The sequence below is a fragment of the Streptomyces sp. NPDC044719 genome (assembly GCF_056433405.1).
Map to the genome: position 1 here is coordinate 169,215 of NZ_JBWKHE010000003.1, position 56,891 is coordinate 226,105.

Genomic DNA, 56,891 nt, shown 5'->3' on the forward strand with positions numbered 1-56,891 from the left:
CGTCGGGGGAGGAGACTTCGGGACCGCAGCGCACGGCGGTCGCCAGGCCCTGGCCGAGTGTGGGCAGGGTGGGAACGGCGGAGGGCGCGCCCCTGGACGCCCCGAGCGCCTTGTCGTCGGCGCCTGGGGAGGGACGTACCTCGTCCCGTACAGAATCGGAAGCAGGGCCACCGCGTTCGGCGGTGACCTCCGAACGAACGGAATGCCGAACGGAATGTACAGATCCCGCGGACGCCACCGCCAGCGGCAGCGCGACCGCGCACACCGCCACGACGCCCGCGAGGGCGAGCAGTCTGGCCTTTCGGGGGTCCCGGGAGCGGCCCCGGGAATGACGCGGCATGACCCCGGAACTTAACGTCCCGAGGCCGTCGCCGGGCCCGGCGCGCCCGACGGTCCTAGAACTCGGGCGCGCTCACACCCGTACGAGTGAGGGCTTCGACCACGGCGTCCACCACGGCCTCGACATCGGGCACCCACGGGGAGGCGGAGCCGGGCAGCGGCGCCCGCTCCCAGCGGATCTCGCCCTGGCCCGTCCCGGACGGAGGCAGGGCCAGATAGCCGCCCTCGCTGTGGAATCGGAGGGATCCGGGCACGAAGTCCTTGGCGTAGAGCAGTTCGCCGAGTTGCTCCATGGAGTACGGCTTCACGAGGATCGCCCAGCGGGCGGGGGAGGCGACGACCGGGCCGAGCCGCATGCCCATGCGGTCGAGCGCCTCGAGGGCGCGGGCCGCCGGCAGGGCGGGCAGCGACACCGCGCAGGGCGCCTTGCCGCCGGTGGCCATGACGATCGGCGCCGTGGGGCGGTTGCCCCACCACCAGCGGACCATGCGCCCGTCGGTGGTGGCCGCGAGGAGGCCGGGGTCGAAGGGGTGCGCGCCGGGCACCGTGCATTCGGGGTCGGGGCAGCCGCAGCGGCCCGGCCCCTGCGGGTCCGCCGCCACGCCCGGGAGTACGGGCCACTGCCATTCCGTCGCGTAGGTCAGGGCCGCGCCGATCAGCTCAGGCGTCCCGTCACCGCGCTTGGACAGGAGCCTGCGTCGCCTTCCGAGGATCTCGCGCATGAGCGCTCGTTCCTTTCCGTTGCACGCCTGGCAACACCGTGGTCCACATCACAACATGTGTCGATCACTTCACTGTGCGTACCTGTTGGCGCATCACACCCCTGCCGTGAGCAGGGGGAACCCCTATGGGTCGAGCTTTGACTGCCTCCGCGGCCGTCCCGCCCATACTGCGTGTATCAAAAGCACGGGCGTGGCGTAGGGGTGGCGAAGTATGGCGTTTGCCGTCGCGCGTATTTCTCTCCGCCTCCGCCACGGGAGGATGGGGCACGGTCGTCGGTGGATAGGACGCCCGGGTCCGTCGCCAGGTTCCGGGTGATTCCCAACCACCCCTGGCCTTCACCGAGTACGTACCCATCACGACCGTCGTGACGCTCCGTCGAGCAAGCCCAGTCGACCGCAATAAGCCGTCCCCTGCGGCTGTTTTAGGCCAACTTTACATTTCTGTAAGAGGAAGGGGAGTTACTCCCTCCGACCTCACGGACACCAGGAATCCCGGCAGGACAATGCTGGACATCTCCTCACGAGTGCGTGTACATGTGGAGACACTGCTGGCGGCGCAGAATGACATGGGGGTTTGCGATGCTTTTGAGCAGTACGCGCCGGTCGGAAGGCCGGACGCCATGAACGCCCCGCACCCTCCGAAAGTGGCTGGAATCGATTCAACGGTTCCGGCACCCGCACACACTGTCGCGCCCGGCGCGCCGGGTACCTCCCCGGCTGTCCCCGCAAACTCCCCCGCCCCACCCGGCGCGGTGCTGCAGGACCGTCTCGCCGGCTGGGTCTCCGACCTCACCACCCTCCACGAGCTGACCGAACGCCTGGCCCGTACGGCCGCTCTCGACGAGGCGCTCCAGGAAGTGCTGCGGGCCGGCGCCGCCCTCGTGGGCGCCCGGCGCGGCCTCGTCGTCCTGGAACCGGGCGACGGCCTCGGCCCGGACACCACCATCGGCCTCGGCCTGGCCCGCGCCGACCTCGGCCACATCGAGACCGTGCCGCGCAGCGCCCTGTCCTACGGCCGGATCCTCGACGGGCTGCCGGGCGGCGAGGACGGGATCGCCGAGCCCGACCTGTTCGCCGCGGAGGGGCTCGATCCCCGCCACCGCGAGGTCGCGGCCCGGCTCGGCTACGCCGCCAGCTACGCCCTTCCCCTGTGCACCGGGACCGCGGGCCGCCTCGGGGCAGCCGTCTGGCTCTACGACGAACCCGCCGAGCCGGGCGAGCGGCAGCGCCACCTCGTCGGCCTGTACGCCCGGTACGCCGCCGAACACCTCGCCCGGCTCCTCGAGCTGGAGCGCACCCGCGCGGCCATGGCGACGATGTCGGACGAGCTGCTGCCGTCGCGGCTGCCGCGGGTGTCCGGCGTCCAGCTCGCCGCCCGGCACCGCACCGGCCCGCGCGGCGGCGGCGACTGGTACGACGCGCTGCCGCTGCCCGACGCCGCCCTCGGTCTCGCCGTCGGCTCCGTCACCGGGTCGGGGCCCAGCGCGGTCGCCGCGATGGGACGGCTGCGGGCCTCCCTGCGCGCGTACGCCGTGATGGAGGGTGAGGATCCGGTCGCGGTCCTGTCCGACCTGGAGCTGCTGCTGCGGCTGACCGAGCCGGCCCGCTCGGCCACCGCGCTGTTCGGCTACTGCGAACCGGCCGCCCGCAAGATCACGCTGGCCGGCGCCGGTCACAGCCCGCCGCTGCTGATCGGACAGCGCCGCACGGAGTTCGTGGAGACGTCGGTCTCGGCCCCGCTGGGCATGCTCGCCTGCTGGGAGGCGCCGAGCGTGGAGATCCTCGCCGAGCCCGGAGAGACGGTTCTGCTGTACACCGACGGGCTGCTGCACCGCACCGGCGAGGCCACCGACCGCGCCTTCGCCCGGCTGCACGCGGCGGCCGCCGGAGTGCCGCGGGCGCTGCGGCACGACCCGGGCGCGCTCGCCGACCACGTCCTGCGGAACGTGCTGCCGGACGGGCTGGACGCGGCGGAGGGTGCGGAGGACGTCGTGCTGCTGGCGGTGCGATTCGAGTAAGGCCCCTAAGACTCCTCGTCATCGCCCTGGGGCCTCTTCCGCGCCGCCGTACAGTGGAGGACGGTCCAGTGCCGTATCGAGGAGGATGACCGTGGCGGAGGAGCTCAACCCGGAGGTGCCTGGTGCTGCTGCTGACGCAGCGGGCCCGGACGAGAGCGAAGAGCCGATCAAGCAGCGGAAGAACGGACTGTACCCCGGCGTGTCCGACGAGCTTGCCGAGAACATGAAGAGCGGCTGGGCCGACACCGAGCTGCGTGACCTCGAGCCCGTCCCCCAGGCCGCCGAGACCGCCGCCCGCCGGGCCGCGCTGTCCGCGCGCTTCCCGGGCGAGCGTCTGGTGATCCCCGCGGGCAACCTGAAGACCCGCTCGAACGACACCGAGTACGCCTTCCGCGCCTCCGTCGAGTACGCCTACCTCACCGGCAACCAGACGGAGGACGGCGTCCTGGTCCTGGAGCCCGAGGGCGAGGGCCACGAGGCGACGATCTACCTCCTGCCGCGTTCCGACCGGGAGAACGGCGAGTTCTGGCTGGACGGCCAGGGCGAGCTGTGGGTCGGCCGCCGGCACTCCCTCACCGAGGCGGAGAAGCTGTACGGCATCCCCGCCTCCGACGTGCGCGAGCTGGCCGGGGCACTGCGCGAGGCCACCGGTCCGGTGCGGGCCGTACGCGGGTACGACGCCGGCATCGAGGCCGCGCTGACCGACAAGGTCACCGCCGAGCGTGACGAGGAGCTGCGCGTCTTCCTCTCGGAGGCGCGGCTGGTCAAGGACGACTTCGAGGTCGGCGAGCTGCAGAAGGCGGTCGACTCGACCGTGCGCGGCTTCGAGGACGTGGTGAAGGTCCTCGACAAGGCCGAGGCGACCTCCGAGCGCTACATCGAGGGCACGTTCTTCCTCCGCGCGCGCGTGGAGGGCAACGACGTCGGCTACGGCACGATCGCCGCGGCCGGGCCGCACGCCTGCACGCTTCACTGGGTGCGCAACGACGGGCCCGTGCGCTCGGGCGATCTGCTGCTGCTCGACGCGGGTGTGGAGACGCACACCTACTACACCGCCGACGTCACGCGCACACTGCCGGTCAACGGGCGGTTCAGCGAGCTCCAGAAGAAGATCTACGACGCGGTGTACGAGGCTCAGGAGGCCGGGATCGCGGCCGTGCAGCCGGGCGCGAAGTACCGGGACTTCCACGATGCCGCGCAGCGGGTGCTGGCGGAGAAGCTGGTCGAGTGGGGGCTCGTCGAGGGGCCGGTGGAGCGGGTGCTGGAGCTGGGGCTTCAGCGGCGGTGGACGCTGCACGGCACGGGTCACATGCTCGGCATGGATGTGCACGACTGCGCTGCCGCGCGGACCGAGACGTACGTCGACGGTGTGCTGGAGCCGGGGATGTGCCTGACTGTCGAGCCCGGGTTGTACTTCCAGGCCGACGATCTGACCGTGCCCGAGGAGTACCGGGGTATCGGTGTGCGGATCGAGGACGACATCCTCGTGACCGAGAGTGGAAACCGGAACCTGAGTGCGGCGTTGCCTCGGCGTTCGGATGAAGTCGAGGCGTGGATGGCCTCCTTCAAGGGCTGAGTTTCGAGTGCGGGCGCGTGGGGGCTGGTCGCGCAGTTCCCCGCGCCCCTAGGGCATCCAGCAACAGCGTGCCTGTAAGCAGAGGGGCGCTGCCCCCAGGGGTCCAGCCGCGCGCCCGAAGGTCTGTGTCCAGAGCTGTCAGGGCCTCGGTGCCCTGCTCCGTCGCCGTACCGCCCGCCTCCAGGACACCGCGGGCCCCCGCCTGCACATGACGCAGGCCGATCGGGCCCGCCGTGTGGAGGAGTTCGGTGTCCTGGAGTGTGGACATCACCGTGAGCAGCGCGTTCAGGCGGGCCTGGGGCTCGGTCGCGCCCTGGACGCGGGCCGTGGTGAGGGTGGTCAGGGCGCGGCGGACATGGGGGAAGCCGGCCCTGGCCTCTCCCCTCGCACCGGCCGCGCCGTACTTGGCCGACACCGTGGAGCCGCGTGAGGGACGGCGTGGGGCGCGGCGGTCCGGGTGGGCGGCGATCTGCTTGGCCAGGGCCGTCGTGTCGGCCGGTCGCGCCCCCGGGTTCAGCGCCGCCGCCGCGACCAGCAGGCCGAGGGTCCACAGGGCGCCCCGGTGGCCGCCGCCCGTCAGGCCCACCGTGTGTTCGGTGGAGCGGCCGATCGCGCCCAGGTCCTCCCGGAGCCGGGCGCTGGGCTCGCCCGTGCGACGGGCCGCCGCGGCCATCGCCGTGAGGCCGGGCAGCAACGCCCTGGCCGACCAGCGCAGGGCACTGTGGTCGCGGCGGGTGGCCCGGGCCGTCAGATCACGCGGGTCGGGCAGGCCCGGCTTGGGGGCCAGGCCCAGCTGGCCGACCAGCGCCTCCACGGCGGCCTGCGCGAGCGACTCGTCCTCACGGCTGTTCATCGCCGTACCTCAGGAAGTGGGGGAGGAAGAAGGGGACGACGAGGGAGCGGGACCACCGCTCGGTGGTGTGCCGCCTCCGCCGCCGCTGCCCGCGCCCGTGTTGTCGGCGTCCGGGTCGATGCCCAGGGTGAGGAAGCCCTTGTAGCCCTTGGACGGGTCCTTCTTGTGCACCGCTTCGAGCGTGAGCAGCCCGCTGGACGCGCCGCCGCCGTCGTAGACCATGTCGTCGGCGAGCTTGGTGTAGCTGCCGGTGTGTTTGCTGTACGGCTCCAGGGCGAAGATCGACTCGGCGATCTCGTCGTCGAAGAACAGCTGGCCGGTGAAGTTGACCTTGCCGCCCTCGTAGGTGCCGTCCTCCTTCACGCCGCCGGTGTGAACCTTCAGGTGGATGTGGCAGGTGCGCGGGGTGTACCAGCCCGGCACGAGCGTCTCGAACTTGACGACCCCGTTGGCGTTGGCGATCTGGTAGCCGCGCAGATAGGTCTTGTCGTTCGCGGTGGAGCCGTCCTCGCTCTCGGCGGGGGCGGAGCCGCCGGGGTTGGCGGTGGTGTAGCCGGAGTAGTAGCCCCAGGCGTCGCAGTGCCAGATCTCCACGGCCGCGCCGGGGACCGGTGTGCAGCCGTCGGTGGCGTCCACGACCGTCAGGCGCAGGGTCAGTGGGACGCCGCTCTTGCCCTCGGTGATGTTCTTGCGGACCAGCGCGCCGTCGAGGTGGTACGGCCCCTCCGTGACGCTCGACATCAGCTCCATGCAGGTGCCGGAGCTCGCGGAGGAGGTGGCCGTGGTCGTGGAGGCGGTGCCTTTCGCCGTGGTCGTCGTCGTGTCCGCGAAGGCCGACTGGTAACCGGCCGCGGCCAGACCGCCCGCGGCGACCGTGCCGCCCGCGACCGCGAGGGCGCGGCGCCGGGTGATGGAGGTGTCCTTGTGGTTTCCCGTCATGGACGGGGAACCTAAGGAGGCCACCCGTCAGGTTCGTGAGGCCGGGCTGAGAGCCCGCTGTGAATCGACCGGAGGCATCCGGCCAACGGGGCCGCGGGTCAAAAAACAGCAGGTCAGCGGTAGTTGGCGTATGAGATCATGGCCGACCTTGCCGGGCCGACTCGGGGAACAGGCGATTCGATCATGAAGAACGTCCAGACGGCGCTGACCATGCAGGACGCCGTCCTCACCCTGCAGAAGTACTGGAGCGACAACGGCTGCATGATCACGCAGCCGCTGAACACCGAGGTCGGAGCCGGTACGGCCAACCCGGCCACGGCGCTGCGGGTGCTCGGTCCCGAGCCCTGGAGCGTCGCCTACGTGGAGCCGAGCGTGCGGCCGGACGACTCGCGCTACGGCGAGAACCCCAACCGGCTCCAGACGCACACCCAGTTCCAGGTCATCCTCAAGCCGGACCCCGGCAACCCTCAGGAGCTGTATCTGGGCAGCCTGAGGGCGCTCGGCGTCGATCTCGGCGCGCACGACGTGCGGTTCGTCGAGGACAACTGGGCCTCACCCGCGCTCGGCGCGTGGGGGCTGGGCTGGGAGGTCTGGCTGGACGGCATGGAGATCACTCAGTTCACCTACTTCCAGCAGGTCGGCGGTGTCGCCCTGGACCCGGTGTCTGTGGAGATCACGTACGGCCTCGAACGCATCCTGATGAACCTTCAGGGCGTGTCCCACTTCAAGGACATCGTCTACGCGCCGGGCATCACGTACGGCGAGGTGTTCGGCCAGAACGAGTACGAGATGAGCCGCTACTACCTCGACGACGCCGACCTCGACACCAACCACCGGCTCTTCGAGGCCTACGCGTCCGAGGCCCGGCGGCTGCTCGACCTGGAGCTGCCGGTCCCCGCGTACACCTACGTGCTCAAGTGCAGCCACACCTTCAACGTGCTCGACGCGCGCGGCGCCATCAGCACCACCGAGCGGGCCAAGGCGTTCTCGCTGATGCGCGGGCTGACGCACGAGTCGGCGAAGTTGTGGGAGCGGCGGCGGGCCGCGCTGGAGTATCCGCTCGGGGTGGCGGCCGCACCGGCTCCGGCCGAGCGGCCCGCGCTGCCCAAGGTGCCGGGCGTCGAGACGCTGCTGTTCGAGATCGGCGTGGAGGAGCTGCCGTACGCCGACGTGCCCGCCACCACCGAGGCGGTGCGCGAGTCGGTCACCGCGAAGCTGGCCGAGACCCGGCTGGGGCACGGCGCGATCACCGTGATGGCCACACCGCGCCGGATCGTGATCACCGTCGACGGTGTGCAGCCGCGGGAACGGGACACGATGCGGACCGTGCGCGGGCCGAAGGTCGCCGCCGCCTTCAAGGACGGCGCTCCCACCCCGGCTCTGCTGGGCTTCGCCCGCAGCCAGGGCGCCGAACCGACGGATGTGCGGATCGTCGACGTCAAGGGGGTCGAGTATGTGGCGCTGACCCGTCACGAGGAGGGGCGCTCGGCCGTCGAGGTGCTCAGCGAGCTGCTGGCCGAGGTCGTGTCCGGGCTGCGGGCCGGGCGCAACATGCGGTGGAGCGACCCGGGGCTGTCGTTCTCGCGTCCCGTGCGCTGGCTGCTGGCGCTGCTGGGGCGTACTCCCCTGCCCGTGGTCGTCTCTTCCCTCTCCGCGGGCGACACGACACGGGTGCAGCGCCAGGCCCCCTACCCCGAGGTCCGGGTGACCGCCGCCGAGGGCTACCCGCACTTCCTGCACATGCACGGCATCCTGCTCGACCGGGAGTCCCGGCGCGGCGCGGTGGTCCGCGGTGCCCTGGAAGCGGCGGCCGAGGTCGGCGGGCGGATCGACGTGGAGGGCCAGGCCGGTCTGATCGACGAGATCACCGACATCCTGGAGTTCCCGTACGCCGTGCGGGGGTCGTTCGACGAGCGCTATCTCGAACTGCCCGCGAGCGTCCTGACCACCGTGATGCGCAAGCACCAGCGCTATCTGCCGGTGCTGGACGGCGATCGCCTCATGCCGCACTTCGTCACCTTCGCCAATGCCCTGTGCGACGACGACGTGGTGCGGGCGGGCAACGAGGCGGTGCTGCGGGCCCGTTACGAGGACGCCGCGTTCTTCTGGCGGGCGGATCTGAAGGTGCCGCCGGCGGAGTTCCGGAGCCGGCTGGACAAGCTGACCTTCGAGGACCGGCTCGGTACGGTCGCCGACCGCGCCGAGCGCCTGGCCGTCCTCTCCCTCGATCTGGCCGGGCGTGCCGGGCTGGCTCAGGAGGCGGTGGACGTCGTCCGCCGCGCCGGTGCGCTGGCGAAGTTCGACCTGGCGTCCCAGATGGTGATCGAGTTCTCGGGACTGGCCGGGGTGATGGCCGAGGAGTACGCCCGGCGTGCCGGTGAGTCGGCGGAGGTAGCCCGGGCCCTCGCCGAGATGGAGTTGCCCCGCTCCGCCGGCGGCGCCCTTCCCTCCGGGGACGCGGGTGCCGTGCTGTCGCTCGCCGACCGGTTCGACCTGGTGACGGGGATGTTCATCATCGGGGCCGCACCGACCGGGAGTTCCGATCCGTACGGGGTGCGCCGGGCCGCGATCGGTCTGCTCAACGTGCTGCGGAGCCTGCCCGCGGTGGCCGGGGTCCGGGTGAGCGACGGGCTGCGCGCGGCGGCCGTACGGTATGCGGCGCAGGGCGTCGAGGTGCCTGTCGAGCGGGTGGCCGAGGCCGCGGAGCTGATCACCCGGCGCTATGAGCAGCAGCTCACGGACGCCGGGCACGAACACCGGCTCGTCCAGGCCGTCCTGGTGTGGGCCGACCGGCCCGCGCACGGCGACCGGACGCTGGCCACGCTGGAGCGGCACATCGGCACGGAGGCGTTCGAGGCACTCGCCGCCGCGTTCCAGCGGGTCGTGCGCATCCTGCCCGAGGGCGGTGTCGAGGCGGCGGACCTGTCCCTGCTGACCGCGCCCGCCGAACTGCGCCTCGCCGAGAGCGCCGAGGCCGTAGGCGAGGCGCTGCACGGCCGGGAGGACGACCTCGGGGCACTGATCGAGGTCTCCGGGCCTCTGGTCGAGGCGATCACCGCCTTCTTCGACGAGGTGCTGGTGATGGACCCCGAACCGGCGGTCCGCGCGGCCCGGCTGGCGCTGCTCACACAGGTGGCGGGGCTGGCGCGGACGACGCTGGACTGGAGTGCGCTGTAGGGGCGGACACGGCAGCAGACGTTTCACGTGAAACACGGCGGTGGTGTTTCACGTGAAACACCACCGCTGAAACATCACCGCGAGGTCAGACCGCCATCAGCGGCGCGGCGCCCTCGCGCCACTTGAGGACCTTGTCGAAGCTCACCACGGCCCCGCCCCGGCCCGGCTTGTTGCCGATGTGGACATGGTCGGCGAGCTCCTGGATGAGGCACAGCCCTCTGCCGTTCTCCGCGTCGGAGTGCGCGGGCCTGATCGGCGGGCGAGGCCGGGCGGCCGGGGGCGCCGGGAAACCCGGGCCCGCGTCGGCGACCTCGATCCGGCACCTCTCGCCGTCGAGGTAGGCCGTAACCCGGTACGCCTCCGAGCCGGGGCCGCCGGGTGCCATGTCCCCGCCATGCTCCACGGCGTTCGCGCAGGCCTCGCTGAGGGCGACGGAGAGGTCGAAGGAGATGTCCGGGTCGACGCCCGCGGTCTCCATGGTGCCGATCAGCAGGCGCCTGGCGAGAGGCACGCTGGCAGCTTCGCGCCGCAAATGGAGTGACCACCAGATGCTCATGCTCCAGCCTCCTGGCTGCGGCTCGACATACCGTTACGTATTGCCCCGAGTCCCCGCATGTAAGCGTGAAGTTGACGTGACGCCGCCCATACGGCGGATGCGCGCTGGTCCTGATCGGTGTATGTAGGAGCCAACATCGGCGCAAGTGGGGGCGCGGGGGGCCAGAGGGTGACGTTCGGGTCGTACGGCATCTTGCGGACCTGCCGCACGAGGCCCGCGAGGCCAGTGCGATGATGAGCCCGCCATGACTGCCCCCCACGCGCGCGCGACGCGCTCCGGACACCCGCTCCGGATCCTGCGGGCCGCGGTGTTCGCCGCGGTCTGCGTCGTGCTGGCCGGGGCAGGTCACGCGCTGGCGTCGTGCGAGGGCATTCCGCTGTGGACGCTGGGCGCCGGGTTCCTCGGAGTGGCCGCGGTGGCCGCCCCGCTCGCGGGGCGCGTGCGCTCACTGCCGGGCATCGCGGCACTGCTCGCGGTCGGCCAGACGGTGCTGCACACCCTGTTCGGGCTGGGGCAGCACGGTACGGCCGCAGCCACCACGTCCTCGGTGCCGGCCGGCGCGAGTGACGCCGCGCTGGTCCAGCAGGCCGCGCGGCTCCTGTGCGGCACCACGGCGGCGGCGATCAGCCCGGCGCAGGCCCACAAGATCCTCACCGACGCCCGGCTCCAGCCGACGGGCGGCGCCCACACGCACGTGGTCGCGGATGCCGCACCGGCCTCGCTGTGGCCCTCCCTGCCGATGCTGCTCGGCCATGTCCTCGCGGCGATCGCCGCCGGCTGGCTGCTGCGCCACGGCGACCTGGCGCTGCTGCGACTCACCGAACTGTCGGCCCAGGGCGTCACCGAAGGGACGCTGGTGCGCTCCCTGCGGGCGGCGTTCGCGTTGGTGCGCGCCCTGCGTGCCGGACTCCCGGGAGCGCCGGAGGCACGCCCGGGCCCCGCGCGCGCCGTGCGGCCCGTGCCCGAGATGCCGTGCACCACCGCACTGCAGCACACGGTGATCCGGCGGGGCCCGCCGACCGTCACGGCTCCCGCAGCCGCACTCGCCCTCGCCGCCTGACGCGACGCGACCACCACTCCGCTTCTTCGGGTCCTCCCGGATTCTTCTGAATCCCCGGATCCCGGACGGCTCGGAGGAAGGGCCGCCGTCGTGCGGCACGCGCGCGTGCGCGGATCCCTCTTCCTCATCCCGACCCGACTCACAGCGGAGTGCTCTCTTCCATGAAGGTTTCCCGTATCGCCGCGGCCGGTGCCGCCGCCGGTGTCACCGTTCTCGCCCTGTCCGCCCCCGCCTTCGCGCACGTCACCGTGCAGCCCGAAGGGGAGGCCGCCAAGGGCGGCTACGCGGTCGTGGACTTCAAGGTCCCGAACGAGCGCGACGACGCCTCGACCACCAAGCTCGAGGTCAACTTCCCCACCGACCACCCGCTGGCCTCCGTCATGCCTGAGCCGGTGCCCGGCTGGGACATCAAGGTCACCAAGTCCAAGCTGGACAAGCCGCTGGAGATGCACGGCGAGAAGATCGCAGAGGCCGTCACCAAGGTCACCTGGACCGCCGACGGCGACGGCATCAAGGCCGGCTTCTTCCAGAAGTTCCCGGTCTCCATCGGCACCCTGCCCGAGGACGCCGACGAACTCGTCTTCAAGGCCCTGCAGACGTACTCCAACAAGGAGGTCGTCCGCTGGATCGAGGTGCCGCAGGAGGGCAAGGAGGAGCCCGACAACCCGGCCCCCGTGCTGGAGCTGTCCGCCGCCTCCGAGGACGGGCACCACGGCTCGTCGGGCGACGAGGCCTCCGACTCCGCACCGGCCGAGAAGGCCGCCGCCAAGACCACCGCCTCCGACACCGGCTCCTCCGACGGCACCGACACCACCGCCCGCGTCCTGGGCATCGTCGGCATCGTGGTCGGCGCGGCGGGCGTCGCCTACGGCGTGCTCGCCGGCCGTCGGCGCTCCAACGCCTGACGCCGCTTCCGTTGCACGGCGCGCGCCGGGTCACCGCCCCTCGGGCGGGGTCACCCCGGTGCGCGCCGGGTCACCGACATCTGGGATTCCTTTCTATGCGCACCAAGACCTTCGCCGCGGCCGCTCTGCTCGCCGCCGCCTCTCTGACCCTGACCGCCTGCGGCAGCGGCGGCGACAGCGACAAGCCCGTCGCCGTGGTGTCGGAGGAGGCCGGCACCGAGAAGGCCGCCACCGTCCTCGACAAGCCGTTCGAAAAGCCGGACCTGGTCCTCACCGACACGCAGGGCAAGAAGTACGACCTCCGCAAGGAGACCGAGGGCAAGCCCACGCTGATCTACTTCGGCTACACCCACTGCCCCGACGTGTGCCCGTCGACCATGAGCAACATCGCCGTGGCCAAGAAGCAGCTGCCCAAGGCCGAACAGGACGACCTGCGCGTCGTGTTCGTCACCACCGACCCGGACCGCGACAACCCGGCCGAGCTCGGCAAGTGGCTCAAGGGCATCGACCCCCAGTTCATCGGGCTCACCGGCGACTTCGCGACCATCCAGGCCGGCGCCCGCACCCTCGGCATCTCCCTCGACGCGCCGAGGAAGGACAAGAACGGCAAGATCATCTCCGAGCACGGCACCCAGGTCATCGCGTTCTCGCCGAAGACCGACGGCGGCTATGTGCTCTACGGCGAGGACGCCACCGTCGACGACTACACCAAGGACCTCCCCGAGATCGTCAAGGGAGCGAACCCGTGAGGCGTCGACTCGGCCCGGCGGCCCTCGTCCTGACCGGGGCACTGGCCCTGGCGGGCTGCGGTGGCTCGGACTCCGGCTCCGCGTCCGGCAGCGGCTCCGCGGACGGGAAGGCGGAACTCTCCGTCGGCTCCGCGTACATGCCGCAGCCGGTCTCCGACGAGATGGCGGCCGGCTTTTTCACCGTCACCAACAAGGGCGGTGCCGCCGACGAGCTGACCTCGGTCACGAGCGACGTCGCCGGCCAGGTCACCGTGCACGAGACCACCGGCGGAGCCATGCGGGAGGTCAAGGCCCTCAAGGTCCCGGCCCACGGCGAACTGGTGCTGAAGAGCGGCGGCGACCATCTGATGTTCGAGCAGTTGAAGCGCCAGCCGAAGGAAGGCCAGACGGTCACCCTCGAGCTGCGCTTCGCCCGCTCCGGACCCGTCAAGGTCGAGATGCCGGTGAAGTCGGCGACCTACCGCCCGAAGACCGGACACTGAGGGAGGGCTCCCTGTGACACAGACCATCGCTCCCCGCGTCCGGACCCTGGTGCTGCTGCTCCTGGGCGCGGCCTGCGCACTTCTCGCCGGGGCCGGCCCCGCCTCCGCGCACGCCGCGGTGACGGGCAGCGACCCCGGGCAGGGGGCGGTGGTCCAGGAGGCTCCGGCCCGGATCTCGCTCACCTTCTCCGAGCAGGTCGCGCTGTCCGACGACTCGCTGCGCGTGCTCGACCCCGACGGCAAGCGGGTCGACACGGCCGAGCCGTCCAACGTGAGCGGGACGACGTATGCCGTGCCGCTGAAGCCGGGCCTGCCCGACGGCACGTACACGGTGGCCTACCAGGTCGTCTCCGCGGACAGCCATCCCGTCGCCGGCGCCTACACCTTCTCGATCGGCGCCCCCTCCAAGACCTCCGCGACGGTTTCCCAGCAGGCGACCGACGACGGGGTCGTCGGCTGGCTGTACGGCTTCGGGCGGTATGTGTCGTACGCCGGATTCATCGTGATGGCCGGCGGCGCCGCCTTCGTCCTCGCCTGCTGGCGACGCGGCTCCGGGGTACGGCCGGTGCAGCGGTTCGTCGTCTCCGGGTGGCTCGCGCTCACCGCGGCGACCCTCGCGCTGCTGCTCCTGCGCGGCTCCTTCACCGGCTCCGGGAAGGTCGCCGACGTCTTCGACCTGTCCTTGCTCGGGCAGGTGCTCGAGACCAAGACCGGCGCGGCCCTGGTGTCCCGGCTGCTGCTGCTCGCCGCCGCGGCACTGTTCATCTCCGTGCTGTTCGGGGCGTACGACAAGCGCGAGGACGCCCAGGAGAAGCGCGACCTGACCTTCGGTCTCGCCATCGGTGGCGTCGTCGTGGCGGCCGGGCTCGCCGCGAGCTGGGCGATGTCGGAGCACGCCTCGGTCGGGCTCCAGGCGGGCATCTCGATGCCGATCGACGTCGTCCACCTGCTGGCTGTCGCCGCGTGGCTCGGCGGGCTGGGTGCGCTCCTGGTCGCCCTGTACCGGGCCCCCGCCGACGCGCCCGTCGACGCGGCGGCCGTACGCCGCTTCTCCCGTGTCGCCTTCGGCAGCGTGCTCGCGCTGATCGCGACCGGGACGTACCAGTCCTGGCGCCAGCTCGGCTCCTGGTCGGCCTTCACCGACACCCGGTACGGGCAGCTGCTCCTGGCCAAGATCGCCCTCGTGGTCGTCCTGGTCGGCGTCGCGTGGATCTCGCGGCGCTGGACGGGGCGGCTGCTGGAGGCGGTGCCGGCATCGGCGGACCGGGAAATGGCCCGCGTCGGCGCGGGGGCCGAGGCCTCCGGCGGCGACCGGACCGGGACAGACGCCGACGCTTCCGGCGGCGACCGGACCGGCACAGACGCCGACGCTTCCGGCGGCAACCGGACCGGCACAGACACCGACAGCCGGACCGGCGCCGACAGCGAGACGGGCGCCGACCCCGACGCCGACGAGCAGCTTGATTCCGAGCCCGGCGACAACGGCGAGCCCGCCGACGCCGAGCCCGCCGACGCCGAGCGCGCCGCGCAGCTCGCCCGGCAGCGGGCAGCTCGGGACACCGCCCGGCAGAAGCAGCTGCGGGACGCCGATCCGAACCGCTTCGGACTGCGCCGCTCCGTACTGGCCGAGGCCGGCATCGCGGTCGTCCTGCTCGCCGTCACCACCGTGCTGACGCAGACCGAGCCGGGCCGCACGGAGCAGGAGGCCAAGGCGGCCGCCTCGTCCTCCGCGTCCGCGTCCGCCGACGCCGGAGCCTCCGGGGCGCTGACCCTGGACATGCCGTTCGACACCGGCGGCGAGGACGGCAAGGGCATCGTGACGATCGACCTCGACCCCGCGCGCGTGGGCGACAACGAGATGCACGTCTACGTGGCACGGCCCAACGGCCGGGCCTTCGACATCCCCGAGGTGAAGGTCGACTTCACCCTGAAAGCCAAGGACCTCGGGCCCCTGCCCGTCGTCCCCGACCACATCGCTACCGGACACTGGTCGGCGAACGGAGTGCAGATCCCCATGGCCGGCGACTGGCAGGTCGACGTGACCGTGCGGACCTCCGACATCGACGAGGTGACCGTCTCCAAGAACGCGCAGATCGGCTGAACGACCATGGTTGACCAGTCCAGTCCAAAGGCCCGTACTCCCGGCACCGCCCCGGGTGAGACCGACGCGGCCCCCGCGAAGGGCTTCTCACGGCGCCGGATGCTCGGCACCGCCGGTGCCACCGGGCTCGTGCTCGGTACGGCGGGCGCGGCCGGGGGATACGCCGCCGCGCCCTCTGAGGCCGCCGCACCGCTCACCTCGCTCGGCACCGACCGGGCGATGTTTCACGGGAAACATCAGCCCGGCATCACCGACGCCCTCCAGGCCCGCGGCCATGTCGTGGCCTTCGACCTGACGGCGGGCGCTGGTCGCAAGGAGGCGGCCGCCCTGCTGCGCCGCTGGTCGAAGACGGCCCGGCGGCTGATGGCGGGCGAGCCGAGCGGGCACGACGACACCGGCGTGGCCCGGGACGCCGGACCCTCGTCACTGACGATCACCTTCGGCTTCGGCCACAGCTTCTTCGCCAGGACCGGCCTGGAGAAACAGCGCCCGGCCTCCCTCGACCCGCTGCCCGAGTTCTCCTCCGACCACCTCGACAAGAACCGCAGCAACGGCGATCTGTGGGTGCAGATCGGCGCCAACGACTCCCTGGTCGCCTTCCACGCCCTGCGCGCCATCCAGAAGGACACCGGCTCGGCGGCCCGGGTCCGCTGGCAGATGAACGGCTTCAACCGCTCGCCGGGCGCCACCGCCCACCCCATGACGGCCCGCAACCTGATGGGCCAGATCGACGGCACCCGCAACCCGAAGCCGGCCGAGCCCGACTTCGACCAGCGGATCTTCGTCCCGGAGAAGGGCGAACCGGCCTGGATGGCGAACGGCTCCTACGCCGTCGTACGCCGGATCCGCATGCTCCTCGACGACTGGGAGAAGCTCTCCGGCAAGGCGCAGGAGGACGTGATCGGACGCCGCAAGTCCGACGGGGCGGCGCTGTCCGGGGGCAGCGAGACGACCGCGATGGACCTGGAGAAGACGGACGCCAAGGGCAACCTGGTCGTCCCGATCAACGCCCACGCCCGGATCACGCGGCCCGACCAGAACGGCGGTGCGGCGATGCTCCGCCGCCCGTTCTCCTTCCACGACGGCATCGACGCCGACGGCGTGCCCGACGCGGGACTGCTCTTCATCTGCTGGCAGGCCGATCCGCTGCGCGGCTTCGTGCCGGTGCAGCGCAAGCTCGACCGCGGCGACGCCCTGTCGCCGTTCATCCGGCACGAGTCGAGCGGGCTGTTCGCGGTGCCGGGCGGGGCCGCGGAGGGCGAGTACGTGGGGCAGAAGTTGCTGGAGGGGTGAGAGTTTGTCTCTGGGTGGGCTTGTGGGGGATGTCGATTCCGCGGGCCCATTAGGGTGAGGTCATGCCAGCGAGCTATGCGTATCTCGGCCCTGAGGGCACCTTCACCGAAGTCGCCCTGCGCACGCTTCCCGAGGCCGCCACCCGGGAACTCACCCCCTACGTTTCCGTCCAGTCCGCGCTCGACGCGGTGCGGACCGGCGAGGCCGAGGCCGCGTTCGTGCCGATCGAGAACTCCGTCGAGGGCGGCATCACCACCACCCTCGACGAGCTGGTCGCCGGCGCGCCACTGATGATCTACCGCGAGGTGCTGCTGTCGATCACCTTCGCGCTGCTGGTCCGCCCGGGCACGAAGCTGTCGGACATCAAGACGGTCTCCGCCCACCCCGCCGCCCAGCCGCAGGTGCGCAACTGGCTGAAGAAGAACCTGCCGGACGCGCACTGGGAGTCGGCGGCCTCGAACGCGGACGCCGCCCGGCTGGTCCAGGAGGGCCAGTACGACGCCGCCTTCGCCGGTGAGTTCGCGGCCGCCCGCTACGGCCTCGAGGCCCTGGAAACGGGGATCCACGACGCGGAGAACGCCCAGACACGGTTCGTGCTGGTCGGCCGGCCCGCCCGGCCCGCGGCACCGACCGGCGCGGACAAGACGTCCATCGTGCTGTGGCAGCGCGACGACCACCCCGGTGGTCTGCGCGACCTGCTGGGCGAGTTCGCCACGCGGGGCATCAACCTGATGCTGCTCCAGTCCCGGCCCACCGGTGCCGGCATCGGCAACTACTGCTTCTGCATCGACGCCGAGGGCCATATCTCCGACCGCCGGATGGCCGATGCCCTGAAGGGCCTGAAGCGGATCTGCCTCCAGGTGCGCTACCTCGGCTCCTATCCACGCGCGGACATGCGGCCCGGGGATGTCCAGCCGCCGAGGCTGGGGACGTCGGACGAGGAGTTCGCGGAGGCGGCGGACTGGGTGGCGCGGTGCCAGGACGGGCGCTTCTAGGCCGCTCCCGGGCTGTCGTACCTGCTGATTGTCGTTATCCACAGAAGTTATCCACAGGTTGGCTTCTCGACCTGGGGACAAGTCGACAACGAAGCGTGAGTCAGTCGACAAATCGCCCTACAGGCCCCTGATGCGTCCATCGACGCGCAGGTCACCCTTCGTCCACCGTTTTCCTTTGTGTAACTCTTCGGGGTGAACTGATTCCACCGAAAGTGAGGATAGAGCGGGTTTGTGCCGGGAATTCTGAGGGACGACAAGGCCTTCCGGAGTGATCAATTCCGAAGTCCACAGATCTTCCACACAGCCTGTGGATAACTCTCGGGTGGGTGTGGATCCCTGTGGACAACCGAATCCCAAGTCCCGCCTCCCGCAAGGGATTCGAGTCAATGCGACGCCCGGGGGATGCCTCGTTCCGGGGAGAGGCGGGCTGTTTATTGACACTGCTCGCAATTCCCCCATAACGGTACGTAATGTGCAGCCGGAATAGTGAGTCGTGGGCGGTCATCGCGCACCGGTAGCCTTGGGCTCGTGATTGACCTTCGCCTGCTTCGTGAGGACCCCGACCGTGTGCGCGCGTCCCAGCGCGCCCGTGGAGAGGACGTCGCGCTCGTCGACGCCCTCCTGTCTGCCGACGAACGGCGCAGGTCGTCCGGCGTCCGCTTCGACGAGCTGCGCGCCGAGCAGAAGGCGCTCGGCAAGCTCATCCCCAAGGCGGCCGGGGACGAGAAGGCCGAGCTGCTGAAGAAGGCGGGCCAGCTCTCCGCCGACGTCAAGGCGGCCGACGCGGACCGCGACGCGGCCGAGACCGAGACCCAGGAACTGCTCCAGAAGCTCGGCAACCTCGTCCACCCGGACGTGCCCGTAGGCGGCGAGGAGGACTTCGTCACGCTGGAGACGCACGGCACGATCCGCGACTTCGCCGCCGAGGGCTTCGAGCCCAAGGACCACCTGGAGCTCGGCCAGATCCTCGGCGCGATCGACGTCGAGCGTGGCGCCAAGGTCTCCGGCTCGCGCTTCTACTTCCTGACGGGCATCGGCGCGCTCCTGGAGCTCGCCCTGGTGAACGCGGCGATGGCCCAGGCCACCGCGGCCGGCTTCACCCCGATGCTCACCCCGGCCCTGGTCCGTCCCCAGTCCATGGCGGGCACGGGCTTCCTCGGCCAGGCCTCCCAGGACGTCTACCACCTCGCCGACGACGACCTCTACCTGGTCGGCACGTCCGAGGTGGCGCTGGCGGCGTACCACATGGACGAGATCCTCGATGCCGACCGCCTCCCCCTGCGCTACGCGGGCTTCTCGCCCTGCTTCCGCCGCGAGGCCGGTTCGCACGGCAAGGACACCCGGGGCATCTTCCGCGTGCACCAGTTCGACAAGGTCGAGATGTTCTCCTACGTCGCTCCCGAGGACTCGCAGGCCGAGCACCAGCGCCTGCTGGAGTGGGAGAAGCAGTGGCTGACCTCCCTGGAGCTGCCGTACCGAGTGATCGACGTGGCGAGCGCCGATCTGGGCGCCTCGGCCTCCCGCAAGTTCGACTGCGAGGCCTGGATCCCGACCCAGGGCAAGTACCGCGAGCTGACCTCGACCTCGGACTGCACCGAGTTCCAGTCCCGCCGGCTGTCGATCCGTGTCCGTGACGGCAAGCAGGTCAAGCCGCTGGCCACGCTCAACGGCACCCTGTGCGCCGTACCGCGCACGATCGTCGCGATCCTGGAGAACCACCAGCAGCCCGACGGCTCGGTGCGCGTGCCCGAGGTGCTGCGCCCGTACCTGGGCGGCCGGGAGGTCCTGGAGCCGGTGTCCAAGTGAGCGACACGGCCCCTTCGGGCGGCTTCCCGTACAAGCTGATCGCCACCGACCTCGACGGGACGCTGCTGCGCTCCGACGAGTCGGTCTCGGAGCGCACCCGTGACGCGCTCGCCGCGGCCACCGCGGCGGGCGCCGCGCACATCGTCGTCACCGGCCGCGCGGTCCCGTGGACCCGGCACATCCTCGACGACCTGGGCTACCAGGGGCTGGCCGTCTGCGGCCAGGGCGCGCAGGTCTACGACGCCGGCGCCCACCGCCTGCTGACGTCGGTGACGCTGGACCGGCAGCTGGCCGGGGTGGCGCTGGCCAAGATCGAGGCGGAGGTCGGCCCGCTGCACCTGGCCGCGAGCCGCGACGGCCTGGACGGAGAGGTGCTGGTCGGTCCCGGCTACGCGGTCCAGGGCACCCTCCCCGCGACGCCCTTCGCGGACGCCTCCGACCTGTGGTCCGCGCCGCTGAACAAGCTGTACATCCAGCACCCGACGCTGTCGGACGACGAGCTGTGCGAGGTGGCCGCGCGCACCGCCGGCGGTTTCGTCAGCGTCGTCATGGCGGGGGCGGGCATCGTCGAACTCCTCCCCCTGGGCCTGTCCAAGGCCACCGGCCTGTCCCTGGCGGCCCGCCGGCTCAAGGTGAAGGCGGCCGACACGATCGCCTTCGGCGACATGCCCAACGACATACCGATGTTCGCCTGGTCCTCCTACGGTGTCGCCATGGCGGACGCCCACGAGGAACTGAAGGCCGTGGCCGACGAGGTGACGTCCTCGAACGAGGAGGACGGCATCGCGGTGGTGCTGGAGCGGTTGCTGGGCTGAGCCTTCGGGTCTTGCGCATTCGGGTCTTGCGCATTCGGGTCTTGCGCGCGGCGGAGGATGCACGGATCGAACGTGCGCGGGCTTCCAGCCCGACCATGACTCGCTTCTGATCAAACACAGCGCAAGCCAGTGCCTTACCACTCGGCCAATCCTCCGGGTGGGCGGCCCACGCGATATGCGATTCGCGTGCTCGAAGCGGCCGCCCCGGGCAGCTCCCCGTATCGGGCGAGCTCTACGGAGTGGGGTAGCGACTACTCCGGAGCCTGCCGCGGGCTGCCCTGAAGGGAGCTGGACGTACTGCCGTGCATGGACATCGTCCCGCTCCTCTCCCAGAACTCGGCGCCGGGCTTCCTCGCCCGGCGGGGTGGACACAACCACTCTGCCCGCCGGGCGAATTGGACGCCACCGATTAAATCGTCCGTCTTCAGCGCCTGCGCCACCTGCGCCGCCGGACCTTGCTGAAGAACCATCCCGCGGGCGGCTCGTCGGAGCGCCAGGGCTGCGGCTCCGGCTCCTCCCGGCGCCAGCGCTCGGCGAGCATCCGGGCCCGAGCGGACGGCTCGGAGGTCCCGGCGGAGCGTATGAAGTCGTCGTCCAGAACGAGGTCGTCCCAGGCGTCGCCTCCGGACCCGGAACGGGACCCGGCCCCGGGCTCCGCCCCGGCCTGATCGCCGTCCTCGTACTGAGCCCTCTCGCCCGCCATCCCCGTCTCCTCCCAGCCGTCCAACTCCCGTGTGGTTCCCTTGCATCCCGTTTGCCCAGTGTGCCCCGACAGAGGTGAAGCCCCCGTCAAGGCCCGGGCCACGTCACTCCTCGCCGGCGAGCGTCAGCGAGCGCAGCTTCTGTCCGGCGTACCAGGTGGCCAGGACCGTGACTGCCACCAGCAGCACCGTGGCCGTCGTCAGGCCGACGTCCGAGGTCACCATGTCTCCGCCGGACACCTTCTGGGCCACGGCCAGCGACCACTGCTGGACGCTCAGCGTGCGGGCGCCCGGCACCAGGGAGCCGAACAGGGCCTCCCAGACCAGCGCGTAGACGAGGCCGAACACCACCGCGTGCCGGGAGACCGTGCCGAGCAGCAGGAACAGGGCCGCGTACGCGATGGACGCGACCAGGGCCGCCACCGTGTAGGCCACGGCGATCTGCTGGCCGTTGCCGTTCAGGATGAAGCCCGCGATGAGCGTCGGCACCGCGGAGAACACCATGGTCACGGCGACGGCGACGATCAGCTTGGTGAAGATGATGGTCGGCCGTTTGATCGGCTTGGACAGCAGATACACCACCGAGCCGTCGTCGATCTCCGGCCCGATCGCGCCGGTTCCGGCGATGACGCCGATGAGCGGCACCATCGTGGCCAGGGCGAGCCCGCCCAGCAGGTCCGAGGCCGTCTGGTCGTCCGCACCGGTGAGAGCGCGCACCGCCACGGCGATGACGATCAGCAGCAGGGGCAGGGCACCGAGGATGAGGGCCCGGCGCCGGCCGAGCAGAGCCCGGTAGGTGAGCCGGGCGACTGTGGGGTCGTACATCAGGGCCTCCTACGCCGCGACCAGGTACGAGAACACGGACTCGAGGGACTCGTCGGACGGCGAGACCGTGAGCAGGCGGATGCCGTGCTCGCGCGCCACACGCGGCAGCAGAGCCGTGAAGCGGCCGAAGTCGACGGCCTGGATGCGCAGCGCGCCCTCGGCGTGGTCGACCTCGATCCCGGATGTCGAAGGGTCGGCGATCAGAGCGGCCGCGAGGGCGCGGTCGTCACTGGAACGCACCAGGTAGCGGTGCGGCCGGTCGGTCATCAGGCGCCGGATCTTGCGGAAGTCACCGCTGGCGGCGTGCCGGCCGGCGACGACGACCTCGATGTGCCAGGCGAGTTGCTCGACCTCTTCGAGGATGTGGGACGAGAACAGCACGGTGCGGCCCTCGTCGCCCATGCGGCGCAGCAGGTCCATCAGCTGCATGCGCTGGCGCGGGTCCATGCCGTTGAAGGGTTCGTCCAGCAGGAGCAGGGACGGGTCGTGGACCAGGGCTGAGGCCATCTTCACGCGCTGGCGCATGCCCTTGGAGTACGTCTGGATCTTGCGGTCCTGGGCGTACTCCATCTCGACCGTGGCCAGCGCCTTCTGGGCCGCCTTGGCGCCCAGGCCGTGCAGCTCGGCGTTGGCCAGGACGAACTCCTTCCCGGTGAGGAAGTCGTACATCGCCTCGCGCTCGGGGACGACGCCGATGTGCCGGTAGATCTGCTCGTTGCGCCACACGGGCTGCCCGTCGAGGGTGACCGTGCCGGTGGAGGGGGCCAGGAAGCCGCCCATCATGTTGATGAGAGTGGACTTTCCGGCGCCGTTGGGGCCGAGGAGGCCCGTGACGCCGGGGCCGATGGTCATGGTGATGTCGTTGACGGCGACCACGTTGCCGAACCAGCGGGAGACATGGTCGATGGAGAGCGTGGTCACAGTCCCACCTTCTTGTAGCGGCGCATCAGGAGGCCGTAGCTCGCCGCGATCAGGCCCAGGGCGACGAGGACGAAGACGACGCCCTCGGCATTGCTCGGGCCCACCCCGCCGGGGAAGGCGGAGGTCGCGCCAAGGAAGGCGGACTGCACGCCGTCGACGAGGGTGATCGGCGAGAACAGCCCGATCAACGGCACGGCGTCGCTGCTGCCCTGGACGTCGGCGATGGCCTGCAGGGTGGAGACCGCGCCGTAGGTGATGGTCAGCACGGCGATCACGGCCGCGATGCCGAAGCCGCGGCGCGGGGTGAAGGAGGCGATGACCAGGCCGATACCGGCGAACAGCAGTGAGAGCAGTGCCACGGAGACGAGTCCCTGTGCGAATCCCTTGGTCTGGTCGGCGAAGTCGAGCTCGGCCAGCAGCGCGCCCACATAGAGCACGAGCAGCGGGGCGGCCGTGAGGATGAACAGCGCCGAGGCCAGCGCGGCGAACTTCGCGCGCACGTAGTCCGCGGTCTCGATGGGCCGCGAGAAGTACAGCGGCACGGTCTTGAAGCGCAGGTCGCGCGAGACCGACTGGGGGGCCTGCGAGGCGACGTACAGGCTGATGACCGCCTGCATGACGATCGCGTAGCGCGTGTAGTCCACGGGCAGGGCGTTGGCCTTGGTGGCGACCGCCACGGCGACCATGATGGCCGCGGGAACGCACATCACCACGAAGAGCAGCATCGGCAGCACCTTGGACTTCACCGAGCGGCCGAGGCCGTAGGAGCCGCGCAGGGACTGCGAGTACAGGGAGCGTCGGGCGTAGGCGCGGCCCAGGCGGGGGCCGTCGTAGGTGCGGTAGCCGATGTTGTGGATGCGGGTCTGGTCACCCGGTGCCGGGGCGGATGTCCCCGTGGAGTGCTCAACCGCCATGGCCGACCGCCTCCTTCCGCTGTTCGCGCTCGTCGCTGCTCGTGAAGACCTCGGAGATGTGGTGGCGGCGCTGCTCCATGCGCACCAGGCCGAGTCCGAGGTCGGCGATCACGTCCCGGACCAGGTCGTACGTCTCCTCTCCCTGGGCGGTGAGCAGCAGGACGTGGCCGGCGCCCGGCAGGCCGCTGCCGTCCTCCACGCTCACCCCGCGCGCGTGCAGCGCGTCGCGCACCGCCCGGGTGCCGTCCGGGTGCTCGTCGGTGTCGGTGACCTCGATCGCGAGGGTCGTCGTGGTCTGGGTGAAGTCCGTGGTGGAGCTGGAGCGCAGGAGCTTGCCGCCGTCGATGACGACGACGTGGTCGCAGGTGCGCTCCAGTTCGCCCAGCAGGTGCGAGGTGACCAGGACGGAGATGCCGAAGTCGGTGTGGATCCGGCGGATCAGGCCGAGCATCTCGTCGCGGCCGACCGGGTCGAGGCCGTTGGTCGGCTCGTCCAGGAAGACCAGCTGCGGGTCGTGCACCAGGGCCTGGGCGAGCTTGACGCGCTGCTTCATGCCGGTCGAGTAGCCGCCGATGGGGCGGTAGCGCTCCTCGTACAGCCCGACGTGGCGCAGGGTGTCGGCCGTGCGCTCGCGCGCCGCGGTGGGCGGCAGGCCGGACATGCGCGCCATGTGGACGACGAACTCGGTGGCCGAGACGTCCGGCGGCAGGCAGTCGTGCTCGGGCATGTAGCCGACTCGCTCACGGATGTCGGCGCCCTTGGTGGCGACATCGAGGCCGAGCACGTCGGCGCGGCCCTCGGTGGCCGGGGACAGACCCAGCAGGATCTTGATCAGTGTGGACTTGCCGGCCCCGTTGGCTCCGACGAGTCCGGTCACACCGGGCCCGACGTCCACGGAGAGCCGGTCAAGCGCGGTCACCCTCGGGAACCGCTTGCTCAGGCTTTCGGTCGCGATCACAGTCACCCTTCGAAGGTAGGGCCCGTGAGCGTGGCCGGCGTCACTCCGTGGAGCTGTATTCGGGTCAGCCCTGAGTATTACGGGCCCCTAGGGGAGCTGGTTCTCGAGAGTTACCACGCCGGGTGGGGCCGGAGCAGCGCCCTATTGACGAACTCTCTAACAACTGCCAGATTCGCCGGATGACGTTGCTCACGGGCGCGCGGGAGCGCTGGGTACGAACCGGCGAAGTCGAGCTGTGCGTGGCCGAGATGGGCGATCCACGTCGCCCGACGGTCGTCCTCGTGCACGGCTACCCCGACAGCAAGGAAGTGTGGTCCGAGGTCGCCGCGCGGCTCGCCGGGCGTTTCCACGTCGTGGCGTACGACGTCCGCGGCCACGGCCGGTCGACGGCGCCGCGGCCGCTGCGGGGCGGGTTCACGCTGGAGAAGCTGACGGACGACTTCCTGGCCGTCGCGGACGCGGTCAGCCCGGACGGGCCCGTGCACCTGGCCGGGCACGACTGGGGCTCGGTGCAGGCCTGGGAGTTCACCACCGTCCGGCGCACCGAGGGCCGTATCGCCTCCTTCACCTCGATGTCAGGGCCGTCCCTCGACCACTTCGGCCACTGGATCAGCCGGCGTGTGAAGCGGCCCACCCCGCGCCGGGTCGGCCAGCTCCTCGGGCAGGGCGCGAAGTCCTGGTACGTGTACCTGCTGCACACGCCCGTGCTGCCCGAGCTCGCCTGGCGCGGCCCGCTCGGCAAGCGTTGGCCGAAGCTCCTGGAGCGGGTCGAGAAGGTGCCGCGCGACGGCTACCCGACCTCGTCCCTGCCGTCGGACGCGGCGCACGGGGCCTGGCTGTACCGGGACAACGTGCGGCCCCGGCTGCGCAGGCCGCGCCCGGACGCGCACGCCCACGCGCCCGTGCAGCTCATCACGCCCCTGGGGGACCGGTTCCTGTCGGAGCGGCTTCACGACGAGCTGGAGCAGTGGGTTCCGCGGCTGACCCGCAGGACGCTCCCGGCGGGGCACTGGATCCCGCGCACCCGTCCGGATCAGCTCGCTTCGTGGATCGGGGACTTCGTGACGTCCGTCGAGGACGGCCGGTCCCCGGCGGCGGCGAGCGGGAAGCACACCGAGCGGTTCTCCGGGCAGCTCGTGCTGGTCACCGGGGCGGGCAGCGGCATCGGGCGGGCGACGGCGCTGGCCTTCGCGGAGGCGGGCTCACGCGTGGTGGCCGTCGACCGGGACGCCGAGGCGGCGGCCCGCACCGCCGAGTCGTCCCGTCTCATGGGCGCCTCGGCGGCCTGGGCGGAGACGGCCGACGTCTCCGACGAGCAGGCCATGGAGAAACTCGCCGAGAAGGTCACCCTCGAGTACGGCGTGGTGGACGTCCTGGTGAACAACGCCGGGATCGGACTGTCCGGGTCCTTCTTCGACACCACGGCGGAGGACTGGAAGAAGGTGCTCGACGTCAATCTGTGGGGCGTGCTCCACGGCTGCCGGCTCTTCGGCCGGCGGATGGCCGAGCGCGGGCAGGGCGGCCACATCGTCAACGTGGCGTCCGCGGCGGCGTTCCTGCCGTCCCGGGCCCTGCCGGCCTACAGCACCTCCAAGGCGGCCGTGCTGATGCTCAGCGAGTGCCTGAGGGCGGAGCTCGCCGGGCAGGGGATCGGCGTGACGGCGGTCTGCCCCGGCATCGTCAACACCGCCATCACGTCCACGGCGCGCTTCGCCGGGGTCGACGCCCAGGAGGAGACCCGGCTCCAGCAGCGCGCCGCCCGTCTGTACGGGCTGCGGAACTATCCGCCGGAGAAGGTGGCCGCCGCGATCCTGCGGGCGGTGGTGCGTGACGAGGCGGTGGTTCCGGTCACTCCGGAGGCATGGGGTGCGCGGGTGCTGTCACGGCTGGCGCCGGGGGTCTTGCGGGGGATCGCGCGGGCGAAGCCGCCGATGTGACAGCCCGTGCGGCGGGCCCAAGGCCCTTGATTCGAGGACCTGTTGTCCACAGAACCGTCAATTCCCCTGTGGATAACCGTACTTCGTTGTGGATCAAACCTCGGAAGCAATACTCGATCGCGTGATTCCCGTCTCTCCCGCACTCTGGTGGGATGGACGAAAGACGCACCGTCAGGGTGTCGAAGTATCTCTCGAAGCATCTGCGTCACCAGCCGGAGCGAATCGGGCTGGCGCTCGACGAGGGCGGCTGGGTGGAGATCGACACGCTGATCGCCGCGGCCGCCGCGCACGGATTCCGGTTCACCCGCGACGAACTGGACCATGTCGTCACCACCAACGACAAGCGCCGTTTCGCTGTCGAAGGGACGCGGATCCGCGCCAGCCAGGGCCACAGCGTCGAGGTCGACCTCGGGCTGGCGCCGGCGATCCCGCCCGGGCACCTCTACCACGGCACTGTCGCCCGCCACCTGGACGCGATCCGCGTCGAGGGGCTCAGGCCGATGAACCGGCACGACGTGCATCTCTCACCCGACCGCGAGACGGCGACCCGCGTCGGCGCCCGCCGTGGCCGGCCGATCGTGCTGACGGTGGACGCGGCCGCCATGCACCGCGACGGCCATGTCTTCCGCGTGAGCGCGAACGGCGTGTGGCTGACCGAGGCCGTACCGCCGCGGTATCTCCGCTTCCCCGCACCCCACTGACCTGTGGTGCGTGACCGGCCGCTGACGGTGACTGTTTCACGTGAAACACGGGCACCCCTCAGGGCTCCTTTAGGCTCGTCGCCATGAGTCTGCACCTGAGCACCGTGATCCTCCCGTACCGGCGCTGGAACGAAGGCGGCCGTACGGCCTGGACACGCGCCGAGCAGCTCGGCTTCCACACCGCGTACACCTACGACCATCTGTCCTGGCGCAGCTTCCGGGACGGCCCGTGGTTCGGTGCCGTGCCGACCCTCACCGCCGCCGCGGCCGTCACCGACCGGCTTCGGCTCGGCACGCTGGTGACCTCACCGAACTTCCGGCACCCGGTGACCCTCGCCAAGGAGCTCATCTCCCTGGACGACATCTCCGGCGGGCGGGTCACACTGGGCATCGGCGCGGGCGGCTCCGGTTTCGACGCCACCGCGCTCGGCCAGGATCCGTGGACCCCGCGCGAGCGCGCCGACCGGTTCGCCGAGTTCGTCCCGCTGCTCGACCGGCTGCTCAGCGAGGACGCGGTGTCGTACGAGGGTGACTTCTACTCGGCGCACGAGGCGCGGAACATCCCCGGCTGTGTGCAGCGCCCCAGGCTGCCGTTCGCGGTGGCCGCGACGGGCCCGCGCGGGATGCGGCTCGCCGCCCGGTACGGCCAGGCGTGGGTGACCACCGGCGACCCCAAGCTGTACGAGAACGGCACCCCTGAACAGTCGATCCAGGCCTTGCGCCGACAGGCCGAGAAGCTGGCCGACACCTGCGCCGAGGTCGGCCGGGACATGACCGGCCTCGACCGGGTCCTGCTCAGCGGGTTCACGCCGGACCGCACCGGCCCGCTCCAGTCGCTGGACGCCTTCGTCGACTTCGCCGGCCGGCACGCCGAGCTGGGCTTCACGGAGCTCGTGATCCACTGGCCCATCCCGGACTCGCCCTTCGCGGCGGACGAGAAGGTCTTCGAGCAGATCGCCATGGAGGCGCCGGCTCAGCTGCGCTGAGGCGCCTGAGCGCTCCTTCCTCGGAAAAGCCCTGGTGAGAGCGGCCTCCACTCACCTGTGCGGAGCCCCGCACGCCCGTGCGGGCATCTGCGGGACAATGACCCGGTGACCTCAGCGACCCGACAGCCCGATACCGCGGCCGAGACCCTCCCGCCGCGGCTGATCGCCACCGACCTCGACGGCACCCTGTTGCGCGACGACAAGTCGGTGTCCCCCCGCACGGTGGCGGCGCTTGCCGCCGCCGAGGAGGCGGGCATCGAGGTCTTCTTCGTCACCGGCCGCCCGGCACGCTGGATGGACGTCGTCAGCGACCACGTGCACGGCCACGGACTGGCGATCTGCGGCAACGGCGCCGCCGTGGTCGACCTGCACGGCGGCCCCGGCGCCCACAACTTCGTGAAGGTGCGGGAGCTGGAGCGGGAGAACGCCCTGGACGCCGTAGGGCTGCTGCGTGACGCGGCGCCGGGCACGGTGTACGCCGTGGAGCAGACCTACGGCTTCTACCAGGAACCGGCGTACCCGAAGCTGCACATGGAGATCCCCGACAGCCTCGCCCCGGCGGAGGAGCTCCTGGGCCCGGACCACCGAGCGGCCGGGGAGCCGGTGCTGAAGATCCTGGCCTACCACCCGGAGATCGACCCCGATGCCTTCCTGACCCTGGCCCGGCTCGCGATCGGCGACCGCGCCAGTGTGACCCGCTCCAGCCCCAGCGCCCTGCTCGAGATCAGCGGCCCCGGGGTGTCCAAGGCCAGCACGCTCGCCCTGTGCTGCGCCGAACGCGGCATCTCGCACGAGGAGGTCGTCGCCTTCGGCGATATGCCGAACGACGTCGAGATGCTGACCTGGGCCGGCCGGTCGTACGCGATGGGCAACGCCCACCCGGACGTGATCGCCGCGGCCTCCGGCCGGACGGTCGCGAACAACGAGGACGGGGTCGCGGTCGTGATCGAGCAGTTGGTGGCCGAGCGGGTGTAGGTGTCGCCCGCTCATTCCAAAGCGGTCGAGCCTTGCAAAGCGGTCGAGCCTTGCAGTGCGGTCGAGCCTTCCGAAGCGGTCCGGCCGCTCCGTCAGAGCGACACCCCGCGCGCCTCCAGCCATGACACCGGGTTCACCGCCGAGCCCATCTCCGGTGTGACCCGGGTCTCGAAGTGCAGATGCGGTCCGGTGGAGTTGCCCGTGGTGCCCGACTGGCCGATCCACTGGCCGGGGCTGACGTGCTCCCCCTGGTCGACCGCGACGGACGCGAGATGGGCGTACTGCGTGTAGTAGCCCCCCGCGTGCTTCAGCACGATCTCGATGCCGAAGGGGCCGCCGCAGGACACCCTCACCACCCGGCCCGTCCCCACGGACCGCACCGGCGTGCCGATCGGCACCGCGAAGTCCTGCCCGGTGTGCCTGCTCGACCACCGCGCGCCGCCGCTGCCGTAGGACGCGGACAGCTCGTACGTCTCCACGGGCGCGACCCACGCACTTGTGAACCCCGTCTCCGGCTGGTCGAGCCGGACGGCCCCACGGCACGCCCCGGCGGCGACCGAGGCATCCGCCTGCCCCTGGAGCTTGGAGCGGGCCTCCTCGAGCTTCCGCTCGATGCCGGCCTTCAGGTCGGCCAGTTGTACGTTCCGCCTCTCCAGCGCCTCCCACTCGGCCGCGGCCTTGGCCTCGTCCGCGGTGAGCCGTGCCTCGGCCCGGCGGCTCTTGGAGATCGCGTTGTTCACGGCGAGATTCGTCTGTGAGAAGGCGTGCTGACCTCGCATCAGGTCGTCGGGGCTGTCGGCGAGGATCATCTGCGCGGCCACCGGCAGACCACCGCTGCCCCGGTACTGGGCACGGGCGATCCGGCCCAGGTCTTCGTTCAGGCCCGCGATGTGCCGCCGCTGCGTGTCCAGGAGAGCCTCCGCCCGCTGCGCTTTGGCCCGCTGCTCATCGGCCTCCTTGCGACCGGCCTCGTACAGCTGGGTCGCTACCGCCGCGTCCTCGTACAGCCGCGCCACCTCGGCGCTGATGCCCGTGTCCCCGCCGTTCCCGGGCTCCTTGTCCGCCACCGTCGGCCGGGCCGCGAGGGCCGCCAGCGCGCACAGCAGGACCGGAACCAGCAGGCGACAGCGGCGATATGAGCGCATGTCAGCGATCCTCGCCCAGCCGTGCGGGCCCGGTCCTGTTCACGTCGTACGGCTGGGGGACCGGCTGCTCCGAATGGATCAGTGCGCGCGAAGCCGCCCAGTGCGGGGTGCACGCCGCTACCGCGCTCCCGCCAGTTCCTCCGACGCCGCCTCCCGCTCCGCCATCTCCCGCAGCGGTCCGTCCACGCCCATCAGCTCCGGGTACGACCCGCGCTGCACCACCCGTCCCTGGTCCAGCACGAGCACCTCGTCGACGGCCTCCAGGCCCGCCAGCCGGTGCGTGATGAGCAGGGTCGTACGGCCCTCGGTGGCGGTCAGCAGATCGGCGGTGAGCGCGTCCGCCGTCGGCAGGTCGAGGTGCTCGGCGGGCTCGTCGAGCACCAGGACGGGGAAGTCGGCGAGCAGCGCGCGGGCCAGTGCCAGCCGCTGCCGCTGCCCTCCGGACAGCCGTGCCCCGTGCTCGCCGACGAGCGTGTCGAGCCCGTCGGGCAGGCCGTCCGCCCAGTCCAGCAACCGGGCCCGCCCGAGCGCGGAACGCAGCTCGTCCTCGGTGGCGTCCTTCTTGGCGAGCAGCAGGTTCTCGCGCAGCGAGCTGTCGAAGAGGTGCGCGTCCTGCGCGCACAGCCCGACGAGTTTCCGCACGTCGTCACTGTGCAGCGCGTACGCGTCCACGCCCGCCAGTGTGTACGCACCCGCCCGCGCGTCCAGGAACCGCAGCAGCAGCTGCGCCAGCGTCGTCTTGCCGGATCCGGACGGTCCGACCACGGCGACCCTGCGACCCTCCTCGAGGGTCAGGGCGAGCCCGGCCAGCGCGTCCCGGTCCTGCCCCTCGTACCGCGCGGTCAGCCCCTTGAGGGCGACCGGGAACGGCGACGCGGGCGCCTGCCGGGGACGCTCCGGCTCCCCGACGGGTTCCGGGGCGTCCAGCACCTCGTACACCCGCTCGGCGCTCCGGCGCACCCGCTGCCGGTACTGCACGGCGAGCGGCAGCCCGAGCACGGCCTCGAAGGCGGCCAGCGGGGTGAGGACGACGACGGCCATGGTCACCCCGTCCAGCCGCCCGGCCGCGACCGCCTGGGCGCCGACCAGGGCGGCGGCCGTGACGGTCAGGCCGGAGATCAGCGCGGTGAGCCCGTCGCCGAGGGCCGTGGCGGTGGCGGCGCGCGAGGCGATCCGGGTGAGCGCCCCGTCGGCCTCGCGTGCCCGGGCGGTCCGCGCGGGCAGGGCACCGGCGACGGTCAGCTCCGCAGTGCCGGTGAGCAGATCGGCCACCCGTGTCGCCAGTACGCCGCGGGCGGGGGCCAGCCGGTGCTCGGCCCGCCGCGCCACGGCAGCGGTGATCAGCGGCACACCCACACCCGCCGCCAGCAGCCCGGCCGCGAGTACAGCCCCGGCCTCCGGCAGCAGCCACGCCGTGAAGCCGACGGACGCGGCCGACACGACGACGGCCGCCCCGGCCGGCAGCAGCCACCGCAACCAGTAGTCCTGCAGCGCGTCCACGTCCGCGACGAGCCGGGAGAGCAGATCGCCCCGGCGAGTCCGGCGCAGCCCGGCGGGCGCCAGCCGTTCGAGCCTGCGGAACACCGCGACCCTGGTGTCCGCGAGCATCCGCAGCACGGCGTCGTGCGAGACCAGCCGCTCGGCGTACCGGAACACGGCCCGCCCGATCCCGAAGGCCCGCGTCGCCGTCACGGCCATCATCAGATACAGCACGGGCGGCTGCTGCGAGGCCCGCGAGATCAGCCACCCGGAGGTGGCCATGAGCCCCACGGCACTCCCGAGCGCGAGACTGCCGAGCAGCAGCGCGAGCCCCAGCCGCCCGCGCCGGGCTCCGGACATGGCGCGCACGCGGGTGAGGACAGGGCCCGGAGCGGATGCCCCGTCGGGCTCGGTCGGACCGGCCGACGCGAGCAGCTCGCCCTCGACGGAACCCGCCTTGTGGACCGAGGCCGGCGTGACCGGCACAGCGGTCGCCTCGGGCTCGGCCAGGCGCACCACCCGGTCCGCCACCCCCAGCAAGGCCGGACGGTGCACCACCAGCAGCACGGACCGCCCGGCCGTCAGCCGCCGTACCGCGGCCACGACCTCGGCCTCGGTGGCCCCGTCCAGCGCGGCCGTCGGCTCGTCGAGCAGCAGCACGGGCCGGTCGGCGAGGAACGCCCGAGCCAGCGCGAGCCGCTGCCGCTGCCCGGCCGACAGCCCGGCCCCGTCCTCGCCCAGCGCGGTCCCCGTGCCCTCCGGCAGTGCGTCCACGAACTCCAGTGCTCCGGCGTCCCGCAGCGCCCGCCGGACGGCGTCGTCATCGGCGTCGGGCCGTGCCAGCCGTACGTTCTCGGCGATCGTCCCGGCGTACAGATGCGGACGCTGCGGCACCCACGCGATCCGGGAGCGCCACTGGTCCAGATCGGCATCGGCCAGGTCGACTCCCCCGGCCCGCACCCGCCCCTCGTCCGGCCGCACGAAGCCCAGCAGCACACTGAGCAGCGTCGACTTTCCGGCACCGCTCGGCCCGACGAGCGCGACCGTCTCCCCGGGCTCGACGGTGAAGGACACGTCCGCCACGGCGTCCGCCGCGCGCCCCGGGTACCGGACCGTCACGCCCTCGAACGCCAGCGCGCCCGCGGGGACGGCCTCGGCCCCGGACACCGGCACCGGCGTCTCCAGGACCTCGAAGATCTCCTCGGCCGCGGCGAGACCCTCCGCCGCCGCGTGGTACTGCGCCCCGACCTGCCGCAACGGCAGATACGCCTCCGGCGCCAGGATCAGGATGACCAGGCCGATGTACAGGTCCATCTCGCCGTGCACCAGCCGCATGCCGATCGTGACGGCGACCAGCGCCACCGAGATCGTCGCGAGCAGCTCCAGCGCGAAGGAGGAGATGAAGGCGATCCGCAGCGTCCGCATGGTCGCCCGCCGGTACTCGCCGGTGATCCGCCGGATCGACTCGGCCTGCGCCTTGGCACGGCCGAAGACCTTCAGCGTCGGCAGCCCGGCGACGACGTCCAGGAAGTGCCCGGACAGCCGGGACAGCAGCCGCCACTGACGGTCCATCCGGGACTGGGTGGCCCAGCCGATCAGGACCATGAAGACCGGGATGAGCGGCAGGGTGCCCACGATGATGGCCGCGGAGACCCAGTCCTCGGTGACGATCCGCGCCAGCACCGCCACCGGCACGACCACCGCGAGACCCAACTGCGGCAGATACCGCGAGAAGTAGTCGTCGAGGGCGTCGACTCCCCGCGTGGCCAGGGCGACCAGCGAACCGGTCCGCTGCCCACTCAGCCACCCGGGCCCCAATTGCGCGGAACGCTCCAGCAGCCGCCCCCGCAGCTCGGACTTCACCGCCGCGCTCGCCCGGTGGGCGGCGAGCTCGGTGAGCCAGCCGACCAGCGCCCGGCCGGCCGCGACGGCGGCCAACAGCAGCAGGGGAGTGCCGAGTTCCGTCACCTGCATGCGGTGCTGGAAAGCGCCGACCACCACCTCGGCGATGAGCATCGCCTGCGCGATGACCAACCCCGCCCCGACGGCTCCCAGGGCGACAACCGCCCCCAGGAAGACCCGGGTGGCACGGGCGTACCGGAGCAGACGCGGATCGATTGGTTTCACGTGAAACACACCTCAGTGCGCGGTCTCGGCGATGTGCTGCGTGCCGATCCGCTTGCGGAACACCCAGTACGTCCAGCCCTGGTAGAGCAGGACGATCGGGGTGGCGATCCCGGCACACCAGGTCATGATCTTCAGCGTGTACGGGCTGGATGAGGCGTTGGTGACGGTCAGGCTCCAGTCCGGGTTCAGCGTCGACGGCATGACGTTCGGGAACAGCGTCAGGAAGAGCATTGCCACCGTGGCCACGATGGTGAGCCCCGACAGGGCGAACGCCCAGCCCTCACGCCCGGCCCGTGCCGCGACCAGCGCCACGAGAAGGGACGCGACAGCGACGACCACCGCGACGAGCGAGACACCGTCGCCCCGGTCGGCCTGCGTCCACAGCAGAAAGGCGAAGGCCAGCAGGGCGGTCAGCAGCCCGACGCGCAGCGCCAGCTTCCGTGCCCGCTCCCGGATCTCCCCGACGGTCTTGAGCCCGACGAACACCGTTCCGTGGAAGGTGAACAGCGATAGCGTGACCAGACCGCCCAGCAGCGCGTACGGGTTGAGCAGGTCGAGGACGCCGCCGGCGTAGTTGAAGTCCTGGTCGATCTTCACGCCCCGCACGATGTTGCCGAAGGCCACACCCCACAGGAACGCGGGGAGCAGCGAGGTCCAGAAGATCGCCGTCTCCCAATTGCGCTGCCAGCTCTCCTCGGGTCGCTTGACGCGGTACTCGAAGGCCACACCCCGGACGATCAGGCAGACCAGGATGAGCAGCAGGGGCAGATAGAAGCCGGAGAAGAGCGTCGCGTACCACTCGGGGAAGGCGGCGAAGGTGGCACCGCCCGCCGAGAGCAGCCAGACCTCGTTGCCGTCCCAGACGGGTCCGATGGTGTTGATCAGCACGCGCTTCTCGGGCCGGTTGCGGGCGAGCAGCTTCGTGAGCACACCGACCCCGAAGTCGAAGCCCTCAAGGAAGAAGTAGCCGGTCCACAGGACGGCGATCAGGACGAACCAGACGTCGTGCAGTTCCATGACTGTGCAGCTCCCTCGGCCTAGTACGAGAAGGCCATCGGCTTGTCGGCGTCACTGGAGTCGCCGCCGATCTTCGTGGGCGGGTTGAGGTCGGCCTCGGTGAGCTCGGGCGGGCCCGCCTTGACGTACTTGACCAGCAGCTTGACCTCGATGACGGCGAGGATCGCGTACAGCGTGGTGAAGACGACCATCGAGGTGATGACCTCGGCCTGGGAGACACCGGGGGAGACCGCGTCACGCGTCTGGAACAGGCCGTAGACGACCCACGGCTGGCGGCCCATCTCGGTGAAGATCCAGCCCCAGGAGCTGGCGATCAGCGGGAAGCCCAGGGTGAGGATCGCCATGCGCCAGTACCACTTGGTGAGGGTCGGGCCGAGCGCCTTCTTCGGCAGGAGCACGAGATGCGGCACCTCGTCCTCGCCCACCCTCAGATGCTGTGGCAGCAGGAACTTCTTCCGGGTCAGCCACAGTCCGGCCAGGCCGATGGCGAACGACGTCATGCCGAAGCCGATCATCCACCGGAAGCCCCAGTAGGCGACGGGGATGTTGGGCCGGTAGTCGCCGGGTCCGTACTTCTCCTGCTCGGCCTTGTTGACGTCGTTGATGCCGGGGACGTATGAGGTGAAGTCGTCCTTGGCGAGGAAGGACAGCAGGCCGGGGATCTCGATGGCGACCTTGTTGTGCCCCTTGTCGACGTCTCCGACGGCGAAGATCGAGAAGGGAGCGGGCTTCTCGCCGTCCCAGAGAGCCTCGGCCGCGGCCATCTTCATCGGCTGCTGCTCGTACATGATCTTGCCGAGGACATCGCCGCTGATCGCGGTGAGCATGCCGCCGATGACGACGGTGACCAGGCCCAGCCGCAGCGAGGTCTTCATCACGGGGACGTGCTTCTTGCGGACCAGGTGGAAGGCGGCGATGCCGACCATGAAGGCGCCGCCGGTCAGGAAGGCCGCGGTGAGCGTGTGGAAGACCTGGGCGAGCGCGGTGTTCTGGGTCAGCACCAGCCAGAAGTCGGTGAGCTCGGCGCGCCCCTTCGCCTCGTTGATCCGGTAGCCGACCGGGTGCTGCATCCAGGAGTTGGCCGCCAGGATGAAGTAGGCCGACAAGATCGTGCCGATCGAGACCATCCATATACAGGCCAGGTGGATCTTCTTGGGCAGCTTGTCCCAGCCGAAGATCCACAGGCCGATGAAGGTGGACTCGAAGAAGAAGGCGATCAGGGCCTCGAAGGCGAGTGGCGCACCGAAGACGTCACCGACGAAGCGCGAGTAGTCGGACCAGTTCATGCCGAACTGGAACTCCTGCACGATGCCGGTGACCACGCCCATCGCGATGTTGATCAGGAAGAGCTTGCCCCAGAACTTCGTCGCCCGGAGGTACTTCTCCTTCTCCGTCCGCACCCAGGCGGTCTGCAGTCCGGCCGTGAGGGCGGCCAGCGAGATCGTCAGGGGGACGAACAGAAAGTGGTAGACGGTGGTGATGCCGAACTGCCATCGCGCCAGGGTCTCCGGCGCCAAAGCCAGGTCCACGTCGCCGCTCCTTACCTACGCTTGTGAAAGCGTTCACATTCACAAGCCATTATGCCGCACGTACTTTCGAGCCCCAAAGGGGGCCCCTGTGACGCTCGACCCCTTGGCGCGAACTTCAACACATTGTTGAATCGACGGCATGCAGACACCGCTACAGATACGGATCTCCTGGCCTGCGGGGCACCTCACCGCGACCCTTGACGACACCCGGACCACCCAGGCCCTCGCCCAGGCACTGCCCCTCGTCTCCACCGCCCGCACCTGGGGCGAGGAGGTGTACTTCGACACCGGAGTGTCTGTTTCACGTGAAACAGGTGCCCGACAGGTCGTAGAGCCGGGCACGGTCGCCTTCTGGACCGACGGCGACGCCCTCGCCCTCCCCTACGGGCCCACGCCGATCTCACAGAGCGAGGAGTGCCGCCTCGCAAGCCCGTGCAATGTCCTGGGCCGCATCGACGGCGACCCCGGCCTGCTCGCGACCGTGCGGGGCGGCGACCCCGTGCGCGTGGAACTCGTAGACGCCTGACTCAGGGCCTGGCTCACGGAGCACTACAGGTCCTTGCGAAACCCTTCCGCCACCTTCAGGAAGATGTCGTTCGCCTCGGTCTCTCCGACCGTGACCCGTACACCCTCACCGGGGAACGGCCGGATCACCACGCCCGCCTGCTCACACGCCTGCGCGAACGCGACTGTGCGCTCCCCCAGCCGCAGCCACACGAAGTTGGCCTGGGTCTCGGGCACCGGCCAGCCCTGGGCCCGCAGCCCGTCGACCACGCGCGTGCGCTCGCACACCAGCGAGCCGATCCGGCCGAACAGTTCGTCCTCGGCACGCATCGAGGCGATCGCCGCCTCCTGCGCGAGCTGGCTCACCCCGAACGGCACCGCCGTCTTGCGCAGCGCCGCCGCCACCGGCTCGTGGGCGATGGCGAACCCGACGCGCAGTCCGGCCAGGCCGTACGCCTTGGAGAAGGTGCGCAGGACGCAGACATTGGGCCGGTCGCGGTAGAGCTCGACACCGTCCGGCACCTCGGGGTCGCGAATGAACTCGCGGTAGGCCTCGTCGAGCACCACCAGTACGTCTCCCGGCACTCGATCGAGGAAGCGCTCCAGCTCCGCCCGCCGCACGACCGTGCCGGTCGGGTTGTTGGGGTTACAGACGAAGATCAGCCGGGTCCGGTCGGTGATCGCGTCGGCCATCGCGTCGAGGTCGTGCACGTCACCGGAGGTCAGCGGCACCTGTACCGACCGGGCGCCGCTGATCTGCGTGATGATCGGGTACGCCTCGAAGGACCGCCAGGCGTAGATCACCTCGTCACCGGGGCCGGAAGTGGCCTGGATCAACTGCTGGGCGACACCGACCGACCCGGTGCCGGTGGCCAGGTGGGAGAGGGGCACGCCGAACCGCTCGGACAGCTCGTTCATCAGCGCCGTACAGGCCAAATCCGGGTAGCGGTTGAAGTTGCCGGCCGCCGCCGTCACGGTCTCCATCACGCCCGGCAGCGGCGGATAAGGGTTCTCGTTGGAGGACAGCTTGTAGGCCACCGGCCCGCCTGCCGCGGCGGGCTTGCCCGGCTTGTAGGTGGGGATTCCCTCCAGCTCGCCGCGCAGCTTGGGGCTCGTCTCGCTCACCGCAGTCCTCCTCGCGAAGACCGGCGGCCCATGACCGCCGCCGACATCCAATACTCCTCACCTTATGAGGATTCGGCGCCGCTGCGTACACCCACGACGGAGTGGTGGAGGCCGGCCTCCGATGTCCCACCGGCATCAGGGGGCATCGCCGCACCAAGGCGTACGAATCCGGGGGCGCGCTGCACATATATCTACGCGCCGGTGGTGCACGCCGTGGCGCGCATCCCCCGTGCAGGTGAGTTGAGACCTCTTCGCAACCTCGCCCCCTTGGCAGGCTCGCGCGGGCCGACAAGTCACGTACTGGCATGAGAGCGCTTAACTCCCTTGGTTTCCCAAGCGATTGAGCTTAAATGATCATGCAGAAACGTGCCTGTCAATGTCTGCATATGCGTCCGCACTACCCCACCGCATGAGCCCTACTATCGGCTCGCCATGACAGCAGCAGGGAAGCACCAGGTGAGCCGCGCGGAAACCTCACGTCGAGGCAGTCGGCCGGGCCGGGCGGGTATCAGAGACGTGGCCGCCGCCGCCGGAGTGTCCATCACGACCGTCTCCGACGCCCTCAACGGCAAGGGCCGGCTCCCGGACGCCACCCGGCGCCATGTCCGCGAGGTGGCCGACCGGCTGGGCTACCGGCCCTCGGCCGCCGCCCGGACGCTCCGTACCGGCAAGTCGGGACTCATCGGCCTGACCGTGACGACGTACGGGGATGAACCTTTCACCTTCACCGAGTTCGCATACTTCGCCGAGATGGCGCGGGCCGCCACCTCCGCCGCGCTCGCCCGCGGCTACGCCCTCGTCATCCTGCCCGCGACCTCCCGCCACGACGTGTGGTCCAACGTCGCCCTGGACGGCACGGTCGTCATCGACCCCTCCGACCAGGACCCGGTCGTCAGCGAACTCGTCCGGCAGGGCCTGCCGGTCGTCTCCGACGGCCGTCCGGCCGGCTCCCTGCCGGTCACGGCCTGGGTCGACAACGACCACGAGGCCGCCGTCCTCGGCATCCTCGACCACCTGGCCGACGCCGGCGCCCGCCGCATCGGCCTGCTGACCGGCACGACGACGGACACCTACACCCACCTGTCGACCACCGCGTACCTGCGCTGGTGCGAGCGCGTCGGCCAGGATCCGGTGTACGAGGCCTATCCGGCGCACGATCCGTGCGCGGGCGCGGTCGCCGCCGACCGGCTCCTCGCCCGCCCCGACCGGCCCGACGCGGTCTACGGGCTGTTCGACCCCAACGGCACCGATCTGCTCGCCGCCGCCCGCCGCTACGGCCTGCGCGTACCGGACGACCTGCTGCTGGTCTGCTGCAGCGAGTCCACCGTGTACGCCAACACCGAGCCCCCCATCACCACGCTCTCCCTGAAGCCGCGCCGCATCGGCACGGCGGTGGTCCAGCTCCTCATCGACGCCATCGAGGGAGTGGAATCCGACCGGCCGGTGGAGCAGGTGATACCGACGGAGCTGATCGTGCGCACGTCGTCCCAGCGACGCCCGCCGCGCACGACGGTCAGCCCGCCGCGGTCCCCCGAGGGGGCGTAGTTCCCCGGTACCGGGGAACCCCCGGGTCCGGTACCTCGGACCCGGTCGGGGGGACAGTCCCGTGCCTGGGGAGAAACAGGGCCGGTCCCCCGGAGAGAAGGGATCGTTCTCGCGAAGAGAAGGAAAGCGAGGACGGTCACACGGTGGTCAAAGCCCGGCCCAATCGGGGCGAAAGCCACGATGAACTGGACTCTTGCTCTGATTCACCACCCCTGGGTCATCACATGGCGCGATCCGCATTCCTATGATGGGCCCACGACACCGGCGGGCCGCTACGACCAGGCAGTCCGATGCGGTGCAGATGCGGCTTGATGGTGGAGGGGTCGATGACTCAGGGGGCCGGTCAGGGACCCGAGGTGGAGCGCACGGCGACGTTGCGCGACTTCCGGGTGCCCGCGTACGTCCACGAGACCGGTCCGTACGTCCAGAGCACGAGCCCCGGCGAGGTCGCTCCGCCGCCCGAGGAGACCTATCCCGAGGGATACACGCCGACCCAGCGCGACCTTCCCGTGGTCAACCGGGGTGACACTGTCCAGGTGACCGTCGACCCCGAAACCGCCGCGGCCCCGCCCCCGAACACCGGACAGGGCCCGCTGTACGTCGTGGGCGACGTCCACGGCTATCTCGACCAGCTGGTGGCCGCTCTGCAGGAGAAGGGCCTCCTCGACGCCGAGGGCAACTGGTGCGCGGGCACCGCCCGGCTGTGGTTCCTCGGCGACTTCACCGACCGCGGCCCGGACGGCATCGGCGTCATCGACCTGGTGATGCGGCTGTCCGCCGAGGCCGCGGCGGCCGGCGGCTACTGCAAGGCGCTCATGGGCAACCACGAGCTGCTGCTGCTCGGCGCCAAGCGGTTCGGCGACACCCCGGTCAACTCCGGCGCGGGCACCGCCACCTTCCAAGCGGCCTGGCTGCTCAACGGCGGCCAGAAGACCGACATGGATCGCCTCCAGGACCACCACCTGCAGTGGATGGCCCGTCTCGACGCCGTCGAGGAGGTCGACGGCCACCTGCTCGTCCACTCCGACACCACCGCCTACCTCGACTACGGCCGCTCCATCGAAGAGGTCAACGACACCGTCCGCGAGACGATCACCCGCAACGACGCGGACGAGGTCTGGGACCTGTTCCGCAAGTTCACCAAGCGGTTCTCCTTCCGCGACGAGGGCGGCGCGGACGCTGTGCGCTCTCTGCTCGATACGTACGGGGGCACCCGCATCGTTCACGGGCACAGCCCGATTCCGTATCTGCTGGGCGAGGTCGGCTCCGAAGAGGACGAGGACAGCGGCGACCCGGTGATCGAGGGACCGCACGTCTACGCCGACGGACTCGCCATCGCGATGGACGGCGGCGTGACCATGGCCGGAAAGCTGCTGGTCCAGCAACTGCCCCTGGCTACGTGAACGTTCACCGGGCAGGCGTTTCCCGTCACAGGACCGGACGGGTGAAGGGCCAATTTCGGTAAACCCCCTGTCACCGCCCACCTCCACGGCTCTACCATCGGCTTATCCGTAGCAGGCTCCCCTCCGTTTCTGCCCGACGGCTCGTCAGCATGCCGAGCCCCAAGCCCTACGGAGCATCGGGGGATGCACATGAACAGCGTTCCGCAGCACCTGCTGAGCGAGGACCGCCAGGAATACGAGCGGATCCTCGATGAGGTGCTGCGCTCCGCACCACACCGTCCGGAACTGACCGCTGTCGGACAGCGGCTGAACTCGGAACAACTGCGCACCATGGCGCTGAACGCCACCGCACTCATCACGGCGGCCGCGTCGACCGAATACCAGCACTACGTCAAGGTCCGTGAGGAACTGCGCCAGCCGGCGTCTTCCAGCACGCCGACCGTGCGCGAGTCCGGCTCCTCCGAGCCGGGCACGGGCCCGGCGGGGCTGGCCGCCGCCATGGGCGAGGTCGCCGAGACCGCCGGCGCGGGCGCCGTCGCCGTCGTCGCCGTCCTCGCACCCGTCCTGGCCGGGACCGCCGCCGCGATCTTCCTGCTCGTCGGCTACATCCTGCAGATGCTCGACCCCGAGCAGGGGTTCGCCCGGACCATGCTCACCACGGGCTGGGTGTTCGGCGCCGTGACCGCGGTCGCGATCCTCGTCGCCGCAGTGGGACTGCTGCTCACCGCCCTGCGCAACAAGCCGACGGCCGAAGGCGGTCCGTACGGCGAGTTGCAAGGGGAGGTGGCCCTCGCCAGGGAGGCCTGGCACGAGGCCCTGCTGGAGCGGGGCATCCTGCCTTTCCTGCGCGAGGCACTCGTGAGCCCGGACGCGGCCGCCGCGCTGCACCACACGTCCTCGTCCACGCCGATCAGCCGCATGCCGCACCTCGGCTACGACCGTCCGGGTTTCACCAGCCCGGGCGACGGCGACCGCGGCTCACGGCCGAGCTACAGCAGCCCGGACTACACCAGCCCGGACTACGGACCACCGGAACACCAGCCGGAGTAGCCGGACCCGCCACGGGGCCAGGGGCCAGGGACCATGTGTCCCCGGCCCTCGACCCCCGCGGCCCGTGTGCGGCCCGCCTCGCGGCCTGTTCCCAGCTGTGCGCGGCCGGATCAGTCCGCGATCGGCAGGTACACCCGGTTCCCGCTCGCCGCGAACTCCTTCGACTTCTGGGCCATGCCTTCCTCGATCTCGGTCCGTGTGCCGCCGTGTTCACGGCGGATGTCCTGCGAGATCTTCATGCTGCAGAACTTGGGACCGCACATCGAGCAGAAGTGAGCCGTCTTGGCGGGCTCCGCCGGCAGGGTCTCGTCGTGGAACTCCCGTGCCGTGTCCGGGTCGAGGGCCAGGTTGAACTGGTCCTCCCACCGGAACTCGAAGCGGGCGTCGGACAGCGCGTCGTCCCATTCCTGGGCACCCGGGTGTCCCTTGGCGACGTCGGCTGCGTGGGCGGCGATCTTGTAGGTGATGACGCCGGTCTTGACGTCGTCACGGTTCGGCAGGCCCAAGTGCTCCTTGGGTGTGACGTAGCACAGCATGGCCGTGCCCCACCAGGCGATCATCGCGGCACCGATGCCGGAGGTGATGTGGTCGTACGCCGGGGCGACGTCCGTGGTCAGCGGGCCGAGCGTATAGAACGGAGCTTCATCGCAGATCTCCTGCTGAAGGTCGATGTTCTCCTTGATCTTGTGCATCGGGACATGGCCCGGGCCTTCGATCATGGTCTGTACGTTGAAACGCTTGGCGATCCGGTTGAGTTCCCCGAGAGTTCGCAGTTCCGCGAACTGTGCCTCGTCGTTGGCGTCCGCGATGGAGCCGGGCCGCAGGCCGTCGCCGAGCGAGTACGTGACGTCGTACGCGGCGAGGATCTCGCAGAGTTCCTCGAAGTGCTCGTACAGGAACGACTCCCGGTGGTGCGCGAGACACCAGGCGGCCATGATCGAGCCGCCGCGCGAGACGATGCCTGTCTTGCGGTTGGCCGTCAGCGGCACATAGGCCAGGCGCACGCCCGCGTGGACCGTCATGTAGTCCACGCCCTGCTCGGCCTGTTCGATGACCGTGTCCTTGTAGACCTCCCAGGTCAGCTCCTCGGCCCGGCCGTCGACCTTCTCCAGGGCCTGGTAGAGCGGCACGGTGCCGATGGGGACGGGGGAGTTGCGCAGCACCCACTCACGCGTGGTGTGGATGTTGCGGCCCGTGGAGAGGTCCATGACCGTGTCGGCGCCCCAGCGGGTCGCCCAGGTCATCTTCTCGACCTCCTCCTCGATGGAGGACGTCACCGCCGAGTTGCCGATGTTGGCGTTGACCTTCACCAGGAACCTCTTGCCGATGATCATCGGCTCGATCTCCGGGTGGTTGACGTTGGCCGGCAGCACGGCCCGGCCCGCGGCTATCTCGTCGCGGACCACCTCGGGCGAGACGTTCTCCCGAATGGCCACGTACTCCATCTCGGGCGTGATCTCGCCCCGGCGGGCGTACGCGAGCTGCGTGACCGCCGCACCGTCCCGGCTGCGCCGCGGCTGGCGCGGGCGGCCGGGGAAGACGGCGTCGAGGTTGCGGAGGCCGCCGCGGGGCGAGGTGTGCTTGATGCCGTCGTCCTCGGGACGGACGGGGCGGCCCGCGTACTCCTCGGTGTCGCCGCGGGAGATGATCCAGTTCTCGCGCAGCGGCGGCAGGCCCCTGCGGACGTCGGTGTCGATGGATGGATCGGTGTACGGGCCCGAGGTGTCGTACAGCGTGACAGCCTGTCCGTTGGTGAGATGCACCTGACGAACCGGCACGCGCAGGTCGGGGCGAGTGCCCTCGACGTACGCCTTGTGCCAGCCGATGGACTTCCCGGCCTCCTCGGACTGTGCGTCCTGAACGGAGGCAGGCGTGCGTGCGTCCTTGTCGGTCATGAGACCTACTCCCTACGCCGGCATTACCCGGTAACAGGTTCGGCGGTCGACGCAGCGGTTTCCGTCTGCCGACGTTCCGTGTGAAACATCACTCGACTTCGGTGATGTTTCATGTGAAACATCGCTGGGACGGAGGTCAGCGCCCTCTCAGCCCGGTGCTCCGAGCTCCCGCGTGTACAAAAGGTGCCTCCACGCTAGCGGCAATTCTGGCGCGGTGAACAGAGGGCCCCCCTCGTTCTTGCGATGATCGGTCGGTGACCACGACGCAGCGTCCCCCTTACCCACCGCCCGAGCCGCCTCGCGGATCCGGCGCCGGAAACGGCAACGGCCGGGGAGACGGCCACGATTTTGTCCCCGGGTCCGGGTATGGGCCGGGGGCTGGATTCGGTCCCGGGGCAGGCCCCAGGGCCGGTGGTGAGCGTGGTTCCGGCTCTGCCGGGGGATACGGGCCGGGCAACGGCCAGGGCGGCGGCTCAGCCGGTGGGCATGGAGTCGGCCCCGGCGACGGGCAGGGACCGGGTTCCGGAGACGGGCACGGACCCGGGCACGGGCAGGGACCCGGCTCAGGGCACGGGCACGGTTCCGGGACCGGCGGAGGCGACGGGCACGGCCCTGGTTCCGCGCCAGGTGGCGGGCACGGGCATTCGCACAGCCACGGTCCGGCCGCGCCCGTCTCCATGCATCTGCGCAAGATCATCGCGGCGATCCTGATCCCGTTCGGTGCGGCCGTGCTGGTCGGTCTCGTTGTGCTGTGGCCGGGCGGCGCCCCGTCGCACGAGCGCACCGGCGTCGGCTTCGACCGGCAGACCGAGCAGGCCTCGGTCACCAAGGTCGTGGAGATCAGCTGCAAGGAGGCCGGCGCCTCCGGAGTCCCGCCGACCGGTGACACCTCCACCGCCGAGGGCTCCTCCGCGGTTCAGCAGGAGAAGGGCACCTGCAAGCGGGCGACGATCCGGGTCGACAGCGGCAAGGACAAGGGCCGAACCTTCACCGAGATCATCCAGCCGGACCAGTCCCGCCAGTTGCACGAGGGCCAGAAGGTCGTGGTCGCCTACGAGCCCTCCGCACCGAAGGACCTGCAGTACTCGGTCACCGACGTCAACCGCCGTCTGCCCTTGGCCGTGCTGGCCGGCATCTTCGCGGTCGCCGTCGTGGTCGTCGGGCGGCTGCGGGGGGTCATGGCCCTCATCGCACTGGCCATGAGCTTCCTGGTACTGAACTTCTTCATCCTGCCCGCGATCCTGCAGGGCTCGAACCCGCTGGTCGTGGCGGTGGTGGGCTCGAGCGCCATCATGCTCATCGCCTTGTACCTATGTCATGGTTTGTCCGCACGAACCTCCGTGGCGGTGCTCGGCACCCTCATCTCCCTGTTGCTGATCGGCGTTCTCGGCTCGGTGTTCATCGACTGGGCCGCGCTCACCGGCAACACGGACGACAACACCGGCCTGATCCACGGCCTCTACCCGACGATCGACATGAGCGGTCTGCTGCTCGCCGGCATCATCATCGGCTCACTCGGTGTGCTCGACGACGTGACGGTCACGCAGACGTCGTCGGTCTGGGAGCTGCACGAGGCCAATCCGTCGATGGGTTGGCGCGGGCTGTACCGCGCGGGCATCCGGATCGGCCGCGACCACATCGCCTCGGTCGTCAACACGCTCGTCCTCGCCTATGCGGGTGCCGCCCTGCCGCTGCTGCTGCTGTTCTCCATCGCGCAGAGCGGTGTGGGGACGGTCGCCAACAGCGAGCTGGTCGCGGAGGAGATCGTGCGCACGCTGGTCGGTTCGATCGGCCTGGTCGCCTCGGTGCCGGTCACCACCGTTCTGGCCGCTCTCGTGGTCTCGGCCGACCGCCCCAAGGAGGAGCGCGCCGTGGAAGCCTCGGCGGTCCCGGCACGCGGGGGGAGGGGCCGGCGGCGTAAGCGCTGACGTCTCTGAGCCAGACGTCCCAGCGCCACTCCGCCGAAGCGTTCCCGCACGCCTCGGCGGCATCCGGCGAAGCGTTACTCCACCGTGCCGCCCGCCGGGTGTCTCACCCGGCGCCCTGTTCCGCCAGGATGCGGTCCAGCGCCTCGTCGAGGTGGGCGTCGAAGTCGGCGAGCGAGCCTTCCTGACCCAGCGGCACCAGCTTGTCGGTGCGGTCGAGGAAGGCGACGAGCGGCGCCGTGGAGGACCGGAACAACGCCTGGTCGCTGCCGACCTGAAGCCTGATCAGCACCTCGCCCAGCGTGTCCGGTTCGACGGGAGTGACCCGCACATCACCCTCGCCGCACGGTCGGCCGACGCCGTCGATCAGCAGCTCCCGGCCGAAGGCCCACGTCACCGGCGCGTCACCGGGCAGGTGGAACGTCAGCCGGACGGCATAGGGATCACTGGTCTCATAGCGCAGCTCCACCGGAATGCGGAAGGAGAGCTCCTCGGAGACGAGAAAGCTCATCATGACCTCTGCTTGTACGGACTCGCGCATCGCTAACCCCGTCATTCGCCGTGACTGGCCGGGAACGAACCTCTGACACTTGGTGGAATCTTGCTGAACGTACACAGCAGATCACAAGGAGTGAGTTTTCACATACTGATAGAGAGCGCCAGCGAACCGAGTCGCCGCTCGATCTCGCTCTGCAACTGCCGGGCCGCGGGCAGCAGCCGGTCCTCCTGATGGGCGGGCAGGGAGATGGCCATCGTCGCGGCCGTGGTGCCGAGGGTGAGCGGAATCGCCGCGCAGACCGCGCCCAGGGCGTACTCCTGACGCTCGGTCACCGGTTCCATCCGCCGCATCCGCTCCAGACGCCGGAGCAGGCTGTGGTTGTCCCGCACCGTGTACGGCGTGAGGGGCTGCACCGGGTAGCGGTCGAGGTGATCGCGACGGGCCTCCTCGTCCAGCTGGGACAGCAGGCACTGCCCGATGGCATGCGCGTGCCCGGTCTCCCGGAAGTCGGCCCACTCCTCGACCGCCGGGATGCCCGGGGTCTCGGAAACGCACATGACTTCGATCTCGCCCTCGCGGTACGCCGCGTAGTAGACGGGGACGCCGAGCAGGTCTCGCCACTGGGCGAGCGTGTCGACCACCGTGCTGCGACGTTTCTGCCGCGCCCCGCTGCCGCTCAGCCGTTCGGCGGCCTCACCGAGGAAGAACAGGCCCTTGTCCCGGCGCAGATAGCCCTCGTGCACGAGGGTGCGCAGCAGGTGGTACGTCGTGGGCAGTGCCAGCCCGGTCTCGCGGGCGAGTTGCTTGGCGGGGGCGCCGTAGTCATGTCCGGCGACGGTTTCCAGCAGGCGCATGGCGCGCTGCACGGATCCGATGAGGGTCGCCGGAGGCGGGGGTCCGGCGGGAGGGGGTGGTGTGGTGGCAGGCGGTGGTGTGCAGGGTGCCGCCGAGCGCGGTTGCGCGGGGACGCTGCGCAGGTGGGCCGGTGCGATGTCAGCCGGGGCCAAGGGTCACTCCCGAAGCGCGAGGGGCCCGACCCGTGCGGAGGAACACGGGTGGGGGTGTGTGCCGCTCGCGGGGATGTCCCCGCGTCGAGCCGGACTCTATTCGTCTGCCACCGCACGCAGACGGCCCGGCCGGGAAACTTCCCCCGCCCGAGGGAACGGGTCATTCCGAGTGTTTCCCGCTACCCCCACCGGTTTCCCACCGGTCTCACCAGTCGCTGCGCGACGAGGAGCTCGACGTGAACTTCCGTACGACATAGATCAGTCCGCCGACGAGCGCCACGAAGACCAGCACCTTGAAGAGCAGTCCGATGACGAAGCCGACCACACTGGCGATCAGCCCGCCGAACACGACCAGGGCGATGACCGGCACCGCGATCCACTTCACCCACCACGGCAGTCCCGTGAAGATCTCTCGCATCGCCTCGTCCTTACCTCTCCACCCGTTCGAGTGCCGGGTCCTGTCGGTCTTCTGACGTTCCGCACTCGATGCTAGGTCCGGGAGGGGGCCGGGCGGAGGCTTCGCACCCCTTGTCCTCCCCTGACCGAACCCCTAGGGAACCCCGAGGCGGTCCGTCAGCTCTCGGGCGGAGAGAACACCACCAGCACCCTGAGGTCCTCGGTGATGTGGTGGAACTTGTGGGCGACGCCCGCCGGCACGTAGACCACGCTGCCGCGTGCCACCTGGGTCGTCTCCAGGCCGACGGTGATCGCGGCACGGCCGCTCACAACGAAGTAGACCTCGTCCTGATTGTGCGGCTTCTGTGGATCCTGCTCGCCCGCGTCGAGGGCGTACAGACCGACCGACATGTTCTGCGCCCGCAGAAACTGCAGGTAGGCGCCCTCGTTGGCGGCGCGCTCCGCCTCCAGTTCGTCCAGCCGGAATGCCTTCATCGCCTAGTCCGCCCCTGCCTCTAGTGCCCGTGCCCGATCAGGTCTGCCACGATCAGACACATGAAGAATTTCGTAGTCAAGACGATCGCCAACGCCGGTGCCCTGGCGGTCGCCGTATGGCTGCTCGACAAGATCACCCTGACCGGTGACAGCACGGGCAAGAAGATCGGCACCCTGATCATCGTCGCGCTGATCTTCGGCCTGGTGAACTTCCTGGTCAAGCCGCTCGTCAAGCTGCTCAGCCTCCCGCTGCTGATATTGACGCTCGGCCTGTTCACCCTGGTCGTCAACGCGCTGATGCTGTTGCTGACCTCGTGGCTGGCCGACCAGTTCGACCTGAGCTTCCAGGTGGACGGCTTCTGGACGGCCGTCCTGGGCGGCCTGATCATCTCTGTGGTCTCCTGGGCCCTGCACGTCGTCCTGCCCGACGGGGACTGAACGCCTATGACGTATCGCGTCTGCTTCGTCTGCACGGGGAACATCTGCCGTTCCCCGATGGCCGAGATCGTCTTCCGGGCCCGCGTGGCGGAGGCCGGACTCGACGGCCTGGTCGAGGTCGACAGCGCAGGCACGGGCGGCTGGCACGAGGGCGACGGCGCCGACCCGCGCACGGCGGCCGTCCTGGCGGAGAACGGCTACGCCACCGGCCACACGGCCCGGCAGTTCCAGCCGTCGTGGTTCTCCCACCTCGACCTGGTCGTCGCCCTCGACTCCGGCCACCTCGGCGTCCTGCGCCGCCTCGCGCCCACGGAGGAGGACGCGCGGAAGGTCCGGCTGCTCCGCTCCTACGACCCCGCCGCCGGCGATGACCGCGACGTACCGGACCCCTACTACGGGGGCGCGGACGGTTTCGACGAGTGCCTTGAGATGGTGGAGGCGGCGAGCGCCGGTCTGCTTGCCGCAGTGCGTGAGGACGTGGAGGGACGAGTGGCATGAGTGAGTCGGCGACAGGTGACCAGGGCGGATCGACGGGCGACGCGGCCCTGACCGCCGCCGACACCGGCGACGGCACGCGGACCGTACGGGCCGGGCTGCCCGAGCCGGTCAAGTACGAGCCCACGCTGCCCGGACCGGTGTTCGCCGCCCACTTCCATCTGCCGGGCGACCCGACCGGCCCGTACACCTACGGCCGTGACGAGAACCCGACCTGGACCCTGCTGGAGCGCGCCGTCGGCGAGCTGGAGGCGCCCGGCCGGGACGATGTCGAGACGCTCGTCTTCGCCTCAGGCATGGCCGCGACTTCGGCCGTGCTCTTCTCCCAGCTGCGCACCGGTGATGTGTGCGTCCTGCCCGACGACGGGTATCAGGCACTGCCCCTGGTCCGCGGCCAGCTGGAGGCATACGGCATCGAGGTGCGCACCGCGCCGACCCGCGGCGACGCCCAGCTCGACGTCCTGGACGGCGCGAAGCTGCTGTGGATCGAGACGCCGTCCAACCCCGGGCTCGACGTCTGCGACATCCGGCGGCTCGCCGACGCGGCACACACGCGTGGTGCCCTGGTGGCCGTCGACAACACCCTCGCGACGCCGCTCGGCCAGCGCCCCTTGGAGCTCGGCGCCGACTTCGCGGTGGCCAGCGGCACCAAGCAACTCACGGGGCACGGCGACATCCTCCTGGGCTACGTCGTCGGCCGTGACGCCGAGGCCATGGCCGCCGTACGCCGCTGGCGCAAGGTCGTCGGAGCGATTCCCGGGCCCATGGAAGCCTGGCTCGCGCACCGTTCGATCGCGACGCTGCAGCTGCGGGTCGACCGGCAGAGCACGACCGCCCTGGCGGTCGCCGAAGCGCTGCGCGAGCGTCCCGAGGTGACCGGACTGCGCTATCCCGGACTCCCCGACGACCCGGCGCACAAGATCGCGGCTCAGCAGATGCGGCGCTATGGGTGCGTGGTGTCGTTCACCCTGCCCACGCGCGCGCGGGCCGACCGTTTCCTCGACGCGCTGCGGCTCGTGGACGACGCGACGAGCTTCGGCGGAGTACGGTCCACGGCCGAACGCCGGGGACGCTGGGGCGGCGACGCGGTCCCGGAGGGCTTCATCCGCCTGTCGGTCGGAGCCGAGGACCCGGAGGACCTGGTGGCGGACGTACTGCGGGCACTGGACACGTCGGCAGCCTGATCTCCCCCACGGACGGTCCGAGCCTCCCCCCTCGTGGCTCGGACCGTCCTCCGGTTCCGCGCGCAAGAACCGCGCGACCAAGGCTAGTTGACTCTCTGTCAGTGTCCAATCACAGTAGCGACAGAGACCTATCGACTTATTTATAGTTGAGCGCGGCCGTAGGGCCGGGAGCGGGGCCGAAGAGGGGAGAGCGTGCGGTGGATCTGGCCTTGCTGCGGACCTTCGTGACCGTGCACCGGGCCGGCTCCTTCACTCGCGCCGCCGCCCTGCTCGGCCTCTCCCAGCCCGCCGTCACCTCGCAGATACGGACGCTGGAGCGGCAGCTGGGACGCCCGCTGTTCCTGCGGCAGGCCCGTGGTGTGACACCGACGAGCATCGGCGACGAACTCGCCCACAAGGCCGCGCCGCATCTCGACGCCCTGGTGGAGATAACGGAGACCGGCCTCGACGACGACTCCTCCTTACGGACGCTGCATCTCGCCGGACCTCCGGAGTTCACCGCCGAACGAGCCCTGCCCGCGCTCACGGAGCTGATCGGCGAGGACGGTCAGGGCTTCGCCCTGCGCGCCTCCTTCGGAAACGCCGAGGAAACGCTGGAAGGACTGTCCGCCGGGCATCACGATCTGGCCATCAGTACGGCCCAGCCACGGGGCGCCCTGCTCACGGCGACTGCGCTCTGCGACGAGGAGCACGTCCTGGTCGCCGCCCCGCGCTGGGCCGAACAGATCGGCGCCGGGCAGCCGGACCGTAAGCCGGAACCATCCCTTGAGCAGGTGCCCGTGGTGGAGGTGCACGAGTCCCTGCCCTTCGTCTCCCGCTACTGGGCCTCCGTCTTCGACTCGCGCCCCGCCGCCCCGGGCACGGTCATCGTTCCCGACCTGCGTGCGGTCCTGGCCTGTGCGGTCGCGGGGGCGGGCCTGGCGGTGCTCCCGCGCTATCTGTGTGCGGCCGCGCTGGAGCGGGGTCACGTCGTCGCCCTGCACGAGCCGGCGGTCCCGCCGCTGCGGACCTACTTCCTGGTGGTCCGCACCGGGACGCTCGCGATGCCTCACATAGCGCGTGCCCATGAGTGGTTGCAGCGAGCCTCGGCCGACTGGTGCTGAGGTGCCGGGACAGTGCCTCACTCTGAGGGCTCGGCCGGTGACGATTCGCGATGTTTCACGTGGAACCAGCCGGGCCACATTTCACTCATGACCGTCCGACCTGTGGTCAAGCGCACCGCCCGTGCCGTTCTGCTGGACGGTGACGACCTGATCCTGATCAAGCGCACCAAGCCGGGCGTGGATCCCTACTGGCTCACTCCCGGCGGCGGGGTCGAGCCCGACGACTCGACCGTCGTCGACGCCTTGCACCGAGAGGTGTACGAGGAGCTCGGCGCCAAGATCACCGATGTGGTGCCCTGCTTCGTGGACACCATGGAGCACATCGGGGAGGACGGCGGCGCGACCGGTGTGAAGGTGCAGCACTTCTTCGTCTGCCACCTTGAGTCCATGGACCCGTCCCTCCGCCACGGCCCCGAGGTGGACGAACCCGTCGGTGAGTACGAGATCGTGCGCGTGCCCTTCACCCGTGTCGGGATCGCCTCCGTCCACCTGGTGCCGCTGTCGCTGCGGCATTACCTGGACGGCAACATCGAGGGCGTACGCGCTATGCACGCCCCCGACCTGGGCTGACACCGGCAGCGGATCAGGACCCGGCCGCGACCAGTTCCTCCACGGAGTCGTGCCGTATGCGGTCCGACGGGATGCCGACGTCCCTCAGGGCGTCCACACCGCTGCGGATCATCCCGGGCGGGCCCGAGAGATAGGCCTCGAACTCGTCCCATGGTCCGTAGGCGCGTATCGCGTCCGGCAGTTGCTGGTTCGCCTGCTGGTCGATGATCGCGCGGACCGAGAGCCAGGGGTGGCTCTGCTGGAGGCGGAGCATGGTGTCGATGTCGTACAGGTCGTGATCCGTGCGGGCCCCGTAGAAGACCTCGACCGGCCGGCGGTCCCCGTGCTCGGCGACGTCTTCGACCAGTGCCTTGATGGGCGCTATGCCGGTGCCGCCGCCCACGCAGAGCAGGCCGCTCTCGGTGGTGTGGTCCACGGTCATGGCGCCGGCGGGCGGACCGAGCCGGATGATGTCGCCGGGGCGGGCACGGTGCACCAGGGCGTTGGAAACCCACCCCGCCGGAACGGCCTTCACGTGGAACGACAGCAGGCCGTCGGAGCGGGGCGCCGAGGCGAAGGAGTAGTGCCGCCAGATCCGGGGCCACCAGGGCGTCTCGACGCTCGTGTACTGCCCGGCGAGGAAGGGGTACGGCTGGTCGGGTCGGACGGTGATGACCGCGACGTCGGGAGTTCTGAGGTCGTGCGTGACGACCTCGGCGTACCACCAGGGCGGGGCACGCAGTTCGTCCCTGGCCGCCGCGTCGATCATCACCTGCGAGATGGTGGTGTACGCCCGGACCCAGGCCGCCTCCATCTCCTCGTTCCAGACCTCGGCGGCGTACTTGCTCAGGGCGCCGATGAGGCATTCCCCGACGGCCGGGTAGTGCTCGGCCCGCGTTCCGTACTTCCGGTGGCCGCGGCCGAGGTTCTGGAGGTAGTCGACCAGGACCTCGGTGTTGTCGATGTGCTCGGCGGCCGTCAGCAGCGCCTTGAGCAGCCGGTCCCGCTGGGTGTCCATCGCGGCCGGGAACAGCGGCCGCAGGTCCGGGTAGCGGACGAAGAGCAGGGCGTAGAAGTACGACGTGACCTTCTCGGCCACGGGTGCGACCTCGGCCATGGCGCGGCGGATGAGGATGGCGTCCGGGGACGCCTCCCTGGCCGGGGCGGAGGCGGCTTGGCCCGGGGTCGACACGGGGGCGGGCCGCTGGGAGGGGACCCGCGTCTCGTCGGGGCCGGGTGCGGTGGAGGCGAAGGGCGCCGGTGTGAGCGCCGTGGGCGCGGGACCTGCTGACGAGGAGGCGGCGACGCCTGCGGCCGCGGGAGACGAGGCGTGCTGTGCGGCCAGGGGGGAGGGCGTGGGTATCGCTTCCGGGGGCTCACGTCCCTGTTCCGGCCCACCGGTGCTCGCGCCGCCGGTCGTCGAAGCGGGCGGCACCGTCGTGCCGTCGGCCGGAGTCTCCGGAGCGGCGGTCGGCCTGCCCACGGGGCGTACCGCGGCCGGGCGACGCCCCTCAGGCGTACCGGACTCGCTGTCCGGCGTCGTGGTCGGCTTCTTGCGGGGCGTGAACCAGCCGCCCCCGCCGCCGGAAGTGCCGTTGTCGGCCGACGTGGTGGTCGGAGCGTCCATGGTGTGCCTCGCCTCGAGCATCTTTCGGTCGGTCTGCGCACTTCCCTAGTCGGAAGGTGCCTGCTTTCCCCCGTGGACGGACTGCGTTCCCATCCATGTCGTGGCCAATGCGGCCACATTCAACCCGTATTTCGGCTCCGTACGGACAAGTAGGCAAGAGTGTGACATTGCCCGCAGTGTTCTCACCCGAGCTTCCCACTCGTCTGGACGGCTCAGTCGCATAACCGAAAACGTGGGTCTTCGATCTCTCCGTCCCATTAGGCTGCATTGCCTTGCACGCGGCCCGCACGGAACGGGTCACCCGCCCCGAATGCGAACCGGAGTCGACCCTACCGGCCACCGCCGTGCACACAAGTCCCCCTTCCCCCGTCACGAATAAGGGCACCGCGCGAATCATCAGTGCCGCCAACTACTGCCCATCACGCCGGTGTTTCACGTGAAACGTCCGGCGTCTGACAGCTCTCTGTGCAGACGGCTACAACTGGCCAAAAGCTCGTATGGGTCCGGGGAAACAGGTGGACGTCAGGGGTCCCTGTCGGACAGCCTGACCTGCGTGCCGACTCCTTCCCTTGCCTCTCTGCCCATCCGTCGTCTGACGCTCCGCGATCTCGCCGCCTGCGCCGATTTGTCTCAGGACCGGGGGTGGCCACGGGAGGAGCACAAGTGGGGCTTCCTCCTCACAGCCGGGAAGGGCTACGGCATCGATGACCCCGACGGCGGCCTCGTGAGCGCCTGTGTCGTCACCGAGTACGGACCGCACGAACACCCCGCCCTGGCGGCGATCGGCATGGTCCTGGTCGCCGAGCGGCATGCGGGACAGGGCGTCGGACGCCGGCTGATGCGCCATGTCGTCTCAACGATGGGCCCCACGCCCCTCACCCTGCACGCGACCCCGAACGGCCGCCCTCTCTACGAGGAACTCGGCTTCAAGGTCACCGGGCGGGCGGAGATGGTCAGCGGGCACTTCACGGGGGGCGGACCGGAGCCGAAAGTCGCCACTCGCGCCGCGACCGCCGAGGACCTCGCCGCCATCCTCCGGCTCGACGAGCAGGCGTTCGGGACCGACCGCACTCACATCATCACGCGACTGCCCGCCTTCGCCGACCAGTTGCGCGTGGCCGAGCAGGACGGGCGGATCATCGGATACGCGGCCGCCTGGCCCAACATGGACACCCATGTCGTCGGCCCTCTCATCGCACGTGACACGGCGGTCGCCCAGGCGCTCATCGCCTCCCTCGCGGCTCACACCGATCGCCCGCTGCGCACCGATATCGACGTACGGCACGAAGAGCTCCTCGCGTGGGTGAAGGAGCGCGGAATGGCGTCCATCGCCTTCAACTCGGTGATGGTGTACGGGATCACCGAGCTGCCCGGAGACTGGACCCGCCGGTTCGCGCCGGTCACGGTCGCGGCGGGCTGAAGGGCCCATACGACTACGCCGGCTCCCCAGGATCGGGGAGCCGGCGTAGTCGCGTTGCGGGGCCAGGTCAGACAAGGGCCTCCACGGCGGTCGTGGCGAAGGCGTGGTCCTGCTCCGGGGCGCCACCGCCGACGCCGATCGCGCCGAGCAGGCGACCGTCGCGGTGCACCGGCACGCCGCCCGCGATGAACAGCAGCGGCCGGTCGAGCGCGGTCGGCAGCGTGTGGAAGGGGCCTCCGGGCTGCACGGCGTCGACGAGGTCGGCGGTGGGAGCGTTCAACTGGAGAGCGGTGTAGGCCTTGCGGGTGCTGGTCTCGCCGGAGATCAGCACGGCACGGTCGTCGCGCCGGAAGGCGAGCAGATGGGCGCCCGCGTCCAGGACGGTGACGCTGACGGTCGCGCCTGCGGCCTCGGCGGCTCGGCGGGCGGCGGTGACGAGGACCTCGGCGTCCTGGGTGGTCAGCGGGATCACGGCTGTCGTGGTGCTCATGAGGCAGTTCTCCTAGGGAACTTGCAGGTTGGTCCGGTCAGGAAGGGCCCGGTCGCTCAGTGGTGGACGGCGGTCCGCTGCTCGGCCGGCGCGGCTCCCGCGACCACGGCGCTGGGGACACCGGCGCGGCGCTCGAGAGCGGCCGAGAGGAAGGCCAGGAGCAGGGCGCCCGCGGCCAGGCCGGCACCGACCCAGTTGGGGGCGGTGTAGCCGAAGCCCGCGCCGATCACGAGGCCGCCGAGCCACGCGGAGAGGGCGTTGCCGAGGTTGAAGGCGCCGATGTTCACGGCGGAGGCCAGGGTCGGGGCGCCGTGCGCCTGGTCGAGGACCCGCTTCTGGAGCGGCGGGACGGTGGCGAAGCCCAGGGCGCCGATCAGAGCGATCGTGACGGCTGACAGCAGCTTGTCGTGCGCGGTGAGGGTGAACAGCGCCAGGACGACGGCCAGGGCGCTCAGGGAGACGTACAGCATGGGCATCAGGGCGCGGTCGGCGAACTTGCCGCCGACGAGGTTGCCGCCGACCATGCCGAGGCCGAAGAGGACCAGCAGCCAGGTGACGGAGCCGTCGGCGAAGCCGGCGACGTGCGTCATCATCGGCGCGATGTAGGTGATGGCCGCGAAGACACCGCCGAAGCCGAGGACGGTCATCGCCATCGCGAGCAGCACCTGCACGTTCTTGAAGGCGGCCAGCTCGTGCCGCAGGCGCACGCCCTCCGGCTTGGGCATGTCGGGGACGAGCCGGGCGATGCCGGCCAGGCCGATGACACCGAGGGCGGCGACGATGCCGAAGGTCACGCGCCAGCCGACGGACTGCCCGACGAGCGTGCCCAGCGGGACGCCGACGACGTTGGCGACGGTCAGACCGGTGAACATCATCGAAATGGCTCCGGCCTTCTTGTCCGGGGCCACCAGTTCGGCCGCGACGACCGATCCGATACCGAAGAAGGCGCCATGGGCCAGCGAGGCGACGATCCGGCCGATCAGCATGACGGAGAAGACAGGAGCGAGAGCCGAGAGCAGGTTGCCGACGATGAAGAGGCCCATCAGCGCCATCAGCATCCGCTTGCGGGAGACCTTGGTGCCGAGAACGGTCATCAGCGGGGCGCCGAACATCACACCGAGTGCGTAGCCGGTCACCAGG

The 56,891-nt window shown here is 70.6% G+C and carries 50 protein-coding genes and 1 tRNA gene (2 of these 51 cut by a window edge); 27 read left to right on the forward strand and 24 right to left on the reverse strand.

The window, feature by feature from the left end; genetic code table 11:
- Positions 1-340: the 5' portion of a hypothetical protein gene (locus tag AC07DF_RS12320; RefSeq protein WP_478969763.1), read on the reverse strand. 305 nt of this gene lie to the left of the window's left edge; the window shows 340 of its 645 coding nt (coding positions 1-340); the start codon lies at positions 338-340; its stop codon lies beyond the left edge, outside the window.
- Between the two features lie 55 nt (positions 341-395).
- Positions 396-1,061 (reverse strand): bifunctional DNA primase/polymerase, encoded by a 666-nt coding sequence (locus AC07DF_RS12325; protein ID WP_478969764.1) that lies wholly within the window; start codon positions 1,059-1,061, stop codon positions 396-398.
- Between the two features lie 503 nt (positions 1,062-1,564).
- Here AC07DF_RS12325 and AC07DF_RS12330 point away from each other — a divergent pair.
- Both AC07DF_RS12330 and AC07DF_RS12335 read left to right on the forward strand, forming a co-directional pair.
- Positions 1,565-3,079 carry a PP2C family protein-serine/threonine phosphatase gene (locus AC07DF_RS12330; RefSeq protein ID WP_478969766.1) on the forward strand — a complete coding sequence of 505 codons (1,515 nt, stop codon included), beginning with the start codon at positions 1,565-1,567 and terminating at the stop codon, positions 3,077-3,079.
- Between the two features lie 85 nt (positions 3,080-3,164).
- The gene (locus AC07DF_RS12335) at positions 3,165-4,655 is read left to right on the forward strand and encodes an aminopeptidase P family protein (protein ID WP_478969768.1); all 1,491 of its coding nucleotides are present in this window, start codon (positions 3,165-3,167) and stop codon (positions 4,653-4,655) included.
- On the opposite strand, the gene AC07DF_RS12340 is transcribed toward AC07DF_RS12335, so the two are convergent.
- Together AC07DF_RS12340 and AC07DF_RS12345 are read right to left on the reverse strand one after the other, a co-directional pair.
- Complete coding sequence (locus AC07DF_RS12340; protein ID WP_478969770.1) at positions 4,645-5,508, reverse strand: triphosphoribosyl-dephospho-CoA synthase; 864 nt, start codon at positions 5,506-5,508, stop codon at positions 4,645-4,647. The genes AC07DF_RS12335 and AC07DF_RS12340 overlap by 11 nt on opposite strands.
- A gap of 9 nt (positions 5,509-5,517) precedes the next feature.
- Entirely contained in the window at positions 5,518-6,447 is a 930-nt protein-coding gene (locus tag AC07DF_RS12345; protein WP_478969772.1) for an intradiol ring-cleavage dioxygenase, read from the reverse strand.
- Between the two features lie 183 nt (positions 6,448-6,630).
- Between AC07DF_RS12345 and AC07DF_RS12350 the strand changes: the two genes are divergently transcribed.
- Complete coding sequence (locus AC07DF_RS12350; RefSeq protein WP_478969774.1) at positions 6,631-9,624, forward strand: glycine--tRNA ligase; 2,994 nt, start codon at positions 6,631-6,633, stop codon at positions 9,622-9,624.
- 85 nt (positions 9,625-9,709) lie between these two features.
- Here AC07DF_RS12350 and AC07DF_RS12355 read toward each other — a convergent pair whose 3' ends face one another.
- Complete coding sequence (locus AC07DF_RS12355; RefSeq protein WP_478969776.1) at positions 9,710-10,180, reverse strand: ATP-binding protein; 471 nt, start codon at positions 10,178-10,180, stop codon at positions 9,710-9,712.
- A gap of 244 nt (positions 10,181-10,424) precedes the next feature.
- On the opposite strand from AC07DF_RS12355, the gene AC07DF_RS12360 reads away from it, so the two are divergent.
- The 9 genes from AC07DF_RS12360 to AC07DF_RS12400 all read left to right on the forward strand — a co-directional run bounded on the left by AC07DF_RS12360 (position 10,425) and on the right by AC07DF_RS12400 (position 20,386).
- The gene (locus tag AC07DF_RS12360; RefSeq protein WP_478969778.1) at positions 10,425-11,240 is read left to right on the forward strand and encodes a hypothetical protein; all 816 of its coding nucleotides are present in this window, start codon (positions 10,425-10,427) and stop codon (positions 11,238-11,240) included.
- A gap of 161 nt (positions 11,241-11,401) precedes the next feature.
- Positions 11,402-12,145: a YcnI family copper-binding membrane protein gene (locus AC07DF_RS12365; RefSeq protein WP_478969780.1), complete on the forward strand. Its 744-nt coding sequence runs from the start codon at positions 11,402-11,404 to the stop codon at positions 12,143-12,145.
- Between the two features lie 95 nt (positions 12,146-12,240).
- Positions 12,241-12,894: an SCO family protein gene (locus AC07DF_RS12370; protein WP_399022280.1), complete on the forward strand. Its 654-nt coding sequence runs from the start codon at positions 12,241-12,243 to the stop codon at positions 12,892-12,894.
- Positions 12,891-13,376: a copper chaperone PCu(A)C gene (locus AC07DF_RS12375; RefSeq protein ID WP_478969783.1), complete on the forward strand. Its 486-nt coding sequence runs from the start codon at positions 12,891-12,893 to the stop codon at positions 13,374-13,376. The genes AC07DF_RS12370 and AC07DF_RS12375 overlap by 4 nt, the downstream gene beginning before the upstream one ends.
- A gap of 13 nt (positions 13,377-13,389) precedes the next feature.
- On the forward strand, positions 13,390-15,477 hold the full coding sequence (locus tag AC07DF_RS12380; protein ID WP_478969785.1) for a copper resistance CopC/CopD family protein: 2,088 nt from the start codon (positions 13,390-13,392) through the stop codon (positions 15,475-15,477).
- A 6-nt stretch (positions 15,478-15,483) separates the two neighbouring features.
- Positions 15,484-16,770 (forward strand): iron uptake transporter deferrochelatase/peroxidase subunit, encoded by a 1,287-nt coding sequence (gene efeB / locus AC07DF_RS12385; protein ID WP_478969787.1) that lies wholly within the window; start codon positions 15,484-15,486, stop codon positions 16,768-16,770.
- Positions 16,771-16,832: 62 nt separating this feature from the next.
- Positions 16,833-17,765 (forward strand): prephenate dehydratase, encoded by a 933-nt coding sequence (gene pheA / locus AC07DF_RS12390; RefSeq protein WP_478969789.1) that lies wholly within the window; start codon positions 16,833-16,835, stop codon positions 17,763-17,765.
- A 528-nt stretch (positions 17,766-18,293) separates the two neighbouring features.
- Positions 18,294-19,571, forward strand: coding sequence for a serine--tRNA ligase (gene serS / locus AC07DF_RS12395; protein ID WP_478969791.1), 1,278 nt, complete (start codon positions 18,294-18,296; stop codon positions 19,569-19,571).
- The gene (locus tag AC07DF_RS12400) at positions 19,568-20,386 is read left to right on the forward strand and encodes an HAD family hydrolase (RefSeq protein WP_478969793.1); all 819 of its coding nucleotides are present in this window, start codon (positions 19,568-19,570) and stop codon (positions 20,384-20,386) included. The genes serS and AC07DF_RS12400 overlap by 4 nt, the downstream gene beginning before the upstream one ends.
- 51 nt (positions 20,387-20,437) lie before the next feature.
- On the opposite strand, the gene AC07DF_RS12405 is transcribed toward AC07DF_RS12400, so the two are convergent.
- The 6 genes from AC07DF_RS12405 to AC07DF_RS12430 all read right to left on the reverse strand — a co-directional run bounded on the left by AC07DF_RS12405 (position 20,438) and on the right by AC07DF_RS12430 (position 24,705).
- Positions 20,438-20,541 (reverse strand) — tRNA-OTHER (locus AC07DF_RS12405).
- Positions 20,542-20,810: 269 nt separating this feature from the next.
- Entirely contained in the window at positions 20,811-21,089 is a 279-nt protein-coding gene (locus tag AC07DF_RS12410) for an SGM_3592 family protein (RefSeq protein ID WP_478969795.1), read from the reverse strand.
- 103 nt (positions 21,090-21,192) lie between these two features.
- On the reverse strand, positions 21,193-21,912 hold the full coding sequence (locus tag AC07DF_RS12415) for an ABC transporter permease subunit (protein ID WP_478969797.1): 720 nt from the start codon (positions 21,910-21,912) through the stop codon (positions 21,193-21,195).
- A 9-nt stretch (positions 21,913-21,921) separates the two neighbouring features.
- Positions 21,922-22,833: an ABC transporter ATP-binding protein gene (locus tag AC07DF_RS12420; protein ID WP_184593781.1), complete on the reverse strand. Its 912-nt coding sequence runs from the start codon at positions 22,831-22,833 to the stop codon at positions 21,922-21,924.
- Positions 22,830-23,747, reverse strand: a complete 918-nt coding sequence (locus AC07DF_RS12425; RefSeq protein ID WP_478969800.1) for an ABC transporter permease — start codon at positions 23,745-23,747, stop codon at positions 22,830-22,832. The genes AC07DF_RS12420 and AC07DF_RS12425 overlap by 4 nt, the downstream gene beginning before the upstream one ends.
- Positions 23,737-24,705 carry an ABC transporter ATP-binding protein gene (locus tag AC07DF_RS12430; protein WP_399022461.1) on the reverse strand — a complete coding sequence of 323 codons (969 nt, stop codon included), beginning with the start codon at positions 24,703-24,705 and terminating at the stop codon, positions 23,737-23,739. Before AC07DF_RS12430 ends, AC07DF_RS12425 begins: the two co-directional genes overlap by 11 nt.
- Positions 24,706-24,884: 179 nt before the next feature.
- On the opposite strand from AC07DF_RS12430, the gene AC07DF_RS12435 reads away from it, so the two are divergent.
- The 4 genes from AC07DF_RS12435 (at position 24,885) to AC07DF_RS12450 (ending at position 29,304) form a co-directional block, all read left to right on the forward strand.
- Positions 24,885-26,642: an SDR family oxidoreductase gene (locus AC07DF_RS12435; RefSeq protein WP_478969802.1), complete on the forward strand. Its 1,758-nt coding sequence runs from the start codon at positions 24,885-24,887 to the stop codon at positions 26,640-26,642.
- A gap of 152 nt (positions 26,643-26,794) precedes the next feature.
- Positions 26,795-27,343 carry an RNA 2'-phosphotransferase gene (locus AC07DF_RS12440; RefSeq protein WP_478969804.1) on the forward strand — a complete coding sequence of 183 codons (549 nt, stop codon included), beginning with the start codon at positions 26,795-26,797 and terminating at the stop codon, positions 27,341-27,343.
- Between the two features lie 83 nt (positions 27,344-27,426).
- Positions 27,427-28,329: an LLM class flavin-dependent oxidoreductase gene (locus AC07DF_RS12445; protein ID WP_478969806.1), complete on the forward strand. Its 903-nt coding sequence runs from the start codon at positions 27,427-27,429 to the stop codon at positions 28,327-28,329.
- Between the two features lie 105 nt (positions 28,330-28,434).
- A complete protein-coding gene (locus AC07DF_RS12450; protein WP_478969808.1) occupies positions 28,435-29,304 on the forward strand; it encodes a Cof-type HAD-IIB family hydrolase in 870 nt (289 codons plus the stop codon).
- A gap of 92 nt (positions 29,305-29,396) precedes the next feature.
- Here AC07DF_RS12450 and AC07DF_RS12455 read toward each other — a convergent pair whose 3' ends face one another.
- The 4 genes from AC07DF_RS12455 to AC07DF_RS12470 form a co-directional block, all read right to left on the reverse strand.
- A complete protein-coding gene (locus AC07DF_RS12455) occupies positions 29,397-30,449 on the reverse strand; it encodes a M23 family metallopeptidase (protein ID WP_478969810.1) in 1,053 nt (350 codons plus the stop codon).
- A 117-nt stretch (positions 30,450-30,566) separates the two neighbouring features.
- Positions 30,567-34,055 carry a thiol reductant ABC exporter subunit CydD gene (gene cydD, locus AC07DF_RS12460; RefSeq protein ID WP_478969811.1) on the reverse strand — a complete coding sequence of 1,163 codons (3,489 nt, stop codon included), beginning with the start codon at positions 34,053-34,055 and terminating at the stop codon, positions 30,567-30,569.
- Positions 34,056-34,067: 12 nt separating this feature from the next.
- The gene (cydB, locus tag AC07DF_RS12465; RefSeq protein ID WP_478969813.1) at positions 34,068-35,072 is read right to left on the reverse strand and encodes a cytochrome d ubiquinol oxidase subunit II; all 1,005 of its coding nucleotides are present in this window, start codon (positions 35,070-35,072) and stop codon (positions 34,068-34,070) included.
- 20 nt (positions 35,073-35,092) lie between these two features.
- Positions 35,093-36,601, reverse strand: a complete 1,509-nt coding sequence (locus AC07DF_RS12470; RefSeq protein WP_382492331.1) for a cytochrome ubiquinol oxidase subunit I — start codon at positions 36,599-36,601, stop codon at positions 35,093-35,095.
- 139 nt (positions 36,602-36,740) lie between these two features.
- On the opposite strand from AC07DF_RS12470, the gene AC07DF_RS12475 reads away from it, so the two are divergent.
- Positions 36,741-37,127, forward strand: a complete 387-nt coding sequence (locus tag AC07DF_RS12475; RefSeq protein WP_478969816.1) for a cyclophilin-like fold protein — start codon at positions 36,741-36,743, stop codon at positions 37,125-37,127.
- A gap of 23 nt (positions 37,128-37,150) precedes the next feature.
- Here AC07DF_RS12475 and hisC read toward each other — a convergent pair whose 3' ends face one another.
- A complete protein-coding gene (hisC, locus tag AC07DF_RS12480) occupies positions 37,151-38,230 on the reverse strand; it encodes a histidinol-phosphate transaminase (RefSeq protein ID WP_478969818.1) in 1,080 nt (359 codons plus the stop codon).
- 432 nt (positions 38,231-38,662) lie between these two features.
- Here hisC and AC07DF_RS12485 point away from each other — a divergent pair, with 432 nt between their 5' ends.
- From AC07DF_RS12485 to AC07DF_RS12495, 3 genes are all read left to right on the forward strand, one after another.
- The gene (locus tag AC07DF_RS12485) at positions 38,663-39,775 is read left to right on the forward strand and encodes a LacI family DNA-binding transcriptional regulator (RefSeq protein ID WP_454359181.1); all 1,113 of its coding nucleotides are present in this window, start codon (positions 38,663-38,665) and stop codon (positions 39,773-39,775) included.
- 311 nt (positions 39,776-40,086) lie between these two features.
- Positions 40,087-41,178 (forward strand): metallophosphoesterase family protein, encoded by a 1,092-nt coding sequence (locus tag AC07DF_RS12490; RefSeq protein WP_478969820.1) that lies wholly within the window; start codon positions 40,087-40,089, stop codon positions 41,176-41,178.
- A 183-nt stretch (positions 41,179-41,361) separates the two neighbouring features.
- Entirely contained in the window at positions 41,362-42,228 is an 867-nt protein-coding gene (locus AC07DF_RS12495) for a hypothetical protein (RefSeq protein WP_478969822.1), read from the forward strand.
- 110 nt (positions 42,229-42,338) lie between these two features.
- Here the strand turns inward: AC07DF_RS12495 and thiC are convergent, their stop codons facing one another.
- Complete coding sequence (thiC, locus tag AC07DF_RS12500; RefSeq protein WP_478969824.1) at positions 42,339-44,123, reverse strand: phosphomethylpyrimidine synthase ThiC; 1,785 nt, start codon at positions 44,121-44,123, stop codon at positions 42,339-42,341.
- A gap of 254 nt (positions 44,124-44,377) precedes the next feature.
- Between thiC and AC07DF_RS12505 the strand changes: the two genes are divergently transcribed.
- Positions 44,378-46,051: a YibE/F family protein gene (locus AC07DF_RS12505; RefSeq protein WP_478969826.1), complete on the forward strand. Its 1,674-nt coding sequence runs from the start codon at positions 44,378-44,380 to the stop codon at positions 46,049-46,051.
- 103 nt (positions 46,052-46,154) lie between these two features.
- Here the strand turns inward: AC07DF_RS12505 and AC07DF_RS12510 are convergent, their stop codons facing one another.
- The 4 genes from AC07DF_RS12510 to AC07DF_RS12525 form a co-directional block, all read right to left on the reverse strand.
- On the reverse strand, positions 46,155-46,589 hold the full coding sequence (locus AC07DF_RS12510) for an SsgA family sporulation/cell division regulator (RefSeq protein ID WP_184593809.1): 435 nt from the start codon (positions 46,587-46,589) through the stop codon (positions 46,155-46,157).
- A gap of 98 nt (positions 46,590-46,687) precedes the next feature.
- Complete coding sequence (locus tag AC07DF_RS12515) at positions 46,688-47,413, reverse strand: IclR family transcriptional regulator (protein WP_478969828.1); 726 nt, start codon at positions 47,411-47,413, stop codon at positions 46,688-46,690.
- Between the two features lie 346 nt (positions 47,414-47,759).
- Positions 47,760-47,972: a DUF5326 family protein gene (locus AC07DF_RS12520; protein WP_020271174.1), complete on the reverse strand. Its 213-nt coding sequence runs from the start codon at positions 47,970-47,972 to the stop codon at positions 47,760-47,762.
- A 155-nt stretch (positions 47,973-48,127) separates the two neighbouring features.
- Complete coding sequence (locus tag AC07DF_RS12525) at positions 48,128-48,445, reverse strand: cupin domain-containing protein (protein ID WP_184593813.1); 318 nt, start codon at positions 48,443-48,445, stop codon at positions 48,128-48,130.
- A gap of 60 nt (positions 48,446-48,505) precedes the next feature.
- Here AC07DF_RS12525 and AC07DF_RS12530 point away from each other — a divergent pair, with 60 nt between their 5' ends.
- The 5 genes from AC07DF_RS12530 to AC07DF_RS12550 all read left to right on the forward strand — a co-directional run bounded on the left by AC07DF_RS12530 (position 48,506) and on the right by AC07DF_RS12550 (position 52,235).
- Positions 48,506-48,883 carry a phage holin family protein gene (locus AC07DF_RS12530; RefSeq protein WP_478969831.1) on the forward strand — a complete coding sequence of 126 codons (378 nt, stop codon included), beginning with the start codon at positions 48,506-48,508 and terminating at the stop codon, positions 48,881-48,883.
- A 6-nt stretch (positions 48,884-48,889) separates the two neighbouring features.
- Positions 48,890-49,381: a low molecular weight protein-tyrosine-phosphatase gene (locus AC07DF_RS12535; protein WP_478969833.1), complete on the forward strand. Its 492-nt coding sequence runs from the start codon at positions 48,890-48,892 to the stop codon at positions 49,379-49,381.
- Entirely contained in the window at positions 49,378-50,562 is a 1,185-nt protein-coding gene (locus AC07DF_RS12540) for a cystathionine gamma-lyase (RefSeq protein ID WP_478969835.1), read from the forward strand. The genes AC07DF_RS12535 and AC07DF_RS12540 overlap by 4 nt, the downstream gene beginning before the upstream one ends.
- A 197-nt stretch (positions 50,563-50,759) precedes the next feature.
- On the forward strand, positions 50,760-51,665 hold the full coding sequence (locus AC07DF_RS12545; RefSeq protein WP_478969837.1) for a LysR family transcriptional regulator: 906 nt from the start codon (positions 50,760-50,762) through the stop codon (positions 51,663-51,665).
- Between the two features lie 87 nt (positions 51,666-51,752).
- Positions 51,753-52,235 carry an NUDIX domain-containing protein gene (locus AC07DF_RS12550; protein ID WP_382492272.1) on the forward strand — a complete coding sequence of 161 codons (483 nt, stop codon included), beginning with the start codon at positions 51,753-51,755 and terminating at the stop codon, positions 52,233-52,235.
- 13 nt (positions 52,236-52,248) lie between these two features.
- Here the strand turns inward: AC07DF_RS12550 and AC07DF_RS12555 are convergent, their stop codons facing one another.
- Positions 52,249-53,841, reverse strand: coding sequence for a globin domain-containing protein (locus AC07DF_RS12555; RefSeq protein WP_478969840.1), 1,593 nt, complete (start codon positions 53,839-53,841; stop codon positions 52,249-52,251).
- Between the two features lie 553 nt (positions 53,842-54,394).
- Here AC07DF_RS12555 and AC07DF_RS12560 point away from each other — a divergent pair.
- Complete coding sequence (locus AC07DF_RS12560; protein ID WP_478969842.1) at positions 54,395-55,261, forward strand: GNAT family N-acetyltransferase; 867 nt, start codon at positions 54,395-54,397, stop codon at positions 55,259-55,261.
- A gap of 67 nt (positions 55,262-55,328) precedes the next feature.
- On the opposite strand, the gene AC07DF_RS12565 is transcribed toward AC07DF_RS12560, so the two are convergent.
- Together AC07DF_RS12565 and AC07DF_RS12570 are read right to left on the reverse strand one after the other, a co-directional pair.
- Positions 55,329-55,751, reverse strand: coding sequence for a GlcG/HbpS family heme-binding protein (locus AC07DF_RS12565; protein ID WP_478969844.1), 423 nt, complete (start codon positions 55,749-55,751; stop codon positions 55,329-55,331).
- A gap of 56 nt (positions 55,752-55,807) precedes the next feature.
- Positions 55,808-56,891 carry the 3' portion of an MFS transporter gene (locus tag AC07DF_RS12570; protein WP_478969846.1) on the reverse strand. The gene runs 125 nt beyond the window's last position, so only the last 1,084 of its 1,209 coding nucleotides appear in the window; its start codon lies off the right edge, out of view; the stop codon is at positions 55,808-55,810.

Bases quoted from the DNA above. Each gene is read 5' to 3' on its own strand.
- AC07DF_RS12325 (WP_478969764.1), bottom strand. From the start codon at position 1,061: ATGCGCGAGATCCTCGGAAGGCGACGCAGGCTCCTGTCCAAGCGCGGT.
- AC07DF_RS12330 (WP_478969766.1), top strand. From the start codon at position 1,565: ATGCTGGACATCTCCTCACGAGTGCGTGTACATGTGGAGACACTGCTG.
- AC07DF_RS12335 (WP_478969768.1), top strand. From the start codon at position 3,165: ATGACCGTGGCGGAGGAGCTCAACCCGGAGGTGCCTGGTGCTGCTGCT.
- AC07DF_RS12340 (WP_478969770.1), bottom strand. From the start codon at position 5,508: ATGAACAGCCGTGAGGACGAGTCGCTCGCGCAGGCCGCCGTGGAGGCG.
- AC07DF_RS12345 (WP_478969772.1), bottom strand. From the start codon at position 6,447: ATGACGGGAAACCACAAGGACACCTCCATCACCCGGCGCCGCGCCCTC.
- AC07DF_RS12350 (WP_478969774.1), top strand. From the start codon at position 6,631: ATGAAGAACGTCCAGACGGCGCTGACCATGCAGGACGCCGTCCTCACC.
- AC07DF_RS12355 (WP_478969776.1), bottom strand. From the start codon at position 10,180: ATGAGCATCTGGTGGTCACTCCATTTGCGGCGCGAAGCTGCCAGCGTG.
- AC07DF_RS12360 (WP_478969778.1), top strand. From the start codon at position 10,425: ATGACTGCCCCCCACGCGCGCGCGACGCGCTCCGGACACCCGCTCCGG.
- AC07DF_RS12365 (WP_478969780.1), top strand. From the start codon at position 11,402: ATGAAGGTTTCCCGTATCGCCGCGGCCGGTGCCGCCGCCGGTGTCACC.
- AC07DF_RS12370 (WP_399022280.1), top strand. From the start codon at position 12,241: ATGCGCACCAAGACCTTCGCCGCGGCCGCTCTGCTCGCCGCCGCCTCT.
- efeB (WP_478969787.1), top strand. From the start codon at position 15,484: ATGGTTGACCAGTCCAGTCCAAAGGCCCGTACTCCCGGCACCGCCCCG.
- pheA (WP_478969789.1), top strand. From the start codon at position 16,833: ATGCCAGCGAGCTATGCGTATCTCGGCCCTGAGGGCACCTTCACCGAA.
- AC07DF_RS12410 (WP_478969795.1), bottom strand. From the start codon at position 21,089: ATGGCGGGCGAGAGGGCTCAGTACGAGGACGGCGATCAGGCCGGGGCG.
- AC07DF_RS12415 (WP_478969797.1), bottom strand. From the start codon at position 21,912: ATGTACGACCCCACAGTCGCCCGGCTCACCTACCGGGCTCTGCTCGGC.
- AC07DF_RS12425 (WP_478969800.1), bottom strand. From the start codon at position 23,747: ATGGCGGTTGAGCACTCCACGGGGACATCCGCCCCGGCACCGGGTGAC.
- AC07DF_RS12435 (WP_478969802.1), top strand. From the start codon at position 24,885: ATGACGTTGCTCACGGGCGCGCGGGAGCGCTGGGTACGAACCGGCGAA.
- AC07DF_RS12440 (WP_478969804.1), top strand. From the start codon at position 26,795: ATGGACGAAAGACGCACCGTCAGGGTGTCGAAGTATCTCTCGAAGCAT.
- AC07DF_RS12445 (WP_478969806.1), top strand. From the start codon at position 27,427: ATGAGTCTGCACCTGAGCACCGTGATCCTCCCGTACCGGCGCTGGAAC.
- AC07DF_RS12455 (WP_478969810.1), bottom strand. From the start codon at position 30,449: ATGCGCTCATATCGCCGCTGTCGCCTGCTGGTTCCGGTCCTGCTGTGC.
- cydB (WP_478969813.1), bottom strand. From the start codon at position 35,072: ATGGAACTGCACGACGTCTGGTTCGTCCTGATCGCCGTCCTGTGGACC.
- AC07DF_RS12475 (WP_478969816.1), top strand. From the start codon at position 36,741: ATGCAGACACCGCTACAGATACGGATCTCCTGGCCTGCGGGGCACCTC.
- AC07DF_RS12485 (WP_454359181.1), top strand. From the start codon at position 38,663: ATGACAGCAGCAGGGAAGCACCAGGTGAGCCGCGCGGAAACCTCACGT.
- AC07DF_RS12490 (WP_478969820.1), top strand. From the start codon at position 40,087: ATGGTGGAGGGGTCGATGACTCAGGGGGCCGGTCAGGGACCCGAGGTG.
- AC07DF_RS12495 (WP_478969822.1), top strand. From the start codon at position 41,362: ATGCACATGAACAGCGTTCCGCAGCACCTGCTGAGCGAGGACCGCCAG.
- thiC (WP_478969824.1), bottom strand. From the start codon at position 44,123: ATGACCGACAAGGACGCACGCACGCCTGCCTCCGTTCAGGACGCACAG.
- AC07DF_RS12510 (WP_184593809.1), bottom strand. From the start codon at position 46,589: ATGCGCGAGTCCGTACAAGCAGAGGTCATGATGAGCTTTCTCGTCTCC.
- AC07DF_RS12520 (WP_020271174.1), bottom strand. From the start codon at position 47,972: ATGCGAGAGATCTTCACGGGACTGCCGTGGTGGGTGAAGTGGATCGCG.
- AC07DF_RS12525 (WP_184593813.1), bottom strand. From the start codon at position 48,445: ATGAAGGCATTCCGGCTGGACGAACTGGAGGCGGAGCGCGCCGCCAAC.
- AC07DF_RS12530 (WP_478969831.1), top strand. From the start codon at position 48,506: ATGAAGAATTTCGTAGTCAAGACGATCGCCAACGCCGGTGCCCTGGCG.
- AC07DF_RS12535 (WP_478969833.1), top strand. From the start codon at position 48,890: ATGACGTATCGCGTCTGCTTCGTCTGCACGGGGAACATCTGCCGTTCC.
- AC07DF_RS12540 (WP_478969835.1), top strand. From the start codon at position 49,378: ATGAGTGAGTCGGCGACAGGTGACCAGGGCGGATCGACGGGCGACGCG.
- AC07DF_RS12550 (WP_382492272.1), top strand. From the start codon at position 51,753: ATGACCGTCCGACCTGTGGTCAAGCGCACCGCCCGTGCCGTTCTGCTG.
- AC07DF_RS12555 (WP_478969840.1), bottom strand. From the start codon at position 53,841: ATGGACGCTCCGACCACCACGTCGGCCGACAACGGCACTTCCGGCGGC.
- AC07DF_RS12565 (WP_478969844.1), bottom strand. From the start codon at position 55,751: ATGAGCACCACGACAGCCGTGATCCCGCTGACCACCCAGGACGCCGAG.